The sequence below is a fragment of the Paenibacillus amylolyticus genome (assembly GCF_047302515.1).
In the GTDB taxonomy this organism is placed as follows: Bacteria; Bacillota; Bacilli; order Paenibacillales; family Paenibacillaceae; genus Paenibacillus; species Paenibacillus amylolyticus_G.
On sequence record NZ_CP168019.1, the window covers coordinates 461371 to 519041 of the forward strand.

Annotated in this window: 53 protein-coding genes (2 of these 53 only partly in view); 42 read left to right on the forward strand and 11 right to left on the reverse strand. The window is 46.9% G+C overall.

The features are described from left to right. The 5 genes from ACDJ59_RS02140 to ACDJ59_RS02160 form a co-directional block, all read left to right on the forward strand. Positions 1 to 1355 carry the 3' portion of an ABC transporter ATP-binding protein gene (locus tag ACDJ59_RS02140; RefSeq protein ID WP_413407464.1) on the forward strand. It extends 445 nt beyond the left edge of the window, so the window shows 1355 of its 1800 coding nt (coding positions 446-1800); its start codon lies off the left edge, out of view; its stop codon occupies positions 1353 to 1355. Positions 1356 to 1501: 146 nt separating this feature from the next. After that, a complete protein-coding gene (locus tag ACDJ59_RS02145) occupies positions 1502 to 2167 on the forward strand; it encodes a TetR/AcrR family transcriptional regulator (protein WP_413407465.1) in 666 nt (221 codons plus the stop codon). Between the two features lie 21 nt (positions 2168 to 2188). After that, positions 2189 to 2995, forward strand: coding sequence for a DUF4097 family beta strand repeat-containing protein (locus tag ACDJ59_RS02150; RefSeq protein WP_413409692.1), 807 nt, complete (start codon positions 2189 to 2191; stop codon positions 2993 to 2995). 45 nt (positions 2996 to 3040) lie between these two features. After that, entirely contained in the window at positions 3041 to 3211 is a 171-nt protein-coding gene (locus tag ACDJ59_RS02155) for a hypothetical protein (RefSeq protein ID WP_282320415.1), read from the forward strand. Positions 3212 to 3347: 136 nt separating this feature from the next. Next, positions 3348 to 5528 carry a HelD family protein gene (locus ACDJ59_RS02160; protein ID WP_413407466.1) on the forward strand — a complete coding sequence of 727 codons (2181 nt, stop codon included), beginning with the start codon at positions 3348 to 3350 and terminating at the stop codon, positions 5526 to 5528. Between the two features lie 122 nt (positions 5529 to 5650). Here ACDJ59_RS02160 and ACDJ59_RS02165 read toward each other — a convergent pair whose 3' ends face one another. Continuing rightward, entirely contained in the window at positions 5651 to 6553 is a 903-nt protein-coding gene (locus ACDJ59_RS02165; protein WP_413407467.1) for a DMT family transporter, read from the reverse strand. Beyond that, positions 6550 to 7293 carry an SDR family NAD(P)-dependent oxidoreductase gene (locus tag ACDJ59_RS02170; protein WP_413407468.1) on the reverse strand — a complete coding sequence of 248 codons (744 nt, stop codon included), beginning with the start codon at positions 7291 to 7293 and terminating at the stop codon, positions 6550 to 6552. Before ACDJ59_RS02170 ends, ACDJ59_RS02165 begins: the two co-directional genes overlap by 4 nt. Before the next feature lie 136 nt (positions 7294 to 7429). Between ACDJ59_RS02170 and ACDJ59_RS02175 the strand changes: the two genes are divergently transcribed. Genes ACDJ59_RS02175 through crcB form a run of 4 tightly spaced genes read left to right on the forward strand, consistent with a single transcriptional unit; the run spans position 7430 to position 10460 of the window. Beyond that, positions 7430 to 8320, forward strand: a complete 891-nt coding sequence (locus ACDJ59_RS02175; RefSeq protein WP_413407469.1) for a LysR family transcriptional regulator — start codon at positions 7430 to 7432, stop codon at positions 8318 to 8320. Between the two features lie 42 nt (positions 8321 to 8362). After that, entirely contained in the window at positions 8363 to 9670 is a 1308-nt protein-coding gene (locus tag ACDJ59_RS02180) for a replication-associated recombination protein A (RefSeq protein WP_413407470.1), read from the forward strand. 32 nt (positions 9671 to 9702) lie between these two features. Further along, positions 9703 to 10104: a fluoride efflux transporter FluC gene (locus ACDJ59_RS02185; RefSeq protein WP_413407471.1), complete on the forward strand. Its 402-nt coding sequence runs from the start codon at positions 9703 to 9705 to the stop codon at positions 10102 to 10104. Continuing rightward, positions 10101 to 10460 (forward strand): fluoride efflux transporter CrcB, encoded by a 360-nt coding sequence (gene crcB / locus ACDJ59_RS02190; protein WP_413407472.1) that lies wholly within the window; start codon positions 10101 to 10103, stop codon positions 10458 to 10460. The genes ACDJ59_RS02185 and crcB overlap by 4 nt, the downstream gene beginning before the upstream one ends. Positions 10461 to 10564: 104 nt before the next feature. Here crcB and ACDJ59_RS02195 read toward each other — a convergent pair whose 3' ends face one another. From ACDJ59_RS02195 to mnmA, 3 genes are all read right to left on the reverse strand, one after another. Further along, positions 10565 to 11428, reverse strand: a complete 864-nt coding sequence (locus tag ACDJ59_RS02195; protein ID WP_413409694.1) for an IS3 family transposase — start codon at positions 11426 to 11428, stop codon at positions 10565 to 10567. Continuing rightward, positions 11425 to 11745, reverse strand: coding sequence for a transposase (locus ACDJ59_RS02200; protein WP_413405187.1), 321 nt, complete (start codon positions 11743 to 11745; stop codon positions 11425 to 11427). The genes ACDJ59_RS02195 and ACDJ59_RS02200 overlap by 4 nt, the downstream gene beginning before the upstream one ends. Before the next feature lie 151 nt (positions 11746 to 11896). After that, positions 11897 to 13021 (reverse strand): tRNA 2-thiouridine(34) synthase MnmA, encoded by a 1125-nt coding sequence (gene mnmA, locus ACDJ59_RS02205; RefSeq protein WP_413407473.1) that lies wholly within the window; start codon positions 13019 to 13021, stop codon positions 11897 to 11899. A 321-nt stretch (positions 13022 to 13342) separates the two neighbouring features. Here mnmA and cymR point away from each other — a divergent pair, with 321 nt between their 5' ends. From cymR to ACDJ59_RS02280, 15 genes are all read left to right on the forward strand, one after another. Then, positions 13343 to 13762, forward strand: a complete 420-nt coding sequence (gene cymR / locus ACDJ59_RS02210) for a cysteine metabolism transcriptional regulator CymR (protein WP_076212458.1) — start codon at positions 13343 to 13345, stop codon at positions 13760 to 13762. Positions 13763 to 13936: 174 nt separating this feature from the next. Then, positions 13937 to 15088 carry a cysteine desulfurase family protein gene (locus ACDJ59_RS02215; RefSeq protein ID WP_413407474.1) on the forward strand — a complete coding sequence of 384 codons (1152 nt, stop codon included), beginning with the start codon at positions 13937 to 13939 and terminating at the stop codon, positions 15086 to 15088. Between the two features lie 164 nt (positions 15089 to 15252). Beyond that, the gene (locus ACDJ59_RS02220; protein ID WP_017686814.1) at positions 15253 to 15774 is read left to right on the forward strand and encodes a PRC-barrel domain-containing protein; all 522 of its coding nucleotides are present in this window, start codon (positions 15253 to 15255) and stop codon (positions 15772 to 15774) included. A gap of 10 nt (positions 15775 to 15784) precedes the next feature. Then, complete coding sequence (locus ACDJ59_RS02225) at positions 15785 to 15994, forward strand: hypothetical protein (RefSeq protein ID WP_017686815.1); 210 nt, start codon at positions 15785 to 15787, stop codon at positions 15992 to 15994. 296 nt (positions 15995 to 16290) lie between these two features. Then, positions 16291 to 17358, forward strand: a complete 1068-nt coding sequence (locus tag ACDJ59_RS02230) for an AI-2E family transporter (protein WP_413407475.1) — start codon at positions 16291 to 16293, stop codon at positions 17356 to 17358. Positions 17359 to 17793: 435 nt separating this feature from the next. Continuing rightward, entirely contained in the window at positions 17794 to 20424 is a 2631-nt protein-coding gene (alaS, locus tag ACDJ59_RS02235; protein WP_047844067.1) for an alanine--tRNA ligase, read from the forward strand. Positions 20425 to 20666: 242 nt separating this feature from the next. After that, complete coding sequence (locus ACDJ59_RS02240) at positions 20667 to 20927, forward strand: IreB family regulatory phosphoprotein (protein WP_036616950.1); 261 nt, start codon at positions 20667 to 20669, stop codon at positions 20925 to 20927. 128 nt (positions 20928 to 21055) lie between these two features. Next, positions 21056 to 21472 (forward strand): Holliday junction resolvase RuvX, encoded by a 417-nt coding sequence (ruvX, locus tag ACDJ59_RS02245; protein WP_340399215.1) that lies wholly within the window; start codon positions 21056 to 21058, stop codon positions 21470 to 21472. A gap of 12 nt (positions 21473 to 21484) precedes the next feature. After that, on the forward strand, positions 21485 to 21784 hold the full coding sequence (locus tag ACDJ59_RS02250; protein WP_017686820.1) for a DUF1292 domain-containing protein: 300 nt from the start codon (positions 21485 to 21487) through the stop codon (positions 21782 to 21784). Further along, positions 21785 to 22099 carry a DUF1292 domain-containing protein gene (locus ACDJ59_RS02255; RefSeq protein WP_047844066.1) on the forward strand — a complete coding sequence of 105 codons (315 nt, stop codon included), beginning with the start codon at positions 21785 to 21787 and terminating at the stop codon, positions 22097 to 22099. Between the two features lie 76 nt (positions 22100 to 22175). Continuing rightward, positions 22176 to 23216 carry an endolytic transglycosylase MltG gene (gene mltG, locus ACDJ59_RS02260; protein ID WP_413407478.1) on the forward strand — a complete coding sequence of 347 codons (1041 nt, stop codon included), beginning with the start codon at positions 22176 to 22178 and terminating at the stop codon, positions 23214 to 23216. A 14-nt stretch (positions 23217 to 23230) separates the two neighbouring features. Next, a complete protein-coding gene (locus ACDJ59_RS02265) occupies positions 23231 to 24160 on the forward strand; it encodes a peptidase U32 family protein (RefSeq protein WP_413407479.1) in 930 nt (309 codons plus the stop codon). Between the two features lie 17 nt (positions 24161 to 24177). Further along, positions 24178 to 25506, forward strand: coding sequence for a peptidase U32 family protein (locus ACDJ59_RS02270; protein ID WP_413407480.1), 1329 nt, complete (start codon positions 24178 to 24180; stop codon positions 25504 to 25506). A gap of 234 nt (positions 25507 to 25740) precedes the next feature. After that, positions 25741 to 28029: a methyl-accepting chemotaxis protein gene (locus tag ACDJ59_RS02275; RefSeq protein ID WP_413407481.1), complete on the forward strand. Its 2289-nt coding sequence runs from the start codon at positions 25741 to 25743 to the stop codon at positions 28027 to 28029. A gap of 93 nt (positions 28030 to 28122) precedes the next feature. After that, the gene (locus ACDJ59_RS02280) at positions 28123 to 29964 is read left to right on the forward strand and encodes a peptidoglycan D,D-transpeptidase FtsI family protein (protein ID WP_413407482.1); all 1842 of its coding nucleotides are present in this window, start codon (positions 28123 to 28125) and stop codon (positions 29962 to 29964) included. Here the strand turns inward: ACDJ59_RS02280 and ACDJ59_RS02285 are convergent. Further along, positions 29943 to 31139: an AI-2E family transporter gene (locus ACDJ59_RS02285; RefSeq protein ID WP_413407483.1), complete on the reverse strand. Its 1197-nt coding sequence runs from the start codon at positions 31137 to 31139 to the stop codon at positions 29943 to 29945. The genes ACDJ59_RS02280 and ACDJ59_RS02285 overlap by 22 nt on opposite strands. A gap of 174 nt (positions 31140 to 31313) precedes the next feature. Between ACDJ59_RS02285 and ACDJ59_RS02290 the strand changes: the two genes are divergently transcribed. Further along, entirely contained in the window at positions 31314 to 32717 is a 1404-nt protein-coding gene (locus ACDJ59_RS02290; protein ID WP_413407484.1) for a polysaccharide deacetylase family protein, read from the forward strand. Positions 32718 to 32802: 85 nt separating this feature from the next. Here the strand turns inward: ACDJ59_RS02290 and ilvD are convergent, their stop codons facing one another. From ilvD to ACDJ59_RS02305, 3 genes are all read right to left on the reverse strand, one after another. Beyond that, positions 32803 to 34488 carry a dihydroxy-acid dehydratase gene (gene ilvD, locus ACDJ59_RS02295; RefSeq protein WP_036616973.1) on the reverse strand — a complete coding sequence of 562 codons (1686 nt, stop codon included), beginning with the start codon at positions 34486 to 34488 and terminating at the stop codon, positions 32803 to 32805. A 308-nt stretch (positions 34489 to 34796) separates the two neighbouring features. Continuing rightward, positions 34797 to 35048: a KGG domain-containing protein gene (locus ACDJ59_RS02300; RefSeq protein ID WP_413407485.1), complete on the reverse strand. Its 252-nt coding sequence runs from the start codon at positions 35046 to 35048 to the stop codon at positions 34797 to 34799. A 123-nt stretch (positions 35049 to 35171) separates the two neighbouring features. Further along, on the reverse strand, positions 35172 to 36212 hold the full coding sequence (locus tag ACDJ59_RS02305) for an acyltransferase family protein (RefSeq protein WP_413407486.1): 1041 nt from the start codon (positions 36210 to 36212) through the stop codon (positions 35172 to 35174). A gap of 222 nt (positions 36213 to 36434) precedes the next feature. Between ACDJ59_RS02305 and ACDJ59_RS02310 the strand changes: the two genes are divergently transcribed. From ACDJ59_RS02310 to mgrA, 6 genes are all read left to right on the forward strand, one after another. After that, complete coding sequence (locus ACDJ59_RS02310; RefSeq protein ID WP_413407487.1) at positions 36435 to 37400, forward strand: sugar kinase; 966 nt, start codon at positions 36435 to 36437, stop codon at positions 37398 to 37400. Between the two features lie 88 nt (positions 37401 to 37488). Beyond that, a complete protein-coding gene (locus ACDJ59_RS02315) occupies positions 37489 to 38154 on the forward strand; it encodes a bifunctional 2-keto-4-hydroxyglutarate aldolase/2-keto-3-deoxy-6-phosphogluconate aldolase (RefSeq protein ID WP_017686833.1) in 666 nt (221 codons plus the stop codon). A 94-nt stretch (positions 38155 to 38248) separates the two neighbouring features. Then, a complete protein-coding gene (locus tag ACDJ59_RS02320; protein ID WP_413407488.1) occupies positions 38249 to 39013 on the forward strand; it encodes an alpha/beta fold hydrolase in 765 nt (254 codons plus the stop codon). Between the two features lie 64 nt (positions 39014 to 39077). Continuing rightward, the gene (locus ACDJ59_RS02325; RefSeq protein WP_413407489.1) at positions 39078 to 39845 is read left to right on the forward strand and encodes an HAD family hydrolase; all 768 of its coding nucleotides are present in this window, start codon (positions 39078 to 39080) and stop codon (positions 39843 to 39845) included. Between the two features lie 272 nt (positions 39846 to 40117). Further along, positions 40118 to 40858 (forward strand): NAD-dependent protein deacylase, encoded by a 741-nt coding sequence (locus ACDJ59_RS02330; RefSeq protein WP_413407490.1) that lies wholly within the window; start codon positions 40118 to 40120, stop codon positions 40856 to 40858. Positions 40859 to 40936: 78 nt separating this feature from the next. Further along, on the forward strand, positions 40937 to 41944 hold the full coding sequence (gene mgrA, locus ACDJ59_RS02335) for an L-glyceraldehyde 3-phosphate reductase (RefSeq protein WP_036616991.1): 1008 nt from the start codon (positions 40937 to 40939) through the stop codon (positions 41942 to 41944). Between the two features lie 80 nt (positions 41945 to 42024). Here mgrA and ACDJ59_RS02340 read toward each other — a convergent pair whose 3' ends face one another. Further along, positions 42025 to 42999, reverse strand: coding sequence for an AraC family transcriptional regulator (locus ACDJ59_RS02340; protein ID WP_257468013.1), 975 nt, complete (start codon positions 42997 to 42999; stop codon positions 42025 to 42027). 153 nt (positions 43000 to 43152) lie between these two features. On the opposite strand from ACDJ59_RS02340, the gene ACDJ59_RS02345 reads away from it, so the two are divergent. The 11 genes from ACDJ59_RS02345 to ptsP all read left to right on the forward strand — a co-directional run bounded on the left by ACDJ59_RS02345 (position 43153) and on the right by ptsP (position 56785). After that, positions 43153 to 44334 carry a galactokinase gene (locus tag ACDJ59_RS02345; RefSeq protein ID WP_413407491.1) on the forward strand — a complete coding sequence of 394 codons (1182 nt, stop codon included), beginning with the start codon at positions 43153 to 43155 and terminating at the stop codon, positions 44332 to 44334. Between the two features lies 1 nt (position 44335). Beyond that, positions 44336 to 45325: a UDP-glucose 4-epimerase GalE gene (galE, locus tag ACDJ59_RS02350; RefSeq protein ID WP_017686840.1), complete on the forward strand. Its 990-nt coding sequence runs from the start codon at positions 44336 to 44338 to the stop codon at positions 45323 to 45325. A gap of 14 nt (positions 45326 to 45339) precedes the next feature. After that, positions 45340 to 46938, forward strand: coding sequence for a UDP-glucose--hexose-1-phosphate uridylyltransferase (locus ACDJ59_RS02355; RefSeq protein WP_036616996.1), 1599 nt, complete (start codon positions 45340 to 45342; stop codon positions 46936 to 46938). Positions 46939 to 47078: 140 nt separating this feature from the next. Next, positions 47079 to 47666, forward strand: coding sequence for an MSMEG_1061 family FMN-dependent PPOX-type flavoprotein (locus ACDJ59_RS02360; protein WP_405130680.1), 588 nt, complete (start codon positions 47079 to 47081; stop codon positions 47664 to 47666). Positions 47667 to 47759: 93 nt separating this feature from the next. Beyond that, positions 47760 to 48923, forward strand: coding sequence for an iron-containing alcohol dehydrogenase (locus tag ACDJ59_RS02365; RefSeq protein WP_413407493.1), 1164 nt, complete (start codon positions 47760 to 47762; stop codon positions 48921 to 48923). A gap of 279 nt (positions 48924 to 49202) precedes the next feature. Continuing rightward, positions 49203 to 49718, forward strand: a complete 516-nt coding sequence (locus ACDJ59_RS02370; protein ID WP_413407494.1) for a protease — start codon at positions 49203 to 49205, stop codon at positions 49716 to 49718. A 99-nt stretch (positions 49719 to 49817) separates the two neighbouring features. Next, positions 49818 to 51368 carry a flotillin family protein gene (locus tag ACDJ59_RS02375; protein ID WP_413407495.1) on the forward strand — a complete coding sequence of 517 codons (1551 nt, stop codon included), beginning with the start codon at positions 49818 to 49820 and terminating at the stop codon, positions 51366 to 51368. 165 nt (positions 51369 to 51533) lie between these two features. After that, positions 51534 to 52388 carry a glucose PTS transporter transcription antiterminator GlcT gene (gene glcT, locus ACDJ59_RS02380; RefSeq protein WP_047844046.1) on the forward strand — a complete coding sequence of 285 codons (855 nt, stop codon included), beginning with the start codon at positions 51534 to 51536 and terminating at the stop codon, positions 52386 to 52388. Between the two features lie 287 nt (positions 52389 to 52675). After that, positions 52676 to 54727, forward strand: a complete 2052-nt coding sequence (gene ptsG, locus ACDJ59_RS02385; RefSeq protein WP_074096186.1) for a glucose-specific PTS transporter subunit IIBC — start codon at positions 52676 to 52678, stop codon at positions 54725 to 54727. 77 nt (positions 54728 to 54804) lie between these two features. Then, a complete protein-coding gene (locus ACDJ59_RS02390) occupies positions 54805 to 55080 on the forward strand; it encodes an HPr family phosphocarrier protein (RefSeq protein ID WP_036617010.1) in 276 nt (91 codons plus the stop codon). Continuing rightward, positions 55073 to 56785, forward strand: coding sequence for a phosphoenolpyruvate--protein phosphotransferase (ptsP, locus tag ACDJ59_RS02395; protein ID WP_047844045.1), 1713 nt, complete (start codon positions 55073 to 55075; stop codon positions 56783 to 56785). Before ACDJ59_RS02390 ends, ptsP begins: the two co-directional genes overlap by 8 nt. A 242-nt stretch (positions 56786 to 57027) precedes the next feature. On the opposite strand, the gene gcvPB is transcribed toward ptsP, so the two are convergent. Next, a protein-coding gene (gene gcvPB, locus ACDJ59_RS02400; RefSeq protein WP_413409695.1) for an aminomethyl-transferring glycine dehydrogenase subunit GcvPB crosses the window boundary here: on the reverse strand, positions 57028 to 57671 show its final stretch. 796 nt of this gene lie beyond the right edge of the window; 644 of the gene's 1440 nt are visible here — the last part of the coding sequence; the start codon falls outside the window, past its right edge — the gene reads right to left on this strand; its stop codon occupies positions 57028 to 57030.

Genomic DNA, 57671 nt, shown 5'->3' on the forward strand with positions numbered 1-57671 from the left:
TGGTTTCCTTTGTGTCCAACATCGTTGCTGTAGTGGGTGGCGTGGCGTTACTGTTCTATTTGGACTGGGTAATGTCGCTCATTATTCTGAGTCTGGTGCCACTTACGCTGTTGATTCTGTTGCCGGTCGGGAAGAAAATGTACAAGATCTCCAAGAAGCAGCAGGACGAGATGGCAGGTCTTACGTCCGTGCTCAGTCAGGTTATTGGCGAGATTCGCTTGGTCAAAGCCTACGGCACGGAGAAACAGGAAGTGGAAGCAGGGGATTCCCGGATTCGTAAAATGTTCGCTTTTGGCTTGCAGGAAGCACGCATCCTTGCTCTGATTGGTCCCTTGTTTACATTTGTCATGACTGCCGTACTGGTCGTTATTCTGGGTGTGGGGGGAATGCGCGTAGCGTCTGGATTGTTGTCGCCTGGTGAACTGGTTGCGTTCATTTTGCTGTTGTTCCAGGTCATTATGCCAATGGGGCAATTTACGACGTTATACTCCCGTTTGCAAAAAGTCGTAGGTGCAACGGAGCGCATACAAGCGATCCTTGCCGATGAGGAAGAGCCACATGACAGTACCAAGGTAGCTCCAAAAGGAAATGAGACGATTGCATTCCATGATGTGCACTTTTCCTATGTTACAGGTGAGGAAGTGTTGCACGGGATTAATCTGACGGTACCTACACAAAAAGTGACAGCCATTGTCGGTCCCAGCGGTAGCGGAAAATCAACACTGTTCTCCTTGATGGAGCAGTTTTATATGCCCGATTCAGGCCATATTTCATATGGGGGACAAGCCATAACAGATTATTCTTTGGCCTCCTGGCGCAGCAAGATTGGGTATGTATCTCAGGAAAGTCCACTTATGGCGGGTACGATCAAAGACAACATCACGTACGGATTAGGTCGTGAGGCCACGATGGATGAGATCCGGCGAGCTGCTGAGATGGCCTATTCTGCCGACTTTATCGACAAGCTGCCACAGGGCTATGACACGGAAGTGGGCGAGAGGGGAATCAAGTTATCCGGGGGCCAACGTCAGCGGATTGCTATTGCTCGTGCCTTACTGCGCAGTCCGGATATTCTTATGTTGGATGAAGCGACATCCAGTCTGGACAGTACCTCCGAGTATGAAGTACAACAGGCTTTGTCCAACCTGATGGAAGGCAGAACCACGATCGTGATCGCGCACAGACTGTCCACAGTTGTGGATTCCGATCAAATTGTTGTATTGGAGCATGGACATGTTACCGGAACAGGAACTCATACGGAATTAATTAGCAATCATCCGGTATACCGTGAATTAGCGCAGAAACAGTTTGTGGCACAGGAAGGCAATGCAGCTACAGTACAAAACGAAGAGTAATTCTCATTAATGCAGGGTCTCCGTAATACCCATGAGGTATTTCAACGGAGATCCTTTTTCTTTTTCTGAAATTCCTCATATTGACAGTAAGACCAACATACTCTATATTTTAGATACCGACCGTTGGTATGTATAAGGAGGAACTTATGGCCAGAAATAAATACCCTGAGCAGACACTGGACCTGATTCTGGCAGTCTCAACTCAAATGTTTACTGAAAAGGGATATGAAAAGACCAGTATTCAAGACATTATAGATGAATTAGGTATGTCCAAAGGTGCAATATATCATCATTTCAAATCCAAGGAGGATATCCTTAGTGCAGTGATGGAGAAGGAGCTTGGGCGGGCAGAAGACATGTTTATGGAACTCATCCAGAACACGCATGCTCCGAATGCCAGACAGAAGCTCATCAGTATTTTGGAAAATATTATCGTTGATCCTGGCATCCAGTCTAACTCAATAGATCAGGTGCTTAGCACTCAGATCAAGAATCCGCAGTTTGTACTCGGTGGAATCAGGAAGGGTGTTCTAAAAGACGCACGAATTATTGCCAATATTATGGAGCAAGGCAAGAGTGATGGATCGATTTCTGTCGAATATCCGCTGGAGTGTGCTGAAATCTTCATGCTGCTTGTTAATATCTGGATTAACCCTCTACTTTTTGGACGGGATCGGGCACAGACATTGGAAAGGCTTAAGTTTTTGCAACACATGATGAAGCTCTTGGGAGCAGATATCGTTAGCGAACAGCTCATTCAGCGAATTACGAATCGGCATGCCAGCACGGGAGGGTATGCGGAGGCGGAATAAACATATACCTGATTGTTTGAAATGGAGAGGGAGAAGATGTTGAAAAGTAGTGAGCTTGCCATATGCAAGAGCATAGACATTGATCAACCCATTCAAGATATACAGCTAAATTGGTTGTCAGGAGATATCAGAGTTCTTCCGAGTGTGGATGAACTGATTCACGTTATACAATATGCGGATACGTGGTTTTCCAAGCTAAGGCTGATGCAAGTTAACATACAAGGGGGTACCTTTAGCATTGCGGACGGGAGAAAAAGGAGAGGCCTCGTTGGAATAAATATTGGTAGAACAGCATTGGAGATTCAGCTTCCTGATAGGGTTTTTGATCGTATTTTACTAAACTCCTCAGGAGGACACCTCCGGTTGAATCGGCTTCTGGCCACTCGTTGTCAATGCAAGATCACCTCAGGTCGTGTAGACCTATCAGGGAGGATGGATGAGCTTGAACTGTGCGCATTGGCATCCGTAGTGAAAGGGCAGCACCTTAGTGCAGATAAATTCAATCTTCAATCCAGTTCAGCCAAGATCGACATTTCGGGGGAGTTTCGTCACTTGCAGATTATCACAACAGGCAGAAAATTAAATATGGACTGTCTCAAGATGCCAGAGAAATTCCATTCCGTATCCACAGGGGCAAAGGCAGTGGTTTCCATTCCAGATAACGAAGGTTTCCGAATTTTACTTAAAAGAAGATCAGGAGCGTTAAAAAGCGAATTTGATTTGACTCCCCTTCATGGGGACAGCAACTGTCTAATACACAAAAGTGGAAAAAGTGAATTCCAAGTGGATATTCGAGGAGGAGCTTTTCATCTAAAATCCAGGAAATGAGAGACTGTTCGTGTGTACTGAAAACAAAGGGGGGCGGTAGGTATAATGGCTGGTTGGATTGTAGGGATTAGTTTTTCCACCATCGTACTGCTAATCGGGATTTACGGCGCATTAAACAGCAGGAGCAGGCAGGCCAGAAACAAGTGGGCCTGGTGGTTTATTCTGTTTGGTTGTTGTGCGCTTGTCAGTGCCATCATTAATTATCAATTCAGATGAGCCTCATATATTACAAAAGTAAGCCTACAAAACGGATGTGGCTTTCAATTGCCCTATGTGATATAGTAAGTATCCTTTTGTATTGCCAGATCTAGGCGATGCAGAGCAAAACATATTCTTAGGAGGTAACTGAAACATGTCAGACAGCTTTCAAAGTGCCTATCAAGAAGAAGAGTACAGGTTAGAGCGAACGATGGAGGAAGTGGATAGTCAGCTGGAACGACTGCAGAACATTCCGGTATACACCGGCCACGACTTCACAGAACAAGTGCTGGAAGCTGGACGCGAAGAGCGCCGCACCGCCTTGTCCAAGAGCGCGCAGCAACCCTATTTCGGACGCTTGGATTTCGAAGAACAGGGCAGTGGTGCACGGAAACCGCTGTATATTGGCAAAATTGGCGTAGACCGCGAAGAGGTGGGAGAGCATCCGCTCGTCATCGACTGGCGTGCTCCTGTCGCAAGCCTGTTTTACTCATTTACGGGAGGCGAAGCCTCCGCTACGTATGAAGCCCCAGAAGGGCTTATAGAAGGTCTGGTATATCTGAAACGAAACGTTGTCATTCGGCAGCGGATATTGGAACGTGTGGCGGATACATATAACCGTGACAGCGACCAGCCAGCGGTATCTGATGAATTCCTCGTTTATCGTCTGGGAGAGAACAAGGATAACAAACTGCGTGATATCGTATCTACGATTCAGGCGGAGCAGGATCTGATCATTCGTGCGGCGAGAAACACCGCATTGATCATTCAGGGTGTAGCGGGATCCGGGAAAACAACGGTTGCCCTGCATCGGCTTGCCTTTTTGCTGTATCAGTACAAGGAGCAGGTATCTGCAGAGAAAATGGTTATTTTTGCACCCAACCACATGTTCCTGGATTACATCTCGGATGTGCTTCCGGAACTCGGAGTAGGGGACATCCAGCAGCGGACATTCCCGGATTGGGCGATGAACCTGCTGGGGCTGGAGATGCCTTTGGCGAATACGTCGGATACATTGAACACATGGTTTGAAAAACCAGATGCACGGCCTGAATTGAATGATGATGTACCTGGGCGTTACAAAGGATCCATCCGTTTCATGGAGCTTATTCGAGAGTGGCTCTCGGGCATGGAAGCGGATTCCGTACCGGATATGGACTTCAGTCCATGGGATGGTACGGTGCTCAGCAAAACGGAGATCGAGAGCTGGTTCGGTGAGGAATATAAACATTATCCACTGGCCAAACGCAAAGAACGGGTCATGGCGCGGGTTCACCGCTGGATTGAGATGGAACTTAAGAAACCGATGCCAGAAGCTGTGCGCAAAGAACGCAAGAAAAAAGCGTCTACTCGTGAGAAAGCTTATGCCAAAAAATGGCCTCAATATGAGCCGCTTACGTTATACAAACAGCTGTTCAAAGCTGCAAAGGGCGGATCTGTGCCAGCCTCGCTCAGCGGGCTGATTCCAAAACTAGTCATGAAACAAACAGCAGCAGATCTGAAACAGGATATCGTCCGTGAAGAGGATTTGCCTGCATTGGTATACATTCATACACTGGTCCATGATATTGAGGGTTCGGAGCGATTTGACCATATTGTGATCGATGAAGCCCAGGACTTTTCACCTTTCCATGTGGCGTTATTGGATCGTTTCGTCAAAGGGCATTCCTTCACCATACTGGGTGACTTGTCCCAAGGGATTCATGAGTACCGTGGTGTTCATGCGTGGGAAGAGATGAGTTCTCTATTTCCTGAGGAACAGAATGCATACTTTGCATTGACCCGAAGTTATCGTTCGACGATGGAAATTATCGACTATGCCAATACGATTCTGGAACGTGGTGTCAAGAGCGGAATTACGGCGATTCCTGTTTTCCGTAGTGGTGATCCGGTTCGGACGTTGGCTTATGGAGGCGAAGGGCGGACGGCGAGTCTGGAGCAGGCTTTGAAGGTATTAACGGTCAAAGACTACCGAACCGTCTCCATCCTGACCCGTACACTGCATGAAGCAGAGGAAATTCATCGTGAACTTCAGGCCGCAGGCTGGGATCTGAACCTGATCGATGGAGGCAAAAAGCAGTACACAGGTGGGCACTCCGTTTTGCCTGTCTATCTGTCCAAAGGGTTGGAGTTTGATGCCGTTATTGTGGCAGACGTAGACCAGAAGCATTATTTGCCAAATGCGGGTGATGCAAAGCTGTTGTACGTTGGTTGTACACGGGCCTTGCACGAGTTGTGGTTGTTTCATGACGGTGTACTGCCGATCTATGCGGCTGCAACACATAATCCCGATGGAGAACCCGTAACCATTCAGGGTTGGCCAGAGCTTGGTTAGATAGAGTTTACTTATACAACAAAAGGCATGGCGTTCATGGGAAAATCCCATAAACGCATGCCTTTTTTGCTTTTGTACGCAAAATGACTAATCTCCCAAGGAAGAACGCGGGGAGTGCAAGTTTATGTTACGCTATTTCTCATTCTGGATGAGCGACGGTTCACCAGGAATATACCAATACCAATAAATAAACCACCTGCCAATGCAAACCACTGAACGTGTTCTCCTAGTAAAATCCAACTCGATAATACACCAAAGAACGGTGCCAGAAACAGATACGAACTGGTTTGGGCTGGGTCACTATTCTGAAGCAGATAAAACCAGAGTGAGAACTGAATGATGGAGCAAACAAGCGTTAACCAGAGCAGCGCCATAACCGAGGTGGTATTGACCATAAAGTGAGGCTGTTCAGTCCATACGCTCAGCAGAAGCAACGCAGCACCTCCAGCAAGCATCTGATAGGCTGTTAAGACAAAAGTATCATAGCCATTGCCCCAGCGTTTGATGAGCAATGTGGACACGGCAAAGGAGATCGCTCCACCAAATCCAATCCAGGTTCCGGGGCTAAAGCTCATCTGCCACCCAAAAGTTAACATTATCCCGATGAAACCGAGTATAACACCGATCCACTGACTGAAACGGTAGGTCACTCTATATAAGAGAGCACTGAGGATAATGACCAGTAGCGGATTGGTAAACGTAATAATGGCGGATTCACCGGATGTAATCCAGTTCATGCTGTAGTAGGCGCAGCCCATCACTCCTGCGGATTGGAACAGACCAATGAGGATTATTTTCAACCAAGACTGCCATCCAGTAGGCAAAGGACGTTTACGAAGGAACAAGGCCATCAATCCACCTGCCAGTATATAACGTATGCCCATGAGCAGGAAAGGTGGGGCATATAACATGCCGATCTTGCCAACTGGAAAAGAAGTACCCATGATTAGCGTTGTTAAAATGATCAATAGTGTATATTTCAATGGTTTGATGATCCGGGTATCTTTATCATGACTGGAGCTCATAACGTCTGTCCGCTATCTACAGTAATTAGCTGCCCGGTCATGGATTGCTGTTCCAGCGCAGCACAGATCATGTGTGCGATATCTTCAGGTGAGGCAATATGTTGTAATAACACTTCTCCGCCAAGACGATACATTCGCTCCTCGTTTCCAGCCCACCACCTTGTAGCAACTGCGCCAGGGACGATAGCATTCACCCGAATGTGTGGTGAGAGTGCGTGCGCAAGTGATAAAGTTAGACCGTGAACGGCCGCTTTGGAGACGGCGTAAGGGAGGGAAGAGCCCGAGCCCGTACTGCCTGCGATGCTGCCCAAATTCACGATTGAACCAGCGCCAGCCTGTCTCATCCCTTCCGTCACTGCACGAGCGCAATGAAACATGCCTTTCACATTCACATCAACCAGCTCATTCCAGACGTCATCTGTAACAGACTCCAGATCGTGCATGGGTATATGACGCGTGATTCCGGCGTTATTTACAAGTGCAGTGATCGGGCCATAGGTTTCAGTTACTGTAGTGACCATCCGCCGGACATCAAGATCATTGGCAACATTGGCTTGAACAGCGAATGCATGGCCTCCCGTATCCAAAATGTGTTGAACAGTCTCCCTTGCTGCATCTTGTGAGCGGGAATAGTTGACAGCGACCAAGGCTCCGCGTTCAGCGAGCATCTCACTTACAGCACGTCCTATACCTGTTCCACCACCTGTGATCAGAGCAACTCTATTTTTCCAGTATGTCATGCTGAACACTCCTTATCATCATCCAGTCAGATGACTGGTTTGGGATCTACATGAATTGTAGTCCGGTTTACACATGAAGTATAATGATTGGTAATGAAGCGGATATCATTTTGAATGATGTCAGAGTGGGGGGACCATGGAGAGCGGGGATCTTAGAATATTTCAGTGTGTTGCACAGGAAGGGAATCTGACCAAAGCTGCTTCTAAACTGGGGTATGTTCAATCCAACGTAACGGCACGAATCCGGCATCTGGAAGCAGAAGTGGGTACAACGTTGTTTATTCGTCATAACCGAGGCATGACGTTATCTCCAGCCGGAGAAATGTTGCTGACCTATGCAGATAAAATTATTGGTTTGCTGAATGATGCTTCCAAGGCACTTCGGGCGACGAGCACACCATCGGGTCCAATGCGAATAGGGTCTACACAAACCGCAGCGGCCGTGCGACTACCTGAACTTTTCGTCAGATATTATAAACAGTATCCAGATGTCTCCTTGTCACTGGTTACTGGCAATTCGCAGATTCTTATGGATCAAGTGATTGGGTATGAATTGGAAGGGGCTTTCATTGGTTGTCCCTGTGATCACCCCGACATCATTTCTATTCCCGTATTTGATGAGGAACTATTTGTTGTCTATTCTGGTATGGGTCCTACGGATGAAGATCTTAAGAGTAAACCGATTCTTGTCTACAGCATGGGGTGTTCCTATCGTCAGATTTTGGAGGAGTGGTTAGAGGTGGGTGGTGTTACCCACCCAGTAATTATGGAATTCGGAACCCTTGAAGCGATTATTAGTGGAGTTACGTCCGGCATGGGAATTTCCTTATTACCAGAGATTGTGATTAGACATCAGATCGAAAATGGATTACTGCGCACGCATACACTCCCCGTAGGTATGAATCGCATGATGACTCATTTTATTACTCGCAAGGATGCCTTTGTCAGCAGTGCACTTCATGCATTTATGGCTATGTTACCGCGAGAGTATGATATGATAGAGAGTGGAGAACCATCAGAAGTGTAATTGTATTCAAGGTAAGGCAATCCGTTAAGGAAGTGATGAGCAATGGATTTATTTTCGTTTCAACAGGACTCAAAACCACAAGCTAGACTGCTCGCGGACCGCTTGCGGCCAGAGCATCTGGATGAATATATTGGACAGGAACATATTATTGGACCGGGGAAATTACTCCGGCGCGCCATCGAGGCTGATCAGATTTCGTCAATTTTGTTATACGGCCCGCCGGGATGTGGCAAGACTACCTTGGCACATATTATTTCCCAGCAAACGCAAGGACAGTTCGTACGTCTGAATGCAGTGGAAGCTTCCGTCAAGGATGTGCGTGAAGTCATCGAACAGGCGCAAACGAACAAACAGCTGTATGGAACCAAAACTATTCTGTTCCTCGACGAGGTACATCGGTTTAACAGTTCACGTCAGGATGCGCTATTGCCAGCGGTAGAGAAGAGCACGATTATTTTTATCGGCGCAACAACAGAGAATCCCTTTCATTATGTCAATGGCGCCTTGATGAGCCGTTCAACCCTGTTTCAGCTAGAATCGCTAAATAAGGATCATTCCCTAATTGCAATGCGCAGAGCATTGAGCGATGCGGACAAAGGTCTGGGGTTCATGGAACTGCAGGCGGACGACGAGGCGCTTGAGCATATTGCAACGATGGCCAACGGAGATATTCGGCGTGCGCTTAACGCGCTTGAACTGGCTGCGTTGACCACGCCACCGGAGAAGGATGGGTCCATTCATATTACGCTTGGTGTAGCTGAAGAGTCTATTCGGCGCCCTATTGTGAAGGCAGATGAATCCACCCAGTATGATGTGTTGTCTGCATTTCACAAGAGTATTCGGGGTTCCAGTGATGCGGCGCTGTTCTGGTTTCTATACGCGGTGGAGAAGCTCGGCATGGACCCGATGACCTTCATTCGGCGCCTGATTGCAGCGAGCAGTGAAGATATTGGACTTGCGAACCCGCAAGCCATGACTCAGGCGATTGGAGCACTTGATGCGTACCGAAATAACGGCTGGCCCGAAGCCAAGCTGAACATTGCACAAGCGATTCTGTTCGCGGTCGAAAGTCCAAAATCAAATGCGGTGTACACCGCCATTTCCAAAGCCATGAACGCGATTGATGAGGTGAAATCGGCAGAAGTTCCGCTTCACTTGCGAGATACGCATTACTCGGGTGCCGTGAAGCTTGGACATGAGGGTTATCAATATCCGCACAATTACCCTGGGCATTATGTGAAGCAAGAATATTTGCCAAAGCAGCTCTCACGGAGAGTATTCTATGAGGCCACGGAGCAAGGCAACGAATCGAAGATCAGGCTGAATCAACAGCGACGCAGAGAACTGTAAGACAGACAGATCACTCGGGAGATGCACACAACATGAAAGAGCTTTTGTATATAGGGGCGGGTGGATTTCTCGGTACATTAACCCGATATGCCATACAGTTAGCGATACCAACTGTCCATGGGGGATTCCCTTGGGCAGTGCTGCTAATCAATGCGATGGGCAGCCTTTTTTTGGGTTGGTTCTTTACCATAGCTGTTCCAGGCAAAATAACACCACAACTTCGACTGGCGATTGGCACAGGTTTTACTGGCGCATTTACGACATTCTCCACGTTTACACTGGATATTGTTCGTTTATCCGAAGGGAGCGAATGGATCAGTGCCGCTATTTATATGATCGTAAGTCTGTTGGCAGGGTTGTTGCTCTGTGCGCTGGGAATGAGCCTTGGACAGCGTATGTTGGGAGCACAAAGACAAGAGGGTGATGCCTCATGATCCTGTGGATTGGTTTTGCAGGTGTGCTGGGTGCGGTACTGCGTTACAGTCTGGGAAAATGGGTCTCTGGCTTGCTGGGAACGGCTTTTCCGTGGGGAACATGGATCATCAACATCAGTGGTTCACTGCTGCTTGGGTTGTTATACGGGTGGCATCAATCTGCAATGATCTCAGATGGAATCTGGGTGATCTGGGGAACCGGATTTTGCGGTGCGTACACGACGTTCTCTACCTTTGGTTATGAGACGTTAGGACTTATGAGTCGACAACGATATGCAAGCGGGGCGCTCTACGTCATCAGTTCGGTTGTAGTTGGGGTGTTGGCTTGCTTGGCAGGAGTCTGGTTGACTGCATAACGAACTATTTTTAATTTTTTTGCAAAAATAAGCAGGAAAAAAGCCATCCTTCATGGTATACATGAAAGTGGTCATACCCCTGTCAAGTAGACAGATGAAAAAAGCTATGCTGCCAGTGCGCATCGATATTCAATCGGTGCGCGCTGTTTAAGTTTGGCTTGAAAGCGTCGGTAGTTGTAATTGTACATGTAATCTTCCACGGCTTGTCGAATCTCTGCTTCTGAATTACACTGGTTAAGGTACAGCTTCTCTGTCTTGAGATGCGAAAAGAAGGATTCGATGCATGCGTTATCCAGGCAGGTTGCTTTGCGAGAGTGGCTGCCTTTGACGCCGAATGCTTCTAATCGTGTGTTGTACGCCTGAGACGTGTATTGGAAGCCCTGATCCGAATGGAGCACGGCTTCTGAAACGTCTCTTTTTTGTGTCCATTGTTCCACCGTATCCAATACGAGCTGAACATCGTTCCGTTTAGATAACTGCCAAGCTACAATCTCGTTGTTGAACAAGTCTTGAATCACGGACAGGTAAACAAATGAATTCCCATCCGAAATATAGGTAATATCCGTCACCATTTTTTGCTGGGGTGCTGTAGCGTGAATTTTGCGTTTCAGGCGATTCGGATAGATCACAGATGGCGTATAGCTGGACTTCTTCCGCTTCTTACGAATTACCGATTGGATCGATAGTTCCCGCATGATTCGCCATACTTTCTTGTGATTCACGTTCAGACCAGCCTCCCACAACGCCGTTGTCATGCGAGGATAACCAAACTCTCGGTTTTCAAAATGAATAGCCATCATGTGTTCTTTGATCTCACGGTCACGTTCTTGTCTTGCGTCTCGCTGCGGCTGGGTTGCTCGCCATTTATAGTAACTGGATCGGGGTATTCCTGTAATCGATAGTAGGCGTGTAATGCCATGCGAGCAGCGCAATTCATCGATGATATCGTAGTTCTCCCGTTGGCTCAGCGCTTCTCCTTTACTAGATTTGGATACCGCTTTTTTAAATAATCCACCTGTGCTTGAAGATAGTCTCGTTCTTCCTCCACGCTACCAAAGGCTGTACGGGGACGTCCCTTCAATGGATTGGGCACACTGTTTTTTCGTTCATCGAACGCTTCCCCGTTTTTCCACTTTTTCACCCACACCTTCAGTTGTGAACAGTTGCGAATTCCTTCGCGTTCAGCGACTACTTTGTAACTTGAAGAACCTTCGACATAGGATCTAACTGCATTCAATTTGAATTCTTCAGTATACGTCTGAAATGTTTGCCCTTTTTTCGCCATAAAAATATCCCCTCCAAGTATCACTTGAACCTCCATGATAACATGAAGGTTTTTTTAAGTGTCTACTTAAAGGGGATAATACCAAAAGACGGCTTTTTTAATAGGGATACACGGTATTGTGTATAATCCGCATTTTAATGGACAAGCTCTATTATTGCATTGCGGGTACAGGTACTTTTTGCACCTGATCGATCGTACCCCCACCCAGGCAGACCTCTCCGTCGTAGAAAACAACGGCTTGTCCTGGCGTGATGGCTTTTTGCTGCTGGTCAAATTGTACATCCACACTTCCATCTACCTGCCAGGTCAATGTTACACCTTGATCCGGCTGACGATAGCGGAATTTGGCAGTACAACGGTATGGCACATTAGGCATGTGCTCTGCACCAGCAATCCAGTTCACACCCGTTGCGGTAAGACCAGTGGAGTACAGGCTTGCATGGGCATCGCCCTGAACAACAAGCAGTTGATTCTTCTCCAGGTTCTTGTCTGCAACGAACCAGGGTTCACCATTGCCGGAACCACCAATGCCAAGACCTTGGCGCTGTCCAAGTGTGTAGTACATCAGACCGTCGTGGCGACCTTTGACTTCACCGGTTGCGATATCAACCATGTCTCCACCTTTGGCAGGCAGATAGTTACTCAGGAACTCTTTGAAATTACGCTCACCGATGAAGCAGACACCTGTGCTGTCTTTTTTCTTGGCAGTATACAAACCAGCCGCTTCTGCGATTTTGCGTACTTCCGGTTTGGGCAGATGACCAATCGGGAACATGGCTTTGGACAGCTGGTTCTGATTGAGTGCGTTAAGGAAATACGTTTGATCCTTATTGTTGTCCACACCACGAAGCAACTTGAGTGTGCCATCTTCTTCAATCAGGCGAGCATAGTGTCCTGTAGCTACATAATCTGCGCCGAGATCTAGAGCTTTGTTCAGGAATTCACCAAATTTGATCTCACGATTACACATGACATCCGGATTTGGCGTGCGGCCCGACTTATATTCATCAAGGAAATAGGTAAATACTTTATCAAAATACTCTTTCTCGAAGTTGACAGTGTAGTAAGGAATGCCGATCTGTTCGCATACACGGCGTACATCCTCTGAATCTTCTTCAGCGGTACAGTGGCCGAACTCGTCGGTGTCATCCCAGTTTTTCATGAAAATGCCGATGACATCGTACCCTTGCTCTTTCAGCAGCAGTGCGGTAACTGAAGAATCGACACCTCCGGACATGCCAACGACGACCCGTGTATTTTCAATTGTTTTGGACATCGTTATCACCATTTCTATATATAAATGTGTTTCGTTTCTTATTCTAGCATAACCGGACTCAAGATACGATACACCCGGCCAATTTTGGATAGTGTCCACCACAGGCGCACATTTTGGAATATCGTCAATCTTTCTTTTCCATAAAGCATGCAGATATGTTAACATTAGCTGAGGGTTATGATCGGAATACGGAGGATTAGAAGGTTTATGCTAATCTCAATGCATCTCCGCTGTGGACAGATCGTGAAACATACGGTCATGGACCATAGGATTAAATATAAAGTTTCCAATCGTTTCTGAAAATTGAAAGAGGTGACTCCTTTGAAAATATCGACAAAAGGCCGTTACGGCCTCACAATCATGATGGAGCTTGCTGCCAGAACAGGCGAAGGCCCTACATCACTTAAAAGCATTGCCGAGCGCAACCAGCTTTCGGAGCATTACCTGGAGCAACTGATCGCTCCACTGCGTAATGCAGGACTAGTGAAGAGCATTAGAGGTGCTTACGGCGGTTATATCCTTGCGGGTGATCCTGCAACCGTGACTGCAGGCGATGTAATCCGTGTACTGGAAGGGCCAATCTCTCCAGTGGATTTCACAGAGGAAGATGATCCGGCGAAACGTGATCTATGGTTGCGTATCCGTGACGGCATTGCGGAAGTGTTGGATTCCACAACACTGAAAGACCTCATTACCTTCCAAGATCAGGACAAAAAAGACAGCTACATGTTCTATATTTAACAAGGACTGCGATGAGCATGACATGGTAACATACTTGAGCCCCCATTTGGGGGCTTTATCCATGCCATAACATATGTTTTTACAATGGCTTGCGGTTGGTGAGCATATAAGGCTACGAAACATATTCCATAACAGAAAAATAAGATAATTTAACATATAACGGGGTGAAGATAAATGAAACGAATTTATTTGGATCACGCCGCATCGACACCTATGCATCCACAAGTCGCAGAAGCGATGATGAACGTCATGACAGGACAATTTGGCAATGCATCAAGTATCCATGCCTTTGGGCGTGAGGCCAAACGGACTGTCAGCGGAGCAAGGGATGTCATTGCGGCGTCTTTGGGCTGTTTCCCGGACGAATTGGTATTCACCGGAGGCGGCACGGAGAGCGACAATCTGGCAATCTTTGGAGCAGTGGTATCCAGGCAGGAGAAGGGGAAACACGTCATTACAACCGCAATTGAGCACCATGCTGTCTTGCATACGTGTCAGGAATTGGAGCGGCAAGGTTATGAAGTAACCTATCTATCTGTGGATCGTCATGGACGAATAAATCTGGATGAGTTGCAAGAGGCCATTCGGCCGGATACGGTGCTGATTACCATGATGTATGCCAACAATGAAGTGGGCACCATTCAGCCGATTCGCGAGGTAGGTGAGCTTGCCCGTCAGCATAATATCCTTTTCCATACCGATGCGGTTCAGGCTCTGGGCAGCCAGAATATTTCCTGTAAGGAACTGCCTGTGGATCTGATCAGCTTCTCTGCGCATAAAATCAACGGACCTCAGGGCGTGGGTGCACTCTATGTACGGCGAGGAATTGTGCTGGAAGCAAGAGCTCACGGTGGGTTGCAAGAGCGTCAGCGTCGGGCTGGTACGGAAAATATCGCAGGTATTACCGGATTTGCAGAGGCTCTCAAAATTGCATCAGCACAGACGGAGGTGCATCGTCAGCATGATTTGGAATTGCGTAAACTTTTGTTGGAACAGCTTGAAATTCATGTGGGTACGGAGCACTTTCACGTGAATGGACACCTGGAACATACGCTGCCAAACATCCTGAATATCAGCTTTCCGGAAGTGTCCACAGAGACGATGTTAATGAATCTGGATATGGAAGGGATTGCTGTTGCAAGCGGTTCTGCCTGTACTTCCGGTTCACTTGAAGTCTCTCATGTGCTCAAATCGATGAAATTGCCTGAAACATTTTTACACTCTGCGATTCGATTTAGCTGGGGATTGGGTAATACTACGGAAGAAATCATGATAACCGCCGAAAAAATTGGAACCATTCTTGGACGACTGCGTAATAGACCCTAAGGGGAACTTTACACATGGAACAGAAGGAGGGAAGAAGTTCCATTTCATCGGTTGGATAGAAGCGGTTTTGATGATCGGCGTCTGATTGCCACTCATCAACTTTGGGCATACCTAGCAATAGCGCCGCGCCTATTTAATGATAAGAAGATGAGGGGGACCCAACGATGAAGCTTCAGGAAATGATCGGACTTGCCGTTTTTGATGTTGAGGACGGGAAGCAGGTCGGTAAAATCCAGGATTTCATTGTGAATGATGATTGGGAGATCGAAGGCATTGAGCTTGAGAACAAAGGTCTGTTTACCAATCATGTCAAAATCGTGCAGTGGCAAGATATCGTTGCCTACGGCGAAGATGCCGTCATGATCCGTAATCAACAGGCTGTCCGCAAGACGGGAGCCGACGACATAAAATACACGTACCTCCTCGGTCGGTCTAAATTGAAGGAGATGTCCGTGCTCACCGAAGAAGGTTTGCTGCTTGGGCGTGTCTCCGATGTTTATTTTGACCAAGAGTTGGGAAATACAATAATAGGGATTGAAATTACGGACGGTTTTGTGTCCGATCTGATCGAGGGCCGCAAATGGCTGCCATGTACAAGCGATATGTCCATCGGGGAAAGTGCCATTATGGTGCCGTCTCTGAGTGAACAACGCTTGGAAAATGCCATTCATTCTGTTAATGGATAGGTGAATGAATATGAAATGTCCAAACTGTAGTTCCAAAGATATCGGGAAAATTGGTTCCCACCAGTTTTATTGCTGGGGATGCTTTATCGAATTAACGGTGAACGGTGAGAAAATGTCTGTATATCAGGTGGAAGAAGACGGTACGCTGAGTTCCCTGGATGATCTGTTTTTCGGGGACGAGCTGCCACAAGACTTCCCTCATCTTCACGCTTCTTCTTAAGAAGCAGAATAACTTCCTCTATATGCGGTTTCATGACAATGTCTGTCATGGGAGACTGTCGTTAATTGTTGGCAGATGTATATAGATGCGGTTACATAGTGGTTCGGCTGGTGTATGTATGATTATATGCTAACCTGTACTGCAAAATGCGCTTCCTTCTCTGATGAAGGAGGCGTTTTTTGGGTTTGAGGAAAAAATGTTCGGATTGCTCCTTTCCACTTCTGCGCTGTGTTAATAAATTTTACCTTTCCTACATATACTGACTCTCAGAGCCAGTCCAATAAGGAGAGATGCAAGTGGAGCAATTAACCAAAAACAAGCTGTTCCGTTACGCGATCTGGCTGCTGCTCGGATTAATCATTTTATATTTTATCTGGCTGCTGCGGCCTTTACTGCTTCACATATATGCGTTCCTGAAAACAGTGCTGGCGCCCTTTATCGTAGCCCTTATCATATCCTATGTACTTAATCCGATTGTCAGCATGCTGGGAGGGCGCAAGGTGCCGCGTACGATTGCGGTACTACTCATATATGCCTTTTTCCTGACCTGCCTCGGTGTCATTCTGATGAATGTCATTCCGGTATTGATTGAACAGCTGGGGGAACTCAACGAGCATATGCCGGAACTGTCCATGCGTGCCCAGAGCCTGATGAACAATATGGATCACAAATTAATGCCGCCAAGTGTGCGAACAGGCATGAACAGCTGGTTTTTTCAGATGGAGGATCGACTAACTCAGGGAATTACCGTGTTAATGGACAATATCGGGGCGACCATTAATGTGTTATTCAATGTGTTTATCGTGCCATTTCTGATCTTTTATATGTTAAAAGACTTTGAGGTGTTTGAGCGCACGATTGTGGCGTATCTTCCGCGTTCACGTCGGAAAGCGATTGTCTCGGTAATGAAAGAGATCGATACTGCACTGGGGAACTACATTCGGGGACAGTTTATTGTCTGTGTCATTGTTGGTATCTTTGCCTACATTGGTTATATCGTCATTGATATGCCGTATGCCCTGCTGCTTGCAAGCATTGTAGCTGTGTTTAACATTGTGCCCTACTTGGGGCCGTTCCTTGGAGCTGCTCCTGCTGTGGTCATGGCATCAACCGTGTCGTTTAAAATGGTGTTACTTGTTGTCATTGTGAACACACTGTGCCAGGTGCTGGAGAGCAACGTTATTTCTCCTCAGGTGGTGGGACGTACGTTGCATCTGCATCCACTGTCGATTATATTTGCACTGCTCGTCGGAGGCGAACTGGCAGGCATTGTAGGTTTAATTTTGGCAGTACCCGTTTTTGCCGTGCTGAAGGTGATTGTGCAACACTTTTTCGCCTATTACATCAAACGAAGGACCGTCTAAATAGCAAGGTTAAAACATCAACGAGGCCGCGTTGACACCCGCTTGTGCTACCGATATAATGAGTGTGTATGTTGAGAATACGAAATCGATGATGAAATAAAGTACGCCGAGGGTTCCTTTCCTCAGAGAATAGACTTCATCGGATCAGGGTGAGCCTGAACTGATGGCTGGAAGAGTCTTGAAAGATGAAGCGGCGGAAAGCTAATTTCGGAGTGCAGGACAACCCTGCCGGGAGCGACCGTTATTTCGCATGAACGAGGAGATTGTTTGTTTGTCCGGGCAGCAAGGGATAAACAGCAATAACCAGGGTGGTACCGCGATAACATCGTCCCTGATTATTCAGGGGCGTTTTTTGTGTTTATTTTTACAAAAACAATGTTGACCAACCGGAGCGAATACGCAACGGACTATTATAATTTAATGGGGGCATCCAGTATGAAAGCTAGTGAAATCCGGTCCAAATGGATAGAGTTTTTTGCAAGTAAAGGTCACAAAATCGAGCCGAGCGCATCGCTCGTGCCTCACAACGATCCTTCTCTTCTGTGGATCAATGCAGGTATGGCACCGCTCAAACCATATTTTGACGGACGTGAGAAGCCGGAGAACCCGCGTCTAGCGAACTCCCAAAAATGTATCCGTACCAATGATATCGAGAATGTTGGTAAAACGCGTCGTCACCATACGTTCTTCGAAATGCTTGGCAACTTCTCTATTGGAGATTACTTCAAGGAAGAGACGGTTACTTGGGCGTGGGAATTCTTGACCAGCAAAGAGTGGATCGGATTCGATCCGGAACGTCTTTCCGTAACGGTATATCCGGAAGATGAAGAAGCTTTCAAACTGTGGAACGAAAAAGTAGGACTGCCTGCTGAGCGTATCATTAAATTGGATGAAAACTTCTGGGATATCGGCGAAGGCCCATGTGGACCTTGTACCGAGATCTTCTATGACCGCGGCGAAGCTTACGGAAACGACATGAGTGATCCTGAAATGTATCCAGGTGGGGAAAACGAACGTTACCTGGAAGTATGGAACCTGGTATTCTCCCAGTTCAACCATAACAAAGATGGTAGCTACACACCGCTTCCTAACAAAAACATTGATACAGGTGCAGGTTTGGAGCGTTTTGCTTCCATTCTGCAAAATGTGGATTCCAACTTCGACACAGACCTGTTCCAACCGATGATTCAAAGAACAGCCGCTCTTGCGGGTGTGAAATATAACGACAGCGTAGAGATTGATGTTGCATTGAAAGTCATTGCCGATCATATCCGTACGGTTGCTTTTGCAGTAGGTGATGGCGTTCTGCCAAGTAATGAAGGACGTGGATATGTCATCCGTCGCTTGCTTCGCCGTGCAGTTCGTTATGGAAAAGTGCTTGGACTTGACCGTCCATTCCTGTATGAATTGACAACAACCGTTGGTGAAGTGATGGGCATGTACTACCCTGAGGTAGTAGACAAACAGGAGTTCATCGCCAAAGTAATCAAAACCGAGGAAGAGCGTTTCCACGAAACACTCACAGATGGTCTGGCTATTCTGGCTGATATCAGCGGCACAGCCAAATCCGAAGGACGCACCGTTATTAGCGGCCCTGAAGCTTTCAAGCTGTATGATACGTACGGTTTCCCGTTTGACCTGACAGAAGATTATGCTGCAGAGCATGGACTGACTGTGGATCGTGAAGGTTTTGATGCTTCTATGCAGAAACAACGTGAGCTTGGACGTGCTGGACGTCAAGAGAACGAGAGCATGAAAGTTCAAGGCGGACCACTTGCTGACCTGGAGGTTAAAAGCGAGTTTGTTGGTTATACTGACCTGTTGACGGAAGCAAAAGTGGTAGCCATCGTAGCTGGTGACGCCCTTGTTGAATCTGTAGGCGAAGGACAGACGTGTCAGGTTGTTCTGGACAAGACTCCATTCTACGCGGAAAGTGGCGGTCAAGTGAGTGATCAGGGCTTGCTGCGAGGTGCTGGTGTAACAGCAAAAGTACAAGGTTTGTTCAAAGCTCCACTTGGACAACATGTACATCTGGTGACTGTGGAGTCTGGTGAACTGCGTGTAGGCGATGTGATCAATGCCGAAGTAGACTCAGCGAAACGTGGCGACATTATCAAAAACCATACGGCTACCCACTTGCTGCACAAGGCACTCAAAGATGTGCTCGGAACTCACGTAAACCAGGCGGGGTCGCTCGTAGAGCCACAGCGTCTGCGGTTTGACTTCTCTCACTTCGGTAGTATTACGCCGGAAGAGTTGACAGAAATTGAGCGTCAGGTGAACGAACAGATCTGGAATCGTCTGAACGTGAACATCGAGCTGAAAGCTATTGATGAAGCCAAAGAAATGGGGGCAATGGCCCTGTTTGGCGAAAAATATGGAGATATTGTACGTGTTGTTCAAGTCGGAGACTACAGTTTGGAACTTTGTGGCGGCTGTCACGTAAATAATACTTCAGAGATCGGAATCTTCAAACTGGTGAGCGAGAGCGGAATTGGCTCCGGCGTACGCCGGATCGAAGCTGTAACTGGCCGCGGCGCATATCTGTATGTGGAAAGCCAGTTGGAACTGCTTAAACAATCAGCAGCACTGCTCAAAGCAAATGTGGCTGATGTACCTAAACGGATTGAAGGTCTGAACCAACAACTGAAAGAAGCAGCCAGAGAGACTGAATCCCTGCAAAGCAAGCTGAGTGCCATGGAAGCGGGTCAATTGACCGATCAAGTGGTACAAGCAGGAAATACACAATTGCTGGCAGCACGCGTAGATGCTCCGAACATGGATGCGCTGCGTACAGTGGCAGATGAGTTGAAAGTAAAATTGCCTAACGCGGTACTCGTATTGGGTGCTCCAGCAGACGGCAAGGTGAATTTTGTTGTAGCAGTACCTGCTGAACAAGTAAAACAAGGATTACACGCAGGCAAAATCGTCAAAGAAGTCGCAGCAATATGCGGCGGCGGTGGCGGTGGCCGTCCAGATATGGCGCAAGCCGGAGGTAAGGATGCGACCAAGCTGGATGAAGCGCTGAAACTGGCAGTTTCGCTGGTTAGCGGGCATAATGCATAAATCCATTGAGTGGCTTTCAATCGTCAAAAAATAAATCGAAATGGTTCTGTTCGTTTATTTTTTGTACCCGAGAGCGTGTGGAATCGAATGATGCAATATGCTGAAGCCAGTAAAGGACAAGCAAAAAACACAATTGCCTTATCCTTTGTTTACTTGTGGCAGTCAGAATATGTTATTATATAAACAGAAATCAATTCGGCAGGACATGGTCCCCATGTTCATGCAGGAGCGAGGTGTCATCAATGGACTCCATGGATAAGACGGTTAAATTTAATGTGAAAGGTGACGAACAGGAAGCATCATCCAAAGAGATTCTTCTCACGGTATATGATGCATTGGTCGATAAGGAGTATAATCCGATCAACCAAATTGTTGGGTATCTGATTTCTGGAGACCCGGCATACATTCCTCGTCACAACAACGCACGTAGTCTGGTCCGTAAAAAGGAGCGCGATGAGCTGATTGAAGAGCTTGTACGTTCCTATCTGGCCAATCACCGGTAATGTACGCCGCTTCCGCTGTGTTGCAGCCTTGCAGGCAGCGGGAAATGAACCGACAGAAGACAGCCTGAAGCTTGAGAAGGCGATTATTTGCAATCGACCTGAGCAGGCCCCAGGATGGGAGAGCATGGATGAAAATATTAGGTTTGGACTATGGGGACCGAAGAATTGGAGTTGCCGCGAGTGACGCCTTCGGTTGGACTGCCCAGGGATTGGAAGTGCTAGAACGCCGCCGTGATGAAGGCGAGTTCACTCGGATTGCCGATCTTGTGCGTGAGCATGAGATTAGTGAGATCGTAGTCGGACTTCCCAAAAACATGAACGGCACCGTAGGACCGCGCGGTGAGATATGCATTGCTTTTGCCGATCGCCTGCGGGATGAACTGAATTTACCTGTTCACCTTTGGGATGAACGGCTGACAACCATGGCAGCAGAACGTACGCTGATTGAAGCGGATGTCAGTCGGAAAAAACGCAAGCAGGTTGTGGACAAAATGGCCGCAAGCTTGATTTTGCAAAATTATTTGGATGCCAATAGTAGAAGGTGAGGGGGATCAACAATGGCTGAAGATCAACTGGGTATGGAAGAAGAAGCGGAAATTATTTACATTGCGGATGACGAGGGTAATGAAGAGGAATTCGAAGTCATCATGAAGTTTGAAGTAGATGGTTCGGAGGCCAAGTACATGATGGTTGCTCCGGTTGAACCTGAAGATGGCGAAACGGATGTATATGCATTCCGTTATGAAGAAGAGGGCGACGATATTAAACTTTTCGTCATCCAAGATGATGCCGAATGGGATATCGTCGAGGAGACGTTTAATACATTTCTTGCTGAAGATGAAGAGGAAGCGAACTAAATGACGGAATATAGCCGCAAAGACCTGAAATGGACAGATTCACTGCGTCTGGCATTCGGTGCTCATGTTGAGCTCGAGGAAGAGAACGGTAAATCACAACCGTATGACTTGTTGGCTGAGTTCGAAGTGAACGGTCAGCAGTACGCGGTGCTCCGCAGTTCGTTGCGACCTTATGACGAGGTTGAACTTCTGCGGGTATCACCTGGAAGTGAAGACCAGATCATGCCAGAGTTAGTTACGATCGACGATGATGATGAGTGGGAGAACATCTCGGAACTGTATGATGAGTGTACACTCCCCATTGACGAAGATTAAATCAGCTTCAAATTGAAGAAACCGGGAGGGCGGAGAAGTCCGCTCTTTTTGGTTGTGTAAAGGAGTTGTTTCTTTTTTGAAAGGGAAAGCAATTGTAGTCATACTGCTTATCATTGTAGTTCTTGCCGGAGGCGCAGGCGGTTACGTATGGAGTATGATACGTCCTGTGGAAGCTTCTACAGAACCAGTCGTATTCGAGATTAAGAGCGGATCGGGAACTTCGAAAATCGCGGATCAGCTTCAAGAAGAAGGCCTTATTCGAAGTGGGTTAACCTTCAAAGGGTATTTAAAGTGGAAGAAACTAGGTTCTAATTTCATGGCGGGTACATATTCTATGAATCCTGGCGTGACATATGATGAGATTGTTAGCAAGCTGAGTAGTGGTGAAGTTGTACCGGAGGAAATGGTGAAATTTACGATTCCGGAGGGTTATAACGTTCTGCAAATGGCGGGTAAGCTTTCTTATGAGCATGTTGTAGATCGGGATGAATTCATCAAGCTGGCCAATGATCCTTCGGCCTTTGATGTAGATATCATCAAAGATATTCCAGTAGATGAAGAACTTCGCTACGTATTGGAAGGGTATCTGTTCCCGGAGACGTACGAGCTGAAAAAGGGAAGTTCCACGCATGATGTGATGCAACGGATGCTGGAAGAATTCCAGACCAAGATTAATTCCATTCCTGATTTGGAAGCCAAGCTCCAGGAAAAGAACCTTTCCCTGCATGAATTGCTGACGATTGCGTCACTCGTGGAGAAAGAAGTTGTAGTGGATGAGGAGCGTGCTCTGGTTGCAGGTGTAATCTACAATCGGATCAATCAGGATATGAAGCTGGAGATTGATGCTACTGTGCAATATCTGCTCGACAGACCGAAGGAACGATTGTTTTTCAAGGATCTAAAGGTGAAAAGTCCCTATAATACGTATCTGAATAAAGGCTTGCCACCCGGTCCAATTGCCAGTCCAAGTCTTCCGTCCATTGAGGCAGCGTTAAATCCGGAAGCTTCGGAGTATCTGTTCTATGTGACAAAAAAGGATGGCTCATCTGGACATCTATTTGCCAAAACGTATAAAGAACACCAGCAAAATATAGCCAAAAGTAAGGCTGCGCAATAAGCGGAGGGGATTATATGAGTAAGAAACATGAACTGCTCGTTACAGCAGCGAATGTGAAAGAGGCAGAAGTGCTGCTCCAGGCTGGAGCAGATGCTCTGGTCATTGGAGATGATCGATTCGGCATGCGTCTTCCAGGCAGCTTTAGCGTGGAAGAGACAGCAGAGGTGGTTGCCATTGCAGCCAAACATCAGGCGCGTGTGTATGTATCCATGACTAATCTGATGTCCAACGAACTGTTGAAAGAATTGCCTGAATATGTTCAAGCACTTGGCAGAATCGGTATTGATGGTGTGGAGTTTAATGATCCATCCGTGCTGGCTACCATGAAGGAATACGCGCCACATGTTAAGCTGCACTGGAATGCGGAGATGACTTCAACGAACTATGCGACAGCCAACTATTGGGGAACCAAGGGAGCGAGTCGTGTTGTGCTTGCCCGTGAGTTGAATATGGACGAGTTGACCGAAATGGTTCCTTTTTTGAAGGTGGAAGCTCAGGTTCAGGTGCATGGTATGACGAATATTTATCATTCCAAGCGTAGTCTGGTGCAAAGTTATATGGCTCATCAAGGACGGCCGGTTGAGGGACATCTGGGAAAAGAACGGGGATTGTTCCTGATCGAGGCTGAACGCCGGGATGAGAAGTTCCCGATCTACGAGGATATTAACGGTACACACATTATGAGCTCAGAGGATATATGTATCCTCGAAGATCTTCATCTGTTGATGGAGGCGGGTGTGCACAGTTTCAAAATTGAAGGTATGTTAAAATCACTTACCTACAATGAAGCGGTTGTACGTGCATATCGGACAGCGATTGACAGTTATGTAGCCGATGCTGACGCATATGCGTTCTATGAAGAGTGGCTCGCTGAGGTGCGGAAGTTACAGGACCCTGAACGTGAATTGTCGTTTGGATTTTTCTATAAAGAACAAGTGTATTAATAGATGAGGTGAACAGAATGGAAACAGTGGCGGTACAGCGGAAGTTTTCGGGGAAACGTAACCGTCTGGACAAACCGGAGTTGCTAGCTCCGGCGGGTAATCTGGAAAAACTGAAATTTGCGATCCATTACGGTGCAGATGCCGTATATATCGGTGGACAGGCCTATGGACTACGTTCCAACGCTGATAACTTCAGCTTTGAAGAGATGCGTGAAGGTGTGGAGTTTGCCAAAAAGTATGGAGCCAAAGTATTCGTAGCGACAAACATCTATGCACATAATGAGGATGTTGAGGGTATCGAAACGTACCTGCAAAACCTCTATAATGCGGGGATCTCTGCGATCATCGTAGCCGATCCGGCTATTATTGAAGTAGCGCTTCGTGCTGTGCCAGGCCTTGAGGTACATCTAAGTACTCAACAATCCACACTCAACTGGCAAGCCGTGAAGTTCTGGAAAGATGAAGGACTTCCACGTGTTGTTCTCGGACGTGAGACCAGCTTTGAAGAGATTGAAGAGATCAAGGCCAATGTGGATATTGAAATTGAAGCCTTTATTCACGGGGCGATGTGTTCCTCGTATTCCGGACGTTGCGTTCTCTCCAACCATTTTACGGATCGGGACTCCAACCGGGGCGGCTGTTGCCAATCTTGTCGCTGGAAGTATGATCTGTTCGAGGATGCGAGAGAAGATACGGTGTGGGTCAGCGAAGAGGACATGCAGATGAAGGCACCTGCGCCATTCAAACTGGGTGAGAACCAGCTTCCCCTGTTCCAGGAACAGGATAATTCATTCTCCATGGGATCTAAGGATCTGTGCATGATTGGTCATATCCCAGAGTTGATTGATGTGGGTGTGGACAGTTTCAAGATCGAAGGACGTATGAAATCGATCCACTATGTGGCAACCGTGGTTAACGTATACCGTCAAGCTATTGATGCCTATATGGCAGACCCGGAAAATTATGTTTTGAAACCTGAATGGGTTGAAGAAATGAACAAAGCGGCAAATCGCCCGTTGAATACCGGATTTTTCTATGACACACCAGACCATGAAGATCATATCTATGAACCGGAAGAAAAGGCTGTACCTTTTGACTTCGCTGGCTTGGTCATGGGGTATGATGCTGAAACAGGAATGGCAACCATTCAACAGCGCAATCACTTCAAACCAGGACAGGAAATCGAATTTTTCGGTCCGGGTGGTCACTTTTTCAAACAGGTCGTCGGTGAAATACAGGATGAAGAAGGCAATGTTCTAGATGTTGCTCGTCACCCGTTGCAACTGATTAAAATGAAGGTAGATCAACCGGTTTCGTACTTCGATATGATGAGAAAAAAGAAGTAGGCTCAAATACCTACAATGTGTCAATATTGTATTATGATTTAACAACATAATGTTATGAAATTTACATGGGGACCTCCGTTTATCGGCAGATGGGGGTCTTTTTTTTATAGAAAAATAGGAATAAAGTTGTAAAATATTTCTGGAAAGTGAAAGGGGAACGAAGAAAGCTGTCGAATACTACATATTTATAGGGGAGAGAAAGAAAAATCCAACAAGTAAATAACTGGCAGGTGAATGGGAATGGTTCAAAAGAAGCAGAAAGACAGTGGGGAGCAAGTGATAAAATCCGAGCAGGTTAACCCTGAGCAGGTTCAGAAAGTGAAGAAAGAAAAAGTAGGTAAAAGTAAAATTACAGGGAATGGGAAAAAATTACTTAAGTTTGACCGTAGTAAATTGAAGCTGGGCTGGATCAAGACCGATTGGGTGAAGAAACAATTTAAAAACCGGGATTGGAAAAACCTTGGAGGTTCTTCTTTCCAACAGATTAAGAAGGCAAATCCGGTTAAATCCGTAGGGGTTAAACTGTTCTTGATCTTTTTTGCGGGAATTATGATTTTTGTAGTGAGTTTAGGTCTATTATCCTATTCGAAGGCCAAAGGTACGATAGAGAAAAATGCCTCGCGTGCCAATCAGGAGACCATTGATCAGACCAAGCAAAAAATGGACATCATTTTAGAGAGGTTTGTCGATACATCCACACAGATTTTCTTTGATCCAGAAATGCAGTCCTTGCTACAAAAAATGTCAGATCAAAATCTGACTGCGTATGATACATTCATAAACTCAAGTTCTATCAACAAGCAACTGTCCAATGTTGCATTTACAAATAAATCTATGGAAGCGATTTATTTGGTACCTACGGACGATACAAAGTCCGTTATGGGTACAGGTAGCAACAGTTCATCCATGGGCAACATTCGCCAGGAAGCATGGTACAGTGAGTTGATTGAGGCGGGCGGTTATCGCTGGCTTCCAACAGAGGTCAAGGAAGATGGCTCAACCCCAACGTTTAAAATTGCACGTTCAATGAAAAACCTGCAGGGAACGACCCAGTCGTATGTTCTGGTTATTGAACTGAAACTGGAAGTTCTGGAGGAACAATTGAAATCGCTTGATCTGGGTCCAGGAGCTGTTCTTCAACTGATTGCTCCGGATAATAAAGTGGTTGCATCCTCCATCTCGGATCGTACGGGACAAGATACAGAGCTTGCATTTGTCAAAGAGTTGACCGAACCAGCAGGTAGTACGAATACGGAGTATATGGTAGATGGAAAATCTACGGAAATGTTGGCTGTATACAGTACGATGGATACATCCAATTGGAAACTGGTTGGTATGATACCTACCTCTGTTTTGGTTCAGGACGCAAAAGGCATTCTGACTCTGACCCTGTGGATGGCACTGATTGATGCGGGGATTGCAGTATTGATCGGGATCTGGATGGTGCGCATGATCGCTCGTCCACTCGGCAAATTGAAAGACCTGATGCAGGAAGGTGCGAAAGGTAATCTTAAAGTTCGTACACCATATAGCTCCCAGGATGAAATTGGTCAGCTCTCATCCGCCTTCAATCTGATGATGGAGCAGATTACTAAGCTGGTTGAACAAACCAATCGTTCTGCGCAGGAAGTATTGGATACGGCCTCTGAGCTGAGCAGTGCATCCAAGAAAACGGCTGTGTCTGCTTCGGAGATTGCCGTAGCTACAGAAGAGATCGCAGGCGGTGCAGGCAGTTTGGCAACCGAAGCGGAACGTGGCAATGAATTAACTGACAATATCTCTCGTCAGATGCAGAGTGTAATCGCTGCTAATGAACAGATGGGTGATTCTGCTCGTCATGTAGAGAAGTCCAGTCAGACAGGAACACAACATCTGAATCAGTTGATGACCAAAACGCAGAAGACAGAAGAAATGATTGGTGCACTGGTGAATAAGGTTGATTCGCTGAAAGAGAGTACGTCTTCTGTTCTGAAAGTGCTTGAAGTGCTGCAAAACATAACGAAACAGACAAATATCCTTTCCCTGAATGCAACCATTGAAGCAGCACGTGCTGGTGCAGCAGGACGCGGATTCATGGTGGTGGCTGATGAGGTTCGTCAGCTCGCGGCTCAATCCAGACAATCCATTGAGATGGTTGGAGAGATTACAGACAAAATCATGACTGAAATGAATGAGACCGTGGATGCTTTGTCGGCAGCCTATCCGTTATTCAAGGAACAGATGGATGCGGTTAAAGACACCAATGTCATCTTTGCTTCCGTACAGGAACAGATGGGTGCATTTGTGGAACGTCTGGGCATGGTGACAGGTTCTATTGGAGATTTAAACAAATCTCAAGGTACTTTGTCTGAAGCCATGAGCAATGTCAGCGCTGTAGCTGAAGAATCTTCTGCAACGTCCCAAGAAGTAGCTTCTTTGAGCAGTGAACAGCAAAATATCAGTAACCAGCTGGTCAATCTGTCTGGCAAACTGGAGAATGTGTCTACTGAACTGAAAGAAACCTTGTCACGCTTTACGGTGTAACAAGCCAAGGTTGAAATGAGGAAAACCTGTCCCGCACATGGGACAGGTTTTCTTTTTGTTTACCGGATAATTCCAAGCCATATCAGCAATAATATGGTCAAAACGACAAAAGGTGAGATTGGGATGCATCTCCTTGCGAAACGGCGAATCTATATAACTTGTATTCTTCTAACTCTTGTCTTTGGATTGCTTATATTACGATTGGGATGGGTCCAGATTGTTCAGGTGAATCAGACGATGCCTGGATCTCACCGGACGGTACGTGAAATGTCTGTATTGCAGCGTGAACGCGGGGTGATGCTTGACCCGGGGCGGGGACAATTTACGGATTACAAGGGTGAGGCGTTGACCGGTAAACTGCAATGGGGATTGGTTCTTTTTCCACAGGCAAGTCCATTAGAGAAATTACGCAAGCAAGGGGCATTAGAAGGCTCCGAGATGATACAGTTGGCAGCTATATTACATACCGATCCGGATCAATTGAAGAAGGAATGGAATCAGGAAAGTATACCTCATTTCTGGACAGCAGGTACACATCAGCCTGTTCATTTGACCGCTGCCCAGGTGGAGCGCCTACGTAGTTTGCACCTGCAAGGAGCTGGCATCTATCCGATGATGACAAGGTATCTTCAGGGGCATACAGGAATGCAGTGGATGGGTTATCTGGCTGAACAGCCTGAGTCCTCCAAAGTTCTGACTAGACATCAGGATGAAGTAAAACAGCCATTTGCTATGAAATCAGGAGCAGCTGGACTGGAGAGGACACTTGAACCCTTGTTAAGGGGAATTGGCCCTACGCTTGTATCACGCATGGTCTCGGGTGGTGGGGAGATTATCCCTGATATTCAGCCACACGTCATTGCACCGACCAATAGCCATTATCCTTTACGAGTAGAAACCACAGTGGATGCTGAGTTACAGCGTGGGTTGGAGGAGTTAACGCAAGAATCTGGATTACAAGAAGGGGCCATTGTTGTGTTAGATGCCGCTAACGCAGATGTTCGCGCCATGATCTCCCGCCCTTTCTATCAGCCACAACATGTGGACCCCAAGCAATCGGCCTGGGGGAATCGTGCAATACAGGGAGCCGTACCGGGTTCCATTTTCAAAATTGTCACTGCGGCTGCTGCTTTGGAGTATCATGCGGTTTCTAACGGAGAAGAATTCCATTGTGGTGGTGAGTACGGAAGATATGGGTTGTCTTGCTGGAAGGAGCATGGGCATGGAGACCTGAATCTGGAGCAAGGATTCGCTGAGTCTTGTAACATCGTATTCGCGGAAACGGCGCGCAGGCTTAGTATGGAACAACTGGAGAACACGGCTGATCGTCTGGGACTCGCGCGTCCGATTGGCTGGGAGGGGAAGCAGATGGCAGGAATGCCTGTGTTACGACACTTTGATCATGAGGATCACGGGCGTGTGAGAACAGAGGCTGTTTCTTCTGCTGATGAAGGTGCGAAAATACAGACAGCAATTGGTCAGCGAGATGTCTTGGTCACACCGCTGCAAGCTGCCAATCTGATCGTTACACTGTTACATGATGGAAAGGTTAGTTCCCCACGTCTCGTTAAGCGCATCCGATATGCGGATGGTGGCACCATGCTGGAATTGCCCTTGCATGATTCACCTTCAGCATCAGGACAGATTGCTCCCGCAACAGCGCATAAACTGTTATCCTGGATGAATAAGGTAGTTCGTGAGGGAACAGGAAAATCCCTACAGCGTGCGCGGTGGCATGTTGCAGGGAAGTCAGGTACAGCTCAGGTACAGAAACATGGGGAGAAGCGTAACAATCAATGGTTCATTGGTTATGGACCGGTAGAACAACCCCAATATGCTGTAGCTGTTCTTGTTCAAAATGTTTCTCCTGACAGCCAACATCAGGCGACGGCTCTCTTCAGGAAGGTGATGGACTATTTGGCTGAGTCCTCATGATCCTTCGCAGGAATGGGACGTTGTACAGTAGATTCGGCAGAATTCGATGAGTCCTTATTAACGGGTGGGTCCATGACTAATGGAGAGGACTCAAATTCATCTTTTGGCAGGTGAATCCACTTTTGCAAGTATCCTTGTTGTAACAGTTCTTTCAGAAGGATCAGAAGCACTGGAGATAACACTACACCAGCCAGGCCAAAGATCGAAAGGGAGATCAGCATAAACGAAAGCATCAAGTACGCCGAGGATACACCAATCGAGTTACCTGATATTTTCGGTTCCAGCAACTGCCGTGTCAGCATCGTTACTGCCAGAATCACAATCAAGCCAATCGCTAGGCTACTATTGCCAATAATGAATAAGTAGACGATCCATGGAATAAATACAACAGGAACGCCAAGCAATGGTACCAGATCAAAAACCGCACAGACTGCTGCAATGGTAAAGGCGTTAGAGGTTCCCAAAATCAACAAACCTGCATAAATCAATACAAACGTAATGAGCATCATGATCATCTGGGCCTTCAGATACGAGCGGATTGTCTTGAACACGTGATTACGCATGAATTCAATAGCTGACTTTAATGTTTTGGGCGTTTTCGCACGGGCGAACTTGCGCCAGGATTCAATCTCGATACTGAGGAAAAATGCCAGAATAATCGCAATTCCGAAGTTCGTAATAAACGAAGAGAATGAACTGAGGAAACCTACGACGAATTGCGCTCCGCTAGTTACCCATTTGGACAGGAACCCGGTCAGGGTTGCAAAATAATCATTCGCTTTTTCCATAACTCCATCAGGGAGAGCGTCTGACTTGTCCTGAATGAATAACACCAGATTGGTGAATTCACGCTGTATCATTTCAATGTATACGGGAAAATTATCTTGAAGATTGGAAATTTGTGAAATGATAATCAAGCCTACCCCAAAAAAGGCAGCGACAATTAATGCAAGAAACAACAAGACGGAGATGGCGGCTCCAAGCGTCTTTGGCAATCCTTTGCGATGTAAAAATTTGGCCAGCGGTTCAATCATCCAATACACAATGAATGATAGAAAGACCGGTGCAGCCACATGGTATAATTGACTGAAACCGTACATGATCACATACACGGTTAATACGAGCAACGCGATGTCAAAGACAGTTCGCCCGTATTTTTTGTAAAGCGGTAGCATGGACATGGCTCCTTTGATGGCAATAATTAGATTGTATTTATTGTACACGATAGCTATCTTTTTGGGAAAACAGGATTCAAGAAAAGTCCGAACTATGATAAAATTAAAGGCGGTTTATTTTAGATAGTGCCATAGTGCACCGTAATTCAGCAGGAGAAGTGGGGAGCTCGCAACATGACAACGATACTTCATAGTATTTTACTGTGGTTATTGTATCTTTCATCTTTTTACGCCTTTATTCCAAGTTTGATCAGCAGGTTTTTTGGTTTTCGTGTATTTCGACGGGGAAGAAGTGATACACAATTTGCATTAACGTTTGACGATGGGCCAGATCCACATTATACGCCAAGATTGCTCGATCTGCTTCGTCAGCATCAAGCAAAAGCCACATTTTTTGTCGTTGGAGAACATGCAGCGAGTCATCCTGAACTCATACAGCGCATACATGAGGAAGGTCATCTTATTGGCATTCATAATTATATTCACAAGACGAACTGGCTCATGCGGCCACGTACCGTTCGAGATCAGATTCAGCGAACAGGTCAGATTATTCATGAAGTAACCGGCGTGAAGACTTGTTATTATCGTCCACCGTGGGGGATTATGAATTTGTTTGATTTTTTCAGCAAGAAAGAACGAAAGATTGTACTGTGGTCTTCCATGTTTGAAGACTGGAGAAGCCGAGTAGGTGCCCAGAGATTAACTGAACGGATGCTGAAGGAACTGAGAGGCGGAGAGGTCATGTTGCTGCATGATCGAGGAACGACCCTTGGTGCTGATGCACACGCGCCGGAGCAGATGCTTCAGGCGCTGGAAGTCGTATTACAGGAAGCTGAACGGCTTGGCCTGCAAAGCGTACGCGTTGATACGTTGATGGGAGGTATCACAGTGAGCGAATCTCAGAACAAAATGCAATTACAGACACCATTGAAACTATGGAAACGAATCGTTGTTGCACTATGGCTGGGCTGGGAGAAGTTGTTCCACTGGGTATATCATCTACGGACGGCTTCACCAGAGGACCCAATGCTGCACTTCAGATCACGTGTATATCACGGAGCACGGGTGGAGATGAATGATGGCCATGTCATTCAAAATGGAGATCCGGTAATAGAACTGCATTTTGACAATCAGAAGTTGTTTGAACTTGGAGTGACGTCACGTTCCAGTATGCATTTGGCTATTCGCATGATTCGGACCATGGAACAGCAATTGCCGGATCTGGCACGCATGGTGGCACTCGAACCTGAGTTACGCTCTGCCAAGGCGATATACGGTGTGAGCATGATTAACAGAGGCCCAGAAAAATTCGGATTTACCATACAAGAATTGCCTCCTGGACCGTTCAGTGCTGCATCCAAAGTATACTTGAAGCTGCTGTTAAGTGTAATCCACCCGGCAGGAACCAAACGTCTGAAACAGCGTACAGAACAACTGGTACCCAAGATGATTGCCATGCCGCTGGATCTATTGTTGGAACGTTACGGTCAACATATGATGCAGGTGGCAGCAACGGTAGAAGAATCCAGAGATGAATCGTTGTTAATTGAACAAGAGATACTGCCAGAGCGGAACTAAACGGACTGAATACACCAACCAGCAAAAGAAAAGGGTTGCCCTTCGCCAGATTTGGCAGAAGAGCAACCCTTTATTTATTAGTGAATTAGATACTCAGTACGCCACCGTTGCTTGCATTGGTAACCAGTTTGGAGTAACGAGCCAGGTAACCGGTTTTTACTTTCGGTTCAAAGCCTTTCCAACCTGCGCGACGACGTTCAAACTCTTCGTCACTGATGTGCAATTCGATGATACGGTTGTTCAGATCCAGTTCAATGATGTCCCCTTCTTCAACAAAGGCGATTGGACCACCCTCAGCTGCTTCCGGAGAGATATGTCCGATACTAATTCCGCGAGATGCGCCAGAGAAGCGTCCATCGGTGATCAGACCAACTTTGGCACCCAACCCCATACCTACGATCTGGGAAGTAGGAGCCAGCATCTCAGGCATACCTGGTCCGCCTTTTGGTCCTTCATAACGGATAACAACAACATGTCCTTCTTTTACTTTGCCGTTAGCAATACCTTCGAGCGCTTGCTCTTGGGAGTCAAAGCAGATGGCAGGACCTTTGTGATATCCACCAACCGAAGCATCAACAGCACCAACTTTGATGATAGCGCCTTGTGGTGCAAGGTTACCAAACAATACAGCCAGGCCGCCTTTTTCGGAATGCGGGTTATCCAGATGGTGAATGACATTGGTATCCTGAATTTCTTTTCCTTCAACGTTCTCACGGATCGTTTTACCTGTTACTGTAATGCAGTCACCATGAATTGCGCCTGGTTTCTTGAGCAATTCGTTCAGCACTGCGCTTACGCCGCCTGCATTATGAACGTCTTCGATGTGAAGATCGGAAGCAGGTGCAAGTTTCGCCAGATGTGGAACGCGGTTAGCTACTTCATTAATACGTTCGATTGGATACTCGATACCTGCTTCATGAGCCAGTGCCAGCGTGTGAAGTACTGTATTCGTAGATCCGCCCATCGCCATATCCAGTGCAAACGCATTATCGATCGCTTCTACAGTTACGATATCACGTGGTTTCAAGTCCATTTTGATGAGTTCCATCAATTGGGTAGCGGATTGTTTAACAAACTCACGACGCTCAGGAGCAACGGCAAGGATGGTTCCGTTACCTGGCATAGCCAGTCCCATCGCTTCAGCCAGACAGTTCATGGAGTTTGCCGTAAACATACCGGAACATGATCCACATGTCGGACAGCCGAACTGTTCAAGTTCAAGCAAGCTCTTATCATCGATTTTACCTGCTTGGTAAGCACCTACACCTTCAAATACGGAAGTCAGGGAAAGAGCTTTACCATTGCTGTCACGACCAGCTTTCATTGGTCCACCACTTACGAACAGGGTAGGGATGTTAACGCGAAGCGCACCCATCATCATGCCTGGTGTGATTTTGTCACAGTTCGGGATACATACCATGCCGTCGAACCAGTGTGCAGATACAACGGTTTCCACGGAATCCGCGATAATGTCACGGCTTGGCAGCGAGTAACGCATACCAATGTGTCCCATGGCAATACCATCATCTACTCCGATGGTGTTGAATTCGAATGGAACGCCACCGGCTTCACGAATAGCATCCTTTACAATTTTACCGAATTCCTGAAGGTGGACGTGGCCGGGCACGATATCGATGTATGAGTTACATACGGCAATAAACGGCTTGCCGAAATCCTCTTCTTTAACGCCCGCTGCGCGGAGCAAACTCCGGTGTGGTGCACGGTCAAAACCTTTTTTGATCATATCGGAACGCATCTTCTTGGCTGACATGGTGTATTCCCCCCAAATATATAATATTGAGCAACATGAATGGAAAAGTAAATGGCAGTGCATCTGTCGTTTAATTTCATCCGTACTCTAAAAAAAAGGACCGGCATGCCGGTGTCGAGCTCCCCGTAGTTTGTGAAATTCTTTGCTGCTTTAAACCCGTGAACACCCGGTTTTTCTATTGAGTCTATCACAACCGTCGTCATATTTCTACAATCAATAGAAAGAAGCCTCAAACCATTTTCATGGAATTAGACTTCTTGATTTACGGGAAAGCTATGAGTATGTTTCGATGTGGCAAGCGGAATTCATTAGTTGCTTCCGCCTTTGCGTCCAATCTTACGATAGAATTCCTTATTATGAGTTTCGGAGGTTGCTTCGCCGCCCTTGCGACCAATCTGCTTGTAGAAGTCAGTATCATGGGCATCTGAAGTCGCTTCTCCACCTTTTTTTCCAATCATCTGGTAGAAGCTTCGATCATGGTTCTTGGAAGTCGCTTTGCCACCTAATCTACCGGCTTCTTCACGGCTCATCTTGTGTTCTGACGTCGGTTGACGTGCCATTACAAATCACTCCTTACAACAATAAGTTGTTTTTTGTAGCGCGTATCTCTAATTTACCACCTTATTTCCAGCCTGAAACAATACACCCGGATAGAATCGATGGTGAAGAGATCCGTCAGAGCATTAGGCCGACCGTTTAAACACCTCATGTCGATTGAAAGAAAATCGGGATATATCCGGTTCAATTACGGGTTTGAACGTGTGACGTACAGCCGGCAGAGCCAGTGTGACTGCGAAGAGTATGGCAATGACAAGTATGACTGGAATATACGCCGAGCTTCCCATATAACTGTAGATTCCGGACCAGATCGCGAGACGAACGAGAAACCCATGCAGCAGGAACACATAGAGTGTGCGTCGTCCAAGGTCCGTCAGTCTGGAAGTCAAGGAAGGTACCCAAGCCAAGAACAGTGCTGCCGATGCGATTTCCAGCAAGTAGACACCCAGTCGGAAGATGCCTGCATACCATTCGTGGTGACCCAGTTCGGCGTACGTCATGCTGCCAAGTAACCATCCGGATGAAATATTCAAACCCCCATACCCGATCCATACCAACAGTGCTGCAGAGAGGATGGCTGCGGTTTTTCGCCCCCAACCGGATAATAAACGTGAACGGATGGTTGCTCCATAGTCATAACCGATGACAAAGAACGGCAGGAACACAAACGTACGGCTGAAGCTGAGCCAGAATCCGTCGATAGGCAAATACCCGGCAATTACACCGAGCGCAATCGATCCAATCAGCCGATATATCGGTTTCCAGGAAATCGTCAGACGAAGCAACAGTCGCCAACAGAAATGACTCGCGAGAAACCATAACAGCAAGTAAGGTGCAAAGAAGGATAACCGCATATGGGGTGTGTGGAATACGGTAAAGTCCATCAATGCGTATAAGGACTGAAACAGTACATACTGTAGTGCAATCTGCTTCAGGACATTTCGCCCAGATGCACCCTGGAGTGAGTGTGTCGCAAAATACCCGGTTACCCATACAAAGAGTGGCATGTGAAACGTATATATCCACAGGAACAGAGCTTCCGCTCCTGCAAAACGTGTGATGAGTGGTTCAAGTGCATTACCAGCAAGGACACAGACGATAAGCATAAAGCGCAGATTGTAAAAGAAAGATTCCTGATCATCCCGGATCAGTGTCTGATTTTTCATGGTGTAGCCCCCTTATAGACCCTGGTTGCCAGGTCATTTGCATCTGTAATAAGGGTAATATGGATGTGCATTATCTATTGTGATTTAATTCACATCAGTAAGCGTTATCTTTTCTCAAAGCTGTGACAACAAAATGAACGCAACGGGATTGACAACGGTTGCATAGAGGATGACAATAGAAAAAGAAGATGAGGGAATGTAACTATAAGGAGGGAAGAAATCATGTCAACGAGTCCCTATCCAAGCCCGGAAATTATTACTTTTGGGGAGAGTATGGGTTTGCTGACCGCCAAGGATACAAGAGGGCTGGAATATGCAGCCACACTGGACAAGTCTTTCGGGGGTGCTGAGAGCAATCTGGCTATTGGCGTATCCCGTCTGGGGCATACCAGTGGTTGGTTTGGACGCTTGGGCAATGATCCGATCGGCAGTATGATTCTGAAAGCCATTCGCGGTGAAGGCGTAGATGTATCCCGAGTACGTTTAAGTGATCAAGAGCCCACTGGTTTGATGATTCGTGAGAACGCTTCCGGGAAAGCCTCGGTGCATTATTATAGGAAGCTATCTGCTGCAAGTGCGATCACACCTGATGATCTGGATCCCGACTATATTGCCGGGGCGAAGATATTGCATGTTACGGGCATAACGGCAGCGATAAGCCCGTCCGGACTTGCTACGGTAGAGGCTGCTATACATATTGCCAAACAGGCAGGGGTGAAAGTAAGCTTTGATCCAAATCTGCGTCTCAAACTATGGTCTGCGGATGAGGCCCGTCCGGTTATACTGCGTTTAGCTGAACTGGCGGACTACTTTTTACCGGGGCTGGATGAGATGAAACTTCTATATAACGAAGAAAATGATCAAAAAGTACTTGAGCGTTTATCTGCCATGAAAGCTGTGTGCATCGTGAAGGGTGGCCCTGATTTGACCTACGTATTGGCGAATGGTACCCTAACTGAAGTTCCGTACTTTAAGGCGGATAATGTTCTGGATACGGTAGGAGCAGGAGACGGATTCTGTGCGGGATTTTTATCGGGTTTATTAAAAGGATACTCCCCGCAGGAAGCAACCCGTCTCGGCAATTTGACCGGTTCCATGGTTATACAGGCTGTTGGCGATTGGGAGGCGCTCCCGACGTGGGGGCAGGTCGAGGCCAAGCTGAACAACGTTGCCCATGTTGAGCGTTAGTCGCTGCTGAAATCATATATGGCTCATCTTCGTTCTTAAATGTAAGGCTTGTATACACAACCACCACATTGACAAGGGAGAGAATGAAATGAAGAAGCTTCAGCTGTTGCAAAAGATTACGGACAATGGGGTTGTGGCAGTTCTGCGTGCAGATTCTGCGGATCAAGTCATTGCCATGGCCGAGCAAGCGATTGCGGGTGGCATTAAAGTTATCGAGATTACGATGACAGTACCCAGTGCACTCAAAGCCATTGAAAAATTAAGCCGTGTATACCATTGGAACACACAAGATCCAGAGAAATTCGCGATTATTGGTGCGGGAACGGTGCTTGAACCGCAAACGGCAAGAGCGGCCATCATGTCGGGTGCCGAGTTTGTAGTTGGACCTTCCCTGAATCCGGATACCGTTCAGATCTGCAACCTGTATCGAATTCCGATTCTGCCTGGTGTGATGACGATTGCTGACGTTCAACGCGCATTGGAACTCGGCGTGGACATTGTGAAGTTGTTCCCGGGTAACCTGTATGATCCTTCGATTATCAAAACGATGAAGGGCCCTATGCCGCAGGCGAATTTTATGCCAACTGGCGGGGTATCCTTGTCTAATCTGGGGGATTGGATCAAGGGTGGAGCAGTGGCTGTAGGGATCGGTTCCGACTTGACATCGGAAGCTGTGAAGACGGGTGACCTGAGTCATGTCCGTCGCAAAGCGGAACAATATATGGATGCTTACCGCAAGGCCAAGGCTGAATAAATTTTTTTCAATTCGTAGAAGGGGAGCCTGATAAACAAAGGCTCCCAATTCTGTGAGCCGCGGCACCTGCGGAAGTGAAGAAAGGTGATTAACGTTGAGAAATCGGTATAATACAGGGCGCAAGAAGAGGGGCATCGGGAAATTCCTGCTCGTACTTCTGGCGCTCATTGTCATTGGATGTGGATTTGTTGCGTGGAAATTATTCACACCATACGGTCCACAGGAAACAGCTCAAACAGCTATGGAAACAGCCAATCCGGTAACGGTGAGTGAACAAGAGAACTGGATTGATTTTGTGCCAGATAAACCGACGGGGAAAAGTGTGCTCTTCTACCCTGGTGGACTGGTAAAACCGGAAAGCTATGCACCACTTGCGCATGAGCTGGCTGCTGCGGGGCATCACACGATTATTGCCAAGATGCCAGTTAACCTGGCAGTGCTTAAGCCAAACTTGGCAGATGAGATTCTGTCCGCATATCCGGACGAACAATTTGTTATGGGTGGACACTCTCTCGGCGGGTCGATGGCTGCACGTTATGTAGCCGCACATCCTGATGCACTTCACGGGATCTTCTTCTTGGCATCTTACCCGGATGAAAAAGGAAGCGTAAAGTCACTTGGAATACCTGCTTTATCTATTCTGGGTACTAAAGATGAAGTCGTGAATGCTACGAAGTATCAGAGTGGACGGATGTATCTTCCAGAAGACACGGTATATTACACCATTGAAGGTGGTAACCACGCCCAGTTCGGTGATTATGGTCATCAAAAAGGAGATGGCGAGGCGGAAGTGAGTGGGGAAGAACAGCTGAATCAGACGGTCAAGACTGTACTCGCTTGGTTAAGTACCATGAAGTAGGTTTTGATTATTCTGCATTAAGGGTTGAATGCATTTATAGCATAACTTAATGGAGGTGATATGGATGACCATGCTTCAAGTGAATGGAGTGCAGATCCCATGTAAAGGGATCCTGTTCGATAAAGATGGAACACTGCTGGAATTCCTTCAGCTATGGGGGCCGTGGGCAGAGACGTTGCTGAGTCAGTTACAAGCACGTATGAATGAGCTTGGAGCTTCATTTACGGTTGAACGGGAGCACGTCTTAGGCACCATTCATAATGCAGAAGGTCACATTGTCGGCTATGATCCGCAAGGTCCACTTGCCATTGCGACTGTGGATGAGTGCACGGGATTGCTTGCCGGGCAGTTATATGCAGCAGGCATACCATGGAATGAAGCGATCACAACGATACGCCAATTTTCAAGTGTAGCCATGAGATCGGTAAGAGAGCGCAAATCCGCTGAACCAATGTCAGGATTGCTGGATTTCTTGCAGAAATGCAGGGCAGCAGACATACCACTGGCGGTCGTCACTTCAGATAGTACAGCGGCAGCAGAAACACATCTGGATTGGATGGGGATTCGTTCCTTTTTCACATCCATTGTGGGCTGTGATCGGGTGACCCAGGGCAAACCGGATAGAGAAGCAGCACTCTTGGCTTGCCGTGAATTACATATCGATCCTGCGGAGGCCGTTGTAATTGGAGACAGCAATGGGGATATGCAGATGGGGCGGCACGCAGAGGTATCCTATACCCTCGGTTACTGTCCGCATTTAGATCAAGGATCCCACTTGGTTGATGCCCATGCCATTATTCGTCATTATAATGAGATAAGCATTATTTTATAAGTCACCCTGACCTGATTGGACTATATAAATTGAACTAACATTTACACGAAATGGAGAGGACAGAAATAACCTGAAGAAACGGAGCGTTCGCCTAAAAGCTTTCTAAAAGAAAGCTACATCGGAAGCATATGCTATCCTCGGATTTTCCCCTTAGGAAAGGAATCAAAAAAAATCTGTGGATAACAGCGATCGGAAGGTTGTTCTGTCATCGTAGTGGCCAGTGTAAATATTCTTTAGTTCAATTTATATAGTAAACAAAAGGAGGAGAGAGGATGAACGCAACAGAACAACTGGCTGCCTGGATTCAGGAAAGCTCCCGGATTGTTTTTTTCGGAGGGGCCGGAACTTCAACGGAAAGCGGGATTCCCGACTTCCGCTCGGCTGCGGGTCTGTATCAGACGGAGCAGCATTCGCCTTATCCACCGGAAGAATTATTAAGCCGACATTTTTTTGATCAACATGCTGATATTTTTTATGGTTTTTATCGTGGCAAAATGCTTCATCCAGATGCGGAACCGAATGGGTGCCATCAACTATTGGCCCGTCTGGAGCAGGAGGGAAAACTTCAGGCAGTGATCACGCAAAATATTGACGGACTACATCAGAAGGCAGGTAGCAGCAATGTTTTTGAACTTCACGGTTCAATTCATCGTAATGCCTGCATGGATTGCAAGCAGTTTTATACGCTGAATGATATTATACAGTCCCAAGATACCGTGCCTCGCTGTACCACATGTGGTGGTGTGATCAAACCGGATGTGGTGCTGTACGAAGAGGAGCTGGATCAGACGACATTGTATCGTTCCATTGATGCACTGTCTTCTGCAGATCTGTTACTCGTGGGAGGCACGTCACTGACGGTGTATCCAGCGGCCCAGTTAATTACGTATTTTCAGGGAAAACATACCGTTCTGCTCAACGCTACACCTACCGCTTACGACCGCAGGGCTGATTTGCTGATTACAGAGCCGATTGGCGAGGTAATGAATAATGTGGACCAGCTTCTTGGTTAAACGTACGTACTGATTAACCGCATTCTCCGGTATAGACCGGATACAAGAGGCGGAACCTGGGGAAAGAAGGGATTCATAATGGTCTACGTAGCAAGCGATACTCGCTATGAAACGATGAAATATAACCGCGTTGGACGTTCAGGTTTGAAACTGCCAGCGATTTCACTGGGGCTGTGGCATAATTTTGGCGGTATCAATAACGCTGAGAATGGCCGTAATATGATTACCCGGTCATTTGATCTGGGCATTACACATTTTGACCTTGCCAACAACTATGGCCCACCGGCAGGTTCGGCAGAGCAGTTATTTGGACAGGTACTGGCCCAGGATCTGAAACCTTATCGTGATGAACTGGTGATCTCCACCAAAGCGGGGTATTATATGTGGCCCGGGCCGTATGGCGAGTGGGGTTCACGCAAAAATCTGGTATCCAGTCTGAATCAGAGCTTGAAGCGTATGGGCCTGGATTATGTAGATATTTTCTATTCACATCGTTATGATCCCGAAACACCTTTGGAAGAAACGATGATGGCACTGGATCATATTGTTCGCTCGGGCAAAGCCCTTTATGTAGGGATCTCCAACTATCCCGCAGAGCAGACGAGACAGGCTGCCGAAATTCTGAAAGGTCTGGGTACGCCCCTGTTAATCCATCAACCGAAATACTCGCTGCTGGACCGCTGGATTGAAGATGGTTTGCAGGACGTGCTGGATGAGTATGGAACAGGCAGTATTGCATTCTGTCCATTGGCACAAGGTGTGCTCACGAACAAATACTTGAATGGTATCCCGGAAGACTCACGTGCCAAAGGACCGTCGGTATTCCTGAATGAAAACAACATCTCTCCAGAGACGCTCCGCAAAGTGCGTGCGCTGAACCAGATTGCAGCAGCCCGTGGTCAGAGTTTGGCCCAATTTTCACTCTCATGGGTGTTGCGTAATGGCAGGGTAACTTCCGCGCTTATTGGCGCAAGTCGTCCTTCCCAGATTGAAGAGAATGTGGCTGCACTGAGCCAATTGGATTTCTCTACAGAGGAATTGGAACGGATTGAATCCATCCTGTCTCCAGAGCCTGATGACAAATAAATAAAGTGTAAAAGGTGCATCTTAGCCATAATGGCGGAATGCACCTTTTTTTGTCGTACGTGTTCCGTCCGTTGTGTTGCTCACCGTTTGATTTGTTGAGCATTCTGCTGTAACCCCTGATGTAGTGGACGGGACAGTATTTTCTCTCGATACAAGCTAGGGGCTTCACCGTGAAATCGTTTGAACTGTTTGGAGAAATATAGTGCGTCTGGCAGTCCAACCGATGCAGATACCTGTTCGATGGACAGATCCGGGCGTTCTCTCAGGAGTTGGCGCGACTTGTCGATCCGCAGTTTGAGCAGATAAGTGACTGGCGAAAGTCCGGTTTCCTGTTTGAAAATTCGGGATAGATACGCACGGTTGTAGCCGAGACTCGCAGACATTTGTTCAATGGAGACAGGATAGGCATATTGGGTGGACATATACTGAATCATCTGTTTTACCGTACGTCGGATGGAGGATTCACCTGGAATTAAGGTTTGGCCCTGCGAAAGGTGATTCTGTGCTTCGGCTAGAATCATATATAACGTACCCAGTGATGTGAAATGGGAGCTTTCTTTGCGCTCGGCAAAAGCATCTTGCATCACGGATAGCCAATCGGATATTCCACAGGATGGTCCAGCATGAAAAACGGACTTCTCCGGGCGGAATCCGGCCTCCTCGGTATGCTGGGCAGCCTGGCTGCCCGTGAAAGCGATCCAGCGATATTGCCATGGGTTGCGGGCGTGAGACTGGTAACTTACCAGTTGCCCGGGATGAATGAGGAAACAATCACCTGCGGATAACTCGTAGGTGTGCAGTTCGGTACGGAACGTACCCGCCCCTTTTTCTACATAATGCAGCAGATAATAATCAAACAATTTAGGTCCGAGGGCGTGACCCGGAAGGGTCTGGCTTGCTCCGGCAAACAGGACATGCAGTGCGCCTTGTTCATAATAGACTGGATTGGAGGCAACCGAATAACTGAGTGCTCCGCTTTTACCGGAAGGTGATTCCTGTATTTTTTCGTTAGAAGATGCAAGGGATTCTTTCTTGGGGTTGGATTGATCTGACATGGTCGTTTCCTTCTTTCCGGGATGCTCCGATCATTATACGCCTTAAGGTCACATTTATCCATATGAAACACACATGGTTGCATTACAAGAGGCACCGCTTTCTTATATAATAACATTAAGAAAACCACAACAACGAGGCGAGGTGCACCAGCAGTGAACGTAACTGAATTGAAACAAAAGTTTATTGAGAAGTACGGAGAGAGTGGAGCGGACATCCGTGTATTTCATGCCCCTGGGCGTGTGAATCTGATCGGTGAGCACATTGACTATAACGGTGGATACGTGCTTCCGGCAGCACTTGAATTCGGAACAACTTTGATCATTCGTGAGCGTCAGGACAACAAGTTGCAACTGGCTTCCACGAACATGTCTTATGAAGGGGTACTGGACACTTCCTCCATCGGTAAGGAGAAAACCGGAGAATGGGCTGACTATCCTGTTGGTGTCATGGTTGAACTGCAAGGCAAAGGTGTGAATGTAAAAAAAGGCTACGACTTCCTGTACCACGGGGAGATTCCGAACGGGGCAGGACTTTCATCATCTGCATCTCTGGAGGTACTCACCGGATTCGCGATTCAGTCTCTGGAGGGCGTAGCGGATATTGATACGGTTCAACTGGCGCTTTTGTCCCAGAAAGCGGAGAATGAGTTCGTAGGTGTCAACTGTGGAATCATGGATCAGTTCGCTGTCGCAAACGGTGCACAAGATCACGCGATTCTGCTGATGTGTGACACACTGGAGTATGAAAAGGTTCCTTTCCGTACAGGTGCCTACAAACTGGTCATCGGTAACACGAACAAACGCCGCGGTCTGGTGGATTCGGCTTACAATGAACGTCGCTCCCAATGCGAGCAGGCACTTGCCATCTTGAAGGAACAGCTGCCTGCACTGAATTACCTGGCTCAATTGACGCCAGAGCAGTTCGTAACACTACAAGATCAGATCAAAGATGAGAAAGTAAGACAGCGTGCACAACATGTTGTGGAAGAGAACGCGCGTGTGCTCGCATCGGTCGAAGCATTGCAGGGTAACGATCTGGAAACCTTCGGCAAGCTGATGAACGCTTCTCATGAATCGCTTCGTGACTTGTACGAAGTAAGCTGTGATGAGCTGGACGTTATGGTTGAAGAAGCTCAGCGGATTCCAGGCACGCTTGGTGCTCGGATGACTGGCGCAGGATTTGGCGGTTGTACCGTATCGCTTGTGCATGAAAATGATGTCGAGCGTTTTGTAAGCGAAGTGGGCGCTGCATATGAAGCGCGTACCAGTCTCAAAGGTGATTTTTATGTGTGCGGCGTAGGTGACGGTGTTAAAGAATTGAAGGAGGCGAAGTAAAATGGCAATTTTGGTGACAGGTGGAGCAGGGTATATTGGTTCTCATACGGTAGCAGCATTGTTGGAACGTGGGGAAGAGGTTGTTGTACTGGATAACTTGCAGACAGGGCATCGTGAAGCGTTGCTCGGCGGTAAGTTGTATGAAGGGGATCTGCGTGACAAAGAAATTCTGGCGAAGCTGTTCGCTGAGAATTCAATCGATGCAGTCATTCACTTTGCAGCCAACTCACTCGTAGGCGAGAGTATGAAAGACCCGGTTAAATATTATGACAACAACGTGTTTGGTACACTCTGTCTGTTGGAAGCGATGAATGCAGCGAACGTACGCCGCATCGTCTTCTCCTCTACAGCAGCTACCTACGGTGAGCCTGAGAAAGTGCCAATCGAAGAGAGCGATCGTACAGAACCAACCAACGTATACGGCGAAACAAAGCTGATGATGGAGCGCATGATGTCATGGTTCGATAAAGTTCAGGATATCAAATACGTTTCCCTACGTTACTTCAATGCAGCCGGTGCTCATGACAGCGGCAAAATTGGTGAAGATCACCAACCAGAGAGTCACTTGATTCCACTGGTGCTGCAAACGGCTTTGAAACAACGTCCGCACATCGCTGTGTTTGGTGACGACTATGCTACAGAAGACGGAACATGTATCCGCGACTATATTCACGTAAGCGACTTGGCTGATGCGCATCTGCGAGCAGTAGATTATCTTCGCAAAGGTGAGAACAGTAATGTGTTTAACCTTGGTAACGGTACAGGATTCTCAGTGAAACAAGTGATCGAAACAGCTAAAAAAGTGACTGGCCTCGATATCCCGGTTGTACAGGAGCCACGTCGTGCAGGTGATCCGGCTGTGCTGGTAGCTTCATCTGCAAAAGCGAGATCTGTCCTGGGTTGGAATCCAAAATGGACCAATCTGGAAGATGTCATTCAAAGCGCTTGGAGCTGGCACCAATCACGTCCTGACGGCTACGGAAAAAACTAGGAGGCGAACACCTTATGTCACAGACTCATATTGCAGCAGGTGCCACAGAGCGGACACCGGAGCAGCAGGAAGCACTGCATGCCATTGAACGTCTGGTTGCATTTGCCTTGCAGAAACAATTAATCGAGGAAGCGGATTGGGATTACAGCCGCAACCTCTTGCTGGAACAATTCGGATTCTCAGAGCCTTATGCCGGCGAGTTGGACACGAATGTGCCCGATGGCCCACAGGCTATGCTGGATACGTTGATTGATTATGGATTTTCCATTGGACTCATTCCTGAAAATAGTGATACATTCCGTGATTTGCTGGATGCCAAAATCATGGGTCATCTGATGGCACGCCCATCTGAAGTGGTACGCGCATTCCGCCACACGGAGCAGACGGAAGGCATTGAGGCAGCCACATCTCAATTCTATGACTTGTCGATTAACTCCAACTACATCCGTATGGATCGGATCTCGAAGAACGTCTACTGGACACAGGACACGGCTTATGGAGACATGGAGATTACTATCAACCTGTCAAAACCGGAGAAAAGTCCAAAAGAGATTGCCATGGCGAAATTGCTTCCGCCGCCGGTATATCCTAAATGCCAGCTGTGTCGTGAAAATGTAGGTTATGCTGGTCGGGTGAATCACCCGGCCCGCCAGAATCTGAGAGTTATTCCGTTGGAGCTTAACAACGAGCCTTGGTTGTTCCAATACTCGCCGTATGTGTACTACAACGAGCACTGCATCATTTTCCATCATGATCATGTGCCGATGAAGCTGACCAAAGATACACTGCGCAGACTGCTTGCGTTTGTCGGGGAGTACCCGCATTACTTTATCGGATCTAATGCGGATTTGCCGATCGTGGGCGGTTCTATCCTGACACATGACCATTTCCAGGGCGGACGTCATACATTCGCGATTCAAAATGCACAGCCTGAGGCGGTCTTCCGCCATGCGGATGCACCTGGACTTACGTTGAGTCTTGTAAAATGGCCAATGTCCGTAATGCGTCTGGCTTCACACGATCCTGCAGAGCTGCTTGAAGCGGGTAACGCCGTATATGAAGCGTGGAAGGTCTACAGTGATTCAACTGTGGATATCGAAGCGTTCAGTGAAGTAGACGGGGAACAAGTACCACACAATACGGTAACACCAATCGTTCGTCGTAGTGCAGATGGTGGTTATGAGATGGATCTTGTATTGCGTAACAATCGTACAAATGATGTGCATCCAGAAGGCATTTTCCATCCGCACCGTGAAATGCACCATCTGAAGAAAGAAAACATTGGTCTGATCGAAGTGATGGGGCTTGCCATCCTGCCAGGTCGTTTGAAAGAAGAACTGGACAGTATCGCGGATATCCTCGCTGGAGATGCTAAACTTGCTGAAGCCGCCAAAGCTTCTGATCATGTGTTGAACAAACATCTGGGCTGGGCGGAAGAATTGATTGAACGGTTTGGTCCTAAACTGGACAAAGAACAAGCCGTTGCCATTGTACAGCAGGAAGTTGGCTTGAAATTTGCCGAGATTCTGGAACATGCAGGGGTCTACAAATATGATGAAGCAGGACGCCAGGCTTTCCGTCGTTTTGTAAGCAGCATGGGATACACTGAATAGTAATCAACAACCAAGAGCACTCGCCCACTAGGAGCGGGTGTTTTTTGTCATTTGTGCGCATTGGAATGAGCTTCGGGGCCAGTTATAATGGAGTGAAGTCCTAGAGTACCATGATGAATTGAGGAAATGGGGTTAATGATTTGGAAAAGAAGGCATTGAATATTCCGTTGATTACAGATGCTGAGGAACTGCAAGGCATGGTGGGTGAACCGCATGAACATGTGCGTAACAAGGCAATTTCATTTGTGGATTCACATGTTCAGAACTTTATATCCATGTCACCATTATTTTTCCTCTCCACCTCCGATCGTGATGGAAAAAGTGATGTGTCACCTCGGGGTGATGGAGCAGGATTTGTGAAAGTCTATGATACATATCGGCTCGTTTATCCCGAACGCCCAGGCAATCGGCGGATAGACTCGTTGTTGAACATGTTGTCGAACCCTGGTATTGGTATGCTCTTTTTGATTCCGGGTATGAATGAAGTGCTGCGTATTAATGGCACAGCATCCATTACCAAGGATGAGGAATTCATCGCCAGTATGGGCTGGAGTGGTAAAACCATAGGTGCGGCTGTCATTGTAGATGTGGAAGAGTGTTTTATCCATTGTCCGCGGGCATTCAAACAGGCTGGATTATGGGCTTCAGAAACATGGGTCGATGCTGAGGATTTGCCTTCAACGAGCGAGATGTTTCGAGCCCATTTGGAGATTAACGGGTTGTTATAAAGTGAGTGGCTATCGATTTGTTTTTCTATAAACGGGGTACTATAATTGGAGTTGCACTAAAAATTCTAAACTCCATTGGAGGCGACAATAGATATGAGATCTTTCCAATTCTATAATCCAACCCGGCTGATTTTCGGCAAAGGACAACTGGAAGCATTGAAAACAGAAGTGCCGAAATACGGTAAACGGGTTCTGCTTGTATATGGTGGCGGCAGTATCAAACGCAGTGGTTTGTACAATCAAGTGATCGGTTTGCTTAAGGAAACTGGAGCAGAAGTGACTGAACTGGCAGGTGTGGAACCTAACCCGCGTCTTTCTACGGTGCATAAAGGGGTAGACCTCTGTAAAACAAATAACATCGACCTGATCCTCGCTGTAGGTGGCGGTAGTGTACTAGACTGCTCCAAAGCTATCGCTGTAGGTGCCAAATATGATGGCGATATGTGGGATTTTGCTCAGCGCAAAGCTGTTGCACAGGACGCTCTTCCACTCGGTACCGTATTGACCATGGCGGCAACTGGTTCGGAAATGAACTCCGGTTCGGTTATTACGAATCAGGATACACAAGAAAAATTGGGCTGGGGTAGCGCATACTCATTCCCTGCATTCTCTATCCTGGATCCAGTGAATACATACACTGTTCCACTGGACCAAACGGTATACGGCATGGTGGATATGATGTCCCACGTATTGGAGCATTACTTCCATCTGGATGCCAATACACCGGTTCAACTTGGTTTCTGTGAGACGATTCTGCGTACTGTCATGGAAGCAGCACCTCGTCTGGTTGAAGACCTGGAGAACTATGAACTGCGCGAAACGATTCTGTATTGCGGAACAATGGCACTGAATGGCGTGCTAAATATGGGTCTCGCAGGAGATTGGGCAACACATAATATTGAACACGCGGTATCCGCAGTGTATGATATCCCACACGGCGGTGGACTTGCAATCTTGTTCCCACACTGGATGAAACATAACCTGGATGTGAATGTGGATCGATTCAAACGTCTGGCAATTAATGTATTCGAAGTGAGCCCTGAAGGCAAGTCGGACAGACAGATTGCCGAAGAAGGTATCGATGCGCTCAGCAAATTCTGGACATCCATTGGTGCCCCTAACCGTTTGGCTGATTACGATATCGATGATAGCCAGATCGACGTAATGGCAGACAAAGCGATGCTGTTTGGTCCATTCGGTAATTTCAAGAAACTGCAACGGGAAGATGTTGTATCCATCTACAAGGCTTCTCTGTAATTCTATAATCACTGACAAGTGAACGGACACATCCTGTTGTCCAATAAACCGCAAGTCTCCTTCATGGGGCTTGCGGTTTTTTCATGTATTCGGGCTGTACACGTGAATGATGGAGATACATGAAGTAAGAAGAACAGAATGTCGTGATAATACCCATTATCGGGTTCAGAATACATTTGAGGAAAGATTTTGAAACATTTTGATGTTAGCTACGTATTTATTTACATGTGGAATGCCCAGTTAGGATGAATTTGCGGCAGAGGAGAGGAGGAACAGGGGATGGAGACAATTTATTGGGGGTGTCTGATCGGAGGAGCAATATTTGCGGTTGTCAGCCTTGTGCTGGGTGACTTGATTGACGGCTTGCTGGACGGAGCCTTCGAATTGCCAGGTCTTGATTTTTTCAAACCCGTTGTGTTAGCTGGTTCCATTACAACCTTCGGTGGGGCAGGCATTATGCTAACACGTTATAGTTCATTAAGTGCGATGTCGGGTCTAATATTATCCCTGCTTATAGGTATTGCTGCAGCCATGCTGGTATTCTTCGCATATATCAAACCGATGCGTAACAGCGATGTCTCGATTGCATTTTCGATGAAAGAGTTATCAGGCAAAATTGGGGAAATCACCATTCCGGTGCCGGAAAAAGGTTTTGGCGAAGTGATGATCCGCTTTGCATCCGGTAGTACGATTCAAACGGCATCCAGTTTTGAACACCTCCCCATTGCGGCGGGAGCACGTGTTGTTGTGGTGGATGTTGTAGATGGTGTACTGCGTGTGTCGGAATGGGATTAAAATGTACTTAAAGATTATAAAGTATTCTTATCACCTAAGTATTCTTATCACCTAAGTATTTTAAGCACTCATGATGAATGAATAAGGGAGAGATGTGGAATGGAAAATTTAGATTGGGATGTTTTGTTGATTCCCATAGTTGTAGTCGGAGTCATTCTAATTTTAGGTTTGGCTTTCTGGGCGAGATACAAAACGGTTGGACCGGATGAGGCAATGATCGTTACGGGATCATTCCTGGGTAGTAAAAATATCTCCGATGATGATTCTGGCCGGAAAATTAAGATTGTTCGTGGTGGCGGTGCATTTATCCTGCCGATATTCCAACAATCCGAATTTATCTCCTTGTTATCCCACAAGCTGGATGTCTCCACACCTGAAGTATACACGGAGCAAGGGGTTCCGGTTATTGCTGACGGTGTAGCTATTATCAAGGTTGGAGGCGCTGTAGAAGACGTTGCTACGGCAGCTGAGCAATTCATCGGTAAACCTGTAGAAGCGCTGAGAAGCGAAGCACAGGAGGTACTGGAGGGGCATTTGCGGGCCATCCTCGGGACAATGACGGTGGAAGAAGTATATCGGAACCGGGATCGGTTTGCGCAAGAGGTTCAAGGCGTAGCAGCTAGAGATCTCAAGAAAATGGGACTGCAAATTGTTTCATTTACCATCAAGGATGTTCGTGACAAACAGGGCTACCTAGATGCTCTTGGTAAACCGAGAATTGCTGCTGTGAAGCGTGATGCCGAGATAGCTGAAGCGGAAGCGATGCGTGATGCACGTATTCAGAAGGCCAATGCGGAAGAGCAGGGTCAAAAAGCAGAGTTGCTGCGTGATACCAATATCGCTGAGGCAGCCAAAGAGAAAGAACTGAAAGTAGCCACCTTTAAGCGGGATCAGGATACAGCCAAAGCGGAAGCCGACCAGGCTTACCATATCCATGAAGCTCGTGCGAGACAGACCGTGGTGGAAGAAGAAATGAAGGTTGAACTCGTTCGTAAAGAACGTGAGATCGATCTCCAGGAAAAAGAAATCGTCGTACGTGAGAAGCAATATGATGCTGAAGTGAAGAAAAAGGCAGAAGCGGATCGTTATGCGGTAGAGCAGGCTGCCGAAGCGGATAAAGCCAAAAGAATGCGTGAAGCTGATGCAGTACAGTACTCCATCGAAACACATGCCAAAGCAACAGCTGAACAGAAGCGACTTGAAGGTCAGGCCATGGCGGATGCGGAACTTGCCAAAGGTACAGCAGATGCAGAAGTTATTCGTTTGCGTGGTCTTGCAGAAGCAGAAGCAAAAGAAAAACTGGCCGAAGCGTTCCAGAAGTTTGGCGAAGCAGCTGTACTCGATATCATTGTCAAAATGCTGCCTGAACTGGCTGGTAAAATTGCAGAGCCAATTGCATCCATTGATAAACTGACGGTGGTAGATACAGGTAAAGGTGAAGGTGCAGCACGAGTGAGTAACTATGTTACTGAACTTATGGCGACCGCGCCAGAGATGCTCAAAAGTGTATCCGGCATCGATGTAGAGCAGCTGATTAAAGGCCTTACGAAGTCTAAAACACCTGCGCCAGTTGCCATTCAACAGAGCGAGGCTGCTACAACTCCTTCTATAATCGACAAGATTGTGGAAAGAGCTGGAGTTGACGAGTAAGAAGCACTTCGAATCTTGCATGGTTGCTCTATTGACCTTAAGGCGAATTTTTGTTACTTTTTAAGCGAGACGTCCGGCGCAGTTTGCCCGCTCCGGGTGTCTTTTCGTTCGTAACAGGGTGTGACTTAATCACACCTAAGATGGTGTGAAAAAGAGGTGCAAACAATGAGCAGCTTGCATGTAGATAAAGCGCTAAATAATAATGTAATCATTGCACAGCATCCAGAACACGGGGAAGTCGTTGTTATTGGTAAAGGCATTGGCTTTAACCGAAAACCGAGTGATCACATTCCATTGATGGCTGTGGAGAAAATGTTCATTTTGAAAAACCAGCAGGAGCAAGAGCAGTACAAACAGCTTCTTCCACAGGTGGATGAAGCACTGATCGAGATTATTAACGAAGTTATTACGTATATTGCAGAGCGTACGGACGTTCCTCTGAATGAACATATCCATATTGCATTAACCGATCACATTTCTTTCGCGTTAAAACGTAAGGAGCAGGGCATTATCATACAAAATCCATTTTTATATGAAACCCGCGAGATTTATCCTGAAGAATATCGAATGGGAGAATACGCTGTTCGTCTGATCAAAGAGAAAATGGGTGTAGATCTAGGGATGGACGAGATTGGTTTTGTTGCCCTCCATATCTATAGCGCAATGACCAATCAAAATATATCCCAGGTACGTGAACATTCACAATTGATCACTGATTTGGTGAACCTGGTGTCTGATCAACTCGATTATTCGTTTGAAACGGAATCGCTAGATTACTCTCGTTTGCTGACTCATCTTCGGTTCGCCCTTGAGCGTGTTCGCCGTGGAGACAAAGTGGAAGAGCTTCATAAGTTGGATTCCCTGCTTAAGTTGGAGTATCCCGAAATGTACTCGCTTGCATGGAAACTGACCAAAGTAATGGAGAAAAGACTGAAACTGCCGGTTTATCCTGCGGAGGTAGGTTATCTGACCATTCATCTGCAAAGGCTGAATCAGCGGAAGGAAGAAGAGAATAAGTGAGATCATTCCAGTGATGGAATACGGAATTTATTTTTTTGGTGTAAAGGCTTGCAATAGATTAGAACTGGTGCTACAATGGTTTCCGTAATCAAGCAACTGAATAAACATAAGCGACGTGTTACTGACTCGATCAGGCATGAGTTAATTAAAGTGTGATTGTTCTTTCCTTGTACAGGGTATGCTATACCCCAAGGTTGGCACAGTTTACTTTATTAATTCATGCCTTTTTTTGTGTTCCCTTGCTTGCATCACAACATATAAATTAGACGAAAGGGAGAAACGACGCGATGTTCAAAAAGCTTTTTGGTGTATTGCAAAGAGTAGGTAAAGCTCTCATGTTGCCTGTAGCCATTCTACCTGCGGCAGGTTTGCTGCTCGGAATTGGTAACATGTTGGTTAATCCAGATTTCTTGCAATATGTAACGGCGCTCGACACCCCTTGGGTGAACTCGATCGCAACAATTATGATGAACGCAGGTCAGATCGTATTTGATAATCTGGCATTGCTGTTCGCTGTCGGTGTAGCCGTCGGATTGGCCGGTGGCGAAGGGGTTGCAGGTCTCGCAGCGATCATCGGTTATCTGGTCATGAACGTCACACTGGGTACCGCAGTAGGGGTTACTCCGGCAATGATCGGTGAAGTACCGGGTTATGCCAGCATCTTGGGTATTCCAACATTAAGTACAGGCGTGTTCGGAGGTATAATTATAGGTATTGCCGCCGCGCTGTGTTACAATCGATTTTTCAAAATCGAACTGCCGTCTTACCTCGGTTTCTTTGCAGGTAAACGTTTCGTTCCGATTATCACTTCGGTTGTTTCCCTCTTAATCGGGTTGCTATTGGTGATTATCTGGCCGCCGATTCAAAATGGATTGAATACTGTATCTCACTTCATGGTAGATACAAGCCCGACATTGTCGGCATTCATCTTCGGAGTTGTAGAACGGTCATTAATTCCGTTTGGTCTTCACCACATTTTCTACTCCCCATTCTGGTTTGAGTTCGGTGAGTATGTGAACAAAGCTGGAGATGTCATCCGTGGTGACCAGCAAATCTTCTTCAATCAATTGCGTGATGGTGTGAACCTCACAGCGGGAACATTCCAAGTTGGTAAATTCCCGTTCATGATGTTCGGTTTGCCAGCAGCGGCACTTGCGATGTACCATGAAGCAAGACCGGAGCACAAAAAGTATGTTGCAGGTATCATGGGTTCAGCTGCGCTGACCTCGTTCCTGACAGGTATCACAGAACCACTTGAATTCTCGTTCCTGTTTGTAGCACCAATCCTGTTTGCAGTACACTGTATCTTTGCAGGTTTGTCTTTCATGACCATGCAAATTCTGGGTGTAAAGATCGGTATGACCTTCTCCGGTGGGTTCATTGACTTCCTGATCTTCGGGATTATTCCGAACCGTACACCTTGGTGGGATGTTATTATTGTCGGATTGATTCTTGCGGTGATCTATTACTTCGGTTTCCGGTTTATCATTCGCAAATTCAATCTCAAAACACCAGGACGAGAGGATGCAACGCCTGAAACCGAATCTGGCGGAGGCTCTGGTTCAACGGATGATCTGCCCCATAACATTCTTGAAGCTTTTGGCGGCAAAGAGAATATCAAACATCTGGACGCTTGTATTACTCGTTTGCGGATTGAAGTTAATGAGAAATCCAATGTGAAAAAAGATCGTTTGAAACAATTGGGTGCATCTGGTGTACTTGAAGTGGGTAATAATGTTCAAGCCATCTTCGGAACACGTTCCGACACGATCAAATCTCAGATGCAGGATATTATTGCAGGACGAACTCCAGCACCAACGCCAGCAGCTGCCAAACCAACTCCTGAAGAGGAGAAGGCACAAGGTGAGCAGGGCGAGCGCATCGTTGCTGAGGATATCGTCATGCCAGTCAATGGTGAATTGCTGGACATTACAAACGTACCTGATCCGGTCTTTGCTGAGAAAATGACAGGTGATGGATTCGCAATTTTGCCACATGATGGTACGATAACTTCTCCTGTGTATGGTAAAGTGTTTAATGTATTTCCAAGCAAACATGCCGTGGGCATCATGTCCGATGGTGGTAAGGAAGTGCTTGTTCATATAGGTGTTAATACGGTGAAGCTGAAAGGTCAAGGCTTTAACGTACTTGTACAGGAAGGTGATCTGGTATCGGCAGGTCAGCCGATTATGGAAGTGGATCTGGAGTATGTCAAAGCAAACGCTCCTTCGATCATTTCACCAGTTATTTTCACCAACCTGCCAGAGGGCTCCACGGTAACTCTGAAGAAGAGTGGAGTGCTGAAAGTTGGCGAACAGCCAATCATTGAGATAAAATAAGAAGTGTTACGACGATGGCAAGCAAGTGTAAATATATGCAATGCCTAAACCAAACTACCGAAAGTGAGATGATTGTAATGCAACAAACATTCAGAATTACAGACGAAGATGGTATCCACGCACGTCCGGCGACAGCCCTGGTTAATACAGCAAACAAATTCAAAGGTGCAGAATCCTTTGCAGAAGCTAACGGTAAAAAAGTAACTTTGAAATCTATTCTGGGTGTTCTTTCCCTCGGATTGGAACAAGGCGACACCATCAGCATCATCGTTGAAGGCGAAGGCGAAGCTGAAGCTCTTCAAGCTTTGACTGACGTTATGGTTAACGAAGGGTTGGGCGAAATTAATGCTTAATGTCTCCGGGATCGCGGCTTCGGCGGGTATTGCTATCGCCAAGGCGTTTATCTTGGAGCATCCTGATTACTCTGTAGAAAAACGCCAAATTAACGACGTTGACGCAGAGATCGCGAAACTCGACTCAGCTCTGGGTAAATCCCAGGCTGAGCTTGAGGCGATCAAAGAGCGTACTTTACAAGAGCTTGGCGAGAAAAAAGCAGAGATTTTTGCTTCGCATTTGCTCATTTTGAATGACCCGGAACTGATTGATCCGGTTAAAGCTAGAATTGCGGATGACATGATCAATGCAGAATTTGCTTTGAACGAAACGGCATCGCAATTTATCTCCATGTTTGAGAACATGAAGAGTGCTTACCTGCAGGAACGTGCTGCAGATATGCGTGACGTTACCAAACGTGTGCTAAATCACTTGCTTGGTATCGACTTCATGAGTCCGGCTGAGATCAATGAAGAAGTAATCGTGCTTGCGGAGGATCTAACACCTTCCGACACGGCTCAATTGAACCGCCAATTTGTTAAAGGTTTTGCAACTAACATTGGTGGACGTACTTCTCACTCGGCGATTATGGCTCGCTCTCTTGAAATTCCGGCTGTTGTTGGAACCAAGGACATCTTGGCTCAAGCGAAACAAGGCGATATGATTATTGTTGACGGTCTGGATGGTCACGTACTGGTTAACCCTACTGATGAAGTTATTGCTGAATACCGTGCCAAACAGGAACAGTATGATGCACAACGTGCAGAGTGGAGAAAACTTCGTGATGAGCCAACGGTAACGGTGGACAACGTTCATGTTGAACTTGCAGCCAACATCGGTACACCAAATGATGTAACGGGTGTTCTGGAAAACGGCGGCGAGGCTGTAGGCCTGTACCGTACCGAGTTCTTGTACATGGGTAGAGACAAGCTTCCTTCCGAAGACATTCAGTATAATGCTTACAAAGCGGTACTTGAAAAAATGGAAGGTAAACCTGTCGTTGTTCGTACACTCGACATCGGTGGAGACAAAGAGCTTCCATACCTGGATCTGCCAAAAGAAATGAATCCATTCCTCGGCTTCCGCGCAGTTCGTCTGTGTCTGGACCGCTTGGATATCTTCCGTACACAATTGCGTGCATTGCTGCGTGCAAGCGTACATGGAAACCTGCGTGTCATGTTCCCGATGATCGCAACACTCGGTGAATTCCGTGAAGCAAAAGCTGTCTTGCTCGAAGAGAAAGAGAAGCTGGTTGCTGAAGGTATTGCTGTTTCTGACAGCATTCAACTCGGAATCATGGTCGAAATTCCTTCGACTGCAGTTCTGGCGGATCAATTTGCCAAAGAAGTGGATTTCTTCAGTATCGGAACGAACGATCTGATTCAATACACAATGGCTGCAGACCGTATGAACGAACGAGTAGCGTATCTGTACCAACCTTACAACCCAGCCATTTTGCGTTTGGTTAAAATGGTTATCGATGCAGCGCATCGTGAAGGCAAATGGGTTGGCATGTGTGGTGAGATGGCAGGAGACGAAACAGCAATTCCATTGCTGCTTGGTCTTGGATTGGATGAGTTCAGCATGAGCGCAACTTCCATTCTGCCAGCTCGTAGTCAGATCACCAAGCTGTCCCGTGCGGATATGCAGGAACTGGCTGCCAAAGCTCTGGATATGCAAACGGCTGAACAAGTCGTTGAATTGGTTCAAAGCATTCAAGCGTAATGTAATTTTACGGGGTTTCCACCCGATTTTAAGGGTTTCTTTTTCCGATAATGAGCTGCATTGATGTAGCGATTTTGCCGGTATCCGCGATTCATTGTGGATATCGGCTTTTTTTGTTGCGCAAATGTATAGGAAATAAAGGGGAGTACGAGGAGAAAGACCCTGTAATGTCTGGGCAAAAAAATGCTCTTACTGGTGTAGGTTAACATCAGCAAGAGCATGGATTAGAAACTCACTTAGTTTTAACTGCACGCGCAGTTCAGTACAGGTTTGCGGGCCGCGGTAGTCTCATCAAGACGAGTGACCGGTGTGCCGTAAGGTGCGTTGAGTACCAATTCTGGTGTCTCTTCCGCTTCTTTGGCAATCCGTATCATCGTATCAATAAACCCATCCAGTGTTTCTCTGCTTTCGGTTTCCGTCGGCTCGATCATGATGCATTCCTCCACGTTGAGCGGGAAATACACCGTAGGTGGGTGATATCCAAAATCAAGCAATCGTTTGGCAACGTCTAGTGTGCGTACACCGTACTGCTTCAAACCCCGACCAGACATGACGAATTCATGTTTGCATACACCCGGATACGGAATCTCGTAGTAAGGTGCGAGACGGGCCATCATATAATTAGCATTCAGTACCGCACATTCAGAGACACGACGCAAACCTTCCGGTCCATAGGTGCGAATATAGGCATAGGCACGTACCAGAATACCGAAGTTGCCGTAGTAGGCTTTCACCCGGCCAATGGATTGATCGCCTTCACGATCGAATGCATACATGCCGTCATCATTCTTGATCACCATCGGCTTAGGCAGGAACGGAATCAGGCGATTCTTCACACCAACTGGTCCGGCACCTGGTCCACCACCGCCATGAGGCGTACTCATCG

What these genes read in the sequence shown, in the direction of transcription:
- ACDJ59_RS02145 (WP_413407465.1), top strand. Translation starts at nt 1,502, where the DNA reads ATGGCCAGAAATAAATACCCTGAGCAGACACTGGACCTGATTCTGGCA.
- ACDJ59_RS02150 (WP_413409692.1), top strand. Translation starts at nt 2,189, where the DNA reads ATGGAGAGGGAGAAGATGTTGAAAAGTAGTGAGCTTGCCATATGCAAG.
- ACDJ59_RS02155 (WP_282320415.1), top strand. Translation starts at nt 3,041, where the DNA reads ATGGCTGGTTGGATTGTAGGGATTAGTTTTTCCACCATCGTACTGCTA.
- ACDJ59_RS02160 (WP_413407466.1), top strand. Translation starts at nt 3,348, where the DNA reads ATGTCAGACAGCTTTCAAAGTGCCTATCAAGAAGAAGAGTACAGGTTA.
- ACDJ59_RS02165 (WP_413407467.1), bottom strand. Translation starts at nt 6,553, where the DNA reads ATGAGCTCCAGTCATGATAAAGATACCCGGATCATCAAACCATTGAAA.
- ACDJ59_RS02170 (WP_413407468.1), bottom strand. Translation starts at nt 7,293, where the DNA reads ATGACATACTGGAAAAATAGAGTTGCTCTGATCACAGGTGGTGGAACA.
- ACDJ59_RS02175 (WP_413407469.1), top strand. Translation starts at nt 7,430, where the DNA reads ATGGAGAGCGGGGATCTTAGAATATTTCAGTGTGTTGCACAGGAAGGG.
- ACDJ59_RS02180 (WP_413407470.1), top strand. Translation starts at nt 8,363, where the DNA reads ATGGATTTATTTTCGTTTCAACAGGACTCAAAACCACAAGCTAGACTG.
- ACDJ59_RS02185 (WP_413407471.1), top strand. Translation starts at nt 9,703, where the DNA reads ATGAAAGAGCTTTTGTATATAGGGGCGGGTGGATTTCTCGGTACATTA.
- crcB (WP_413407472.1), top strand. Translation starts at nt 10,101, where the DNA reads ATGATCCTGTGGATTGGTTTTGCAGGTGTGCTGGGTGCGGTACTGCGT.
- ACDJ59_RS02200 (WP_413405187.1), bottom strand. Translation starts at nt 11,745, where the DNA reads ATGGCGAAAAAAGGGCAAACATTTCAGACGTATACTGAAGAATTCAAA.
- mnmA (WP_413407473.1), bottom strand. Translation starts at nt 13,021, where the DNA reads ATGTCCAAAACAATTGAAAATACACGGGTCGTCGTTGGCATGTCCGGA.
- ACDJ59_RS02215 (WP_413407474.1), top strand. Translation starts at nt 13,937, where the DNA reads ATGAAACGAATTTATTTGGATCACGCCGCATCGACACCTATGCATCCA.
- ACDJ59_RS02220 (WP_017686814.1), top strand. Translation starts at nt 15,253, where the DNA reads ATGAAGCTTCAGGAAATGATCGGACTTGCCGTTTTTGATGTTGAGGAC.
- ACDJ59_RS02225 (WP_017686815.1), top strand. Translation starts at nt 15,785, where the DNA reads ATGAAATGTCCAAACTGTAGTTCCAAAGATATCGGGAAAATTGGTTCC.
- alaS (WP_047844067.1), top strand. Translation starts at nt 17,794, where the DNA reads ATGAAAGCTAGTGAAATCCGGTCCAAATGGATAGAGTTTTTTGCAAGT.
- ACDJ59_RS02240 (WP_036616950.1), top strand. Translation starts at nt 20,667, where the DNA reads ATGGACTCCATGGATAAGACGGTTAAATTTAATGTGAAAGGTGACGAA.
- ruvX (WP_340399215.1), top strand. Translation starts at nt 21,056, where the DNA reads ATGAAAATATTAGGTTTGGACTATGGGGACCGAAGAATTGGAGTTGCC.
- ACDJ59_RS02250 (WP_017686820.1), top strand. Translation starts at nt 21,485, where the DNA reads ATGGCTGAAGATCAACTGGGTATGGAAGAAGAAGCGGAAATTATTTAC.
- ACDJ59_RS02255 (WP_047844066.1), top strand. Translation starts at nt 21,785, where the DNA reads ATGACGGAATATAGCCGCAAAGACCTGAAATGGACAGATTCACTGCGT.
- ACDJ59_RS02265 (WP_413407479.1), top strand. Translation starts at nt 23,231, where the DNA reads ATGAGTAAGAAACATGAACTGCTCGTTACAGCAGCGAATGTGAAAGAG.
- ACDJ59_RS02270 (WP_413407480.1), top strand. Translation starts at nt 24,178, where the DNA reads ATGGAAACAGTGGCGGTACAGCGGAAGTTTTCGGGGAAACGTAACCGT.
- ACDJ59_RS02275 (WP_413407481.1), top strand. Translation starts at nt 25,741, where the DNA reads ATGGGAATGGTTCAAAAGAAGCAGAAAGACAGTGGGGAGCAAGTGATA.
- ACDJ59_RS02280 (WP_413407482.1), top strand. Translation starts at nt 28,123, where the DNA reads ATGGTCAAAACGACAAAAGGTGAGATTGGGATGCATCTCCTTGCGAAA.
- ACDJ59_RS02285 (WP_413407483.1), bottom strand. Translation starts at nt 31,139, where the DNA reads ATGCTACCGCTTTACAAAAAATACGGGCGAACTGTCTTTGACATCGCG.
- ACDJ59_RS02290 (WP_413407484.1), top strand. Translation starts at nt 31,314, where the DNA reads ATGACAACGATACTTCATAGTATTTTACTGTGGTTATTGTATCTTTCA.
- ilvD (WP_036616973.1), bottom strand. Translation starts at nt 34,488, where the DNA reads ATGTCAGCCAAGAAGATGCGTTCCGATATGATCAAAAAAGGTTTTGAC.
- ACDJ59_RS02300 (WP_413407485.1), bottom strand. Translation starts at nt 35,048, where the DNA reads ATGGCACGTCAACCGACGTCAGAACACAAGATGAGCCGTGAAGAAGCC.
- ACDJ59_RS02305 (WP_413407486.1), bottom strand. Translation starts at nt 36,212, where the DNA reads ATGAAAAATCAGACACTGATCCGGGATGATCAGGAATCTTTCTTTTAC.
- ACDJ59_RS02310 (WP_413407487.1), top strand. Translation starts at nt 36,435, where the DNA reads ATGTCAACGAGTCCCTATCCAAGCCCGGAAATTATTACTTTTGGGGAG.
- ACDJ59_RS02315 (WP_017686833.1), top strand. Translation starts at nt 37,489, where the DNA reads ATGAAGAAGCTTCAGCTGTTGCAAAAGATTACGGACAATGGGGTTGTG.
- ACDJ59_RS02325 (WP_413407489.1), top strand. Translation starts at nt 39,078, where the DNA reads ATGACCATGCTTCAAGTGAATGGAGTGCAGATCCCATGTAAAGGGATC.
- ACDJ59_RS02330 (WP_413407490.1), top strand. Translation starts at nt 40,118, where the DNA reads ATGAACGCAACAGAACAACTGGCTGCCTGGATTCAGGAAAGCTCCCGG.
- mgrA (WP_036616991.1), top strand. Translation starts at nt 40,937, where the DNA reads ATGGTCTACGTAGCAAGCGATACTCGCTATGAAACGATGAAATATAAC.
- ACDJ59_RS02340 (WP_257468013.1), bottom strand. Translation starts at nt 42,999, where the DNA reads ATGTCAGATCAATCCAACCCCAAGAAAGAATCCCTTGCATCTTCTAAC.
- galE (WP_017686840.1), top strand. Translation starts at nt 44,336, where the DNA reads ATGGCAATTTTGGTGACAGGTGGAGCAGGGTATATTGGTTCTCATACG.
- ACDJ59_RS02355 (WP_036616996.1), top strand. Translation starts at nt 45,340, where the DNA reads ATGTCACAGACTCATATTGCAGCAGGTGCCACAGAGCGGACACCGGAG.
- ACDJ59_RS02365 (WP_413407493.1), top strand. Translation starts at nt 47,760, where the DNA reads ATGAGATCTTTCCAATTCTATAATCCAACCCGGCTGATTTTCGGCAAA.
- ACDJ59_RS02370 (WP_413407494.1), top strand. Translation starts at nt 49,203, where the DNA reads ATGGAGACAATTTATTGGGGGTGTCTGATCGGAGGAGCAATATTTGCG.
- ACDJ59_RS02375 (WP_413407495.1), top strand. Translation starts at nt 49,818, where the DNA reads ATGGAAAATTTAGATTGGGATGTTTTGTTGATTCCCATAGTTGTAGTC.
- glcT (WP_047844046.1), top strand. Translation starts at nt 51,534, where the DNA reads ATGAGCAGCTTGCATGTAGATAAAGCGCTAAATAATAATGTAATCATT.
- ptsG (WP_074096186.1), top strand. Translation starts at nt 52,676, where the DNA reads ATGTTCAAAAAGCTTTTTGGTGTATTGCAAAGAGTAGGTAAAGCTCTC.
- ACDJ59_RS02390 (WP_036617010.1), top strand. Translation starts at nt 54,805, where the DNA reads ATGCAACAAACATTCAGAATTACAGACGAAGATGGTATCCACGCACGT.
- ptsP (WP_047844045.1), top strand. Translation starts at nt 55,073, where the DNA reads ATGCTTAATGTCTCCGGGATCGCGGCTTCGGCGGGTATTGCTATCGCC.